The sequence below is a fragment of the Nocardia sp. NPDC052316 genome, assembly GCF_044547795.1.
Lineage (GTDB): Bacteria > Actinomycetota > Actinomycetes > Mycobacteriales > Mycobacteriaceae > Nocardia.
In genome coordinates, this window is sequence record NZ_JBIUBB010000003.1 from 1135868 (window position 1) to 1192069 (window position 56202).

54 protein-coding genes and 2 pseudogenes (1 of these 56 running past the window's edge) are annotated in these 56202 nt (G+C 68.3%); 41 read left to right on the top strand and 15 right to left on the bottom strand.

Going from position 1 to position 56202, the window contains the following annotated elements:
* The 4 genes and pseudogenes from ACIHA7_RS17990 to ACIHA7_RS18005 form a co-directional block, all read left to right on the top strand.
* Window positions 1-953, top strand: partial view of a helix-turn-helix domain-containing protein gene (locus ACIHA7_RS17990; protein ID WP_397290636.1) — the 3' portion only. 178 nt of this gene lie to the left of the window's left edge; 953 of the gene's 1131 nt are visible here — the last part of the coding sequence; the start codon falls outside the window, past its left edge; the stop codon is at window positions 951-953.
* A gap of 434 nt (window positions 954-1387) precedes the next feature.
* Window positions 1388-1954 (top strand): hypothetical protein, encoded by a 567-nt coding sequence (locus ACIHA7_RS17995; RefSeq protein WP_397290638.1) that lies wholly within the window; start codon window positions 1388-1390, stop codon window positions 1952-1954.
* Between the two features lie 60 nt (window positions 1955-2014).
* Window positions 2015-2806 carry an alpha/beta hydrolase family protein gene (locus tag ACIHA7_RS18000; RefSeq protein ID WP_397290640.1) on the top strand — a complete coding sequence of 264 codons (792 nt, stop codon included), beginning with the start codon at window positions 2015-2017 and terminating at the stop codon, window positions 2804-2806.
* A 65-nt stretch (window positions 2807-2871) separates the two neighbouring features.
* Window positions 2872-2997: pseudogene (locus tag ACIHA7_RS18005) on the top strand (UTP--glucose-1-phosphate uridylyltransferase); the annotation flags it as partial.
* Between the two features lie 59 nt (window positions 2998-3056).
* Here the strand turns inward: ACIHA7_RS18005 and ACIHA7_RS18010 are convergent.
* Entirely contained in the window at window positions 3057-3776 is a 720-nt protein-coding gene (locus tag ACIHA7_RS18010) for an alpha/beta fold hydrolase (protein ID WP_397290642.1), read from the bottom strand.
* A 108-nt stretch (window positions 3777-3884) separates the two neighbouring features.
* Between ACIHA7_RS18010 and ACIHA7_RS18015 the strand changes: the two genes are divergently transcribed.
* Complete coding sequence (locus ACIHA7_RS18015; RefSeq protein WP_397290644.1) at window positions 3885-4316, top strand: helix-turn-helix domain-containing protein; 432 nt, start codon at window positions 3885-3887, stop codon at window positions 4314-4316.
* Entirely contained in the window at window positions 4313-5185 is an 873-nt protein-coding gene (locus ACIHA7_RS18020; RefSeq protein ID WP_397290646.1) for an alpha/beta fold hydrolase, read from the top strand. The genes ACIHA7_RS18015 and ACIHA7_RS18020 overlap by 4 nt, the downstream gene beginning before the upstream one ends.
* Before the next feature lie 23 nt (window positions 5186-5208).
* On the opposite strand, the gene ACIHA7_RS18025 is transcribed toward ACIHA7_RS18020, so the two are convergent.
* The 4 genes from ACIHA7_RS18025 to ACIHA7_RS18040 all read right to left on the bottom strand — a co-directional run bounded on the left by ACIHA7_RS18025 (window position 5209) and on the right by ACIHA7_RS18040 (window position 8447).
* Complete coding sequence (locus ACIHA7_RS18025; RefSeq protein WP_397290648.1) at window positions 5209-6801, bottom strand: FAD-dependent monooxygenase; 1593 nt, start codon at window positions 6799-6801, stop codon at window positions 5209-5211.
* A 43-nt stretch (window positions 6802-6844) separates the two neighbouring features.
* Window positions 6845-7459, bottom strand: coding sequence for a TetR/AcrR family transcriptional regulator (locus tag ACIHA7_RS18030; protein WP_397290650.1), 615 nt, complete (start codon window positions 7457-7459; stop codon window positions 6845-6847).
* Window positions 7460-7572: 113 nt separating this feature from the next.
* Complete coding sequence (locus ACIHA7_RS18035; protein WP_397290652.1) at window positions 7573-7914, bottom strand: DUF1844 domain-containing protein; 342 nt, start codon at window positions 7912-7914, stop codon at window positions 7573-7575.
* Between the two features lie 2 nt (window positions 7915-7916).
* Window positions 7917-8447, bottom strand: coding sequence for a DinB family protein (locus ACIHA7_RS18040; RefSeq protein WP_397290654.1), 531 nt, complete (start codon window positions 8445-8447; stop codon window positions 7917-7919).
* A gap of 350 nt (window positions 8448-8797) precedes the next feature.
* On the opposite strand from ACIHA7_RS18040, the gene infC reads away from it, so the two are divergent.
* The 4 genes from infC to ACIHA7_RS18060 all read left to right on the top strand — a co-directional run bounded on the left by infC (window position 8798) and on the right by ACIHA7_RS18060 (window position 11089).
* Entirely contained in the window at window positions 8798-9511 is a 714-nt protein-coding gene (infC, locus tag ACIHA7_RS18045) for a translation initiation factor IF-3 (RefSeq protein ID WP_107655316.1), read from the top strand.
* Window positions 9512-9570: 59 nt separating this feature from the next.
* The gene (rpmI, locus tag ACIHA7_RS18050; RefSeq protein ID WP_040689021.1) at window positions 9571-9765 is read left to right on the top strand and encodes a 50S ribosomal protein L35; all 195 of its coding nucleotides are present in this window, start codon (window positions 9571-9573) and stop codon (window positions 9763-9765) included.
* Between the two features lie 101 nt (window positions 9766-9866).
* On the top strand, window positions 9867-10247 hold the full coding sequence (gene rplT / locus ACIHA7_RS18055) for a 50S ribosomal protein L20 (protein WP_107655317.1): 381 nt from the start codon (window positions 9867-9869) through the stop codon (window positions 10245-10247).
* Between the two features lie 38 nt (window positions 10248-10285).
* Window positions 10286-11089, top strand: a complete 804-nt coding sequence (locus tag ACIHA7_RS18060; protein WP_397290657.1) for a TrmH family RNA methyltransferase — start codon at window positions 10286-10288, stop codon at window positions 11087-11089.
* A 29-nt stretch (window positions 11090-11118) separates the two neighbouring features.
* Here the strand turns inward: ACIHA7_RS18060 and ACIHA7_RS18065 are convergent, their stop codons facing one another.
* On the bottom strand, window positions 11119-11307 hold the full coding sequence (locus ACIHA7_RS18065; protein WP_397290659.1) for a hypothetical protein: 189 nt from the start codon (window positions 11305-11307) through the stop codon (window positions 11119-11121).
* A 234-nt stretch (window positions 11308-11541) separates the two neighbouring features.
* Between ACIHA7_RS18065 and pheS the strand changes: the two genes are divergently transcribed.
* The 14 genes from pheS (at window position 11542) to ppc (ending at window position 28143) form a co-directional block, all read left to right on the top strand.
* Complete coding sequence (pheS, locus tag ACIHA7_RS18070; protein WP_107655320.1) at window positions 11542-12603, top strand: phenylalanine--tRNA ligase subunit alpha; 1062 nt, start codon at window positions 11542-11544, stop codon at window positions 12601-12603.
* A gap of 49 nt (window positions 12604-12652) precedes the next feature.
* Window positions 12653-15157, top strand: coding sequence for a phenylalanine--tRNA ligase subunit beta (gene pheT, locus ACIHA7_RS18075; protein ID WP_397290661.1), 2505 nt, complete (start codon window positions 12653-12655; stop codon window positions 15155-15157).
* Between the two features lie 224 nt (window positions 15158-15381).
* A complete protein-coding gene (locus ACIHA7_RS18080; RefSeq protein ID WP_397290663.1) occupies window positions 15382-15879 on the top strand; it encodes a MarR family winged helix-turn-helix transcriptional regulator in 498 nt (165 codons plus the stop codon).
* 33 nt (window positions 15880-15912) lie between these two features.
* Window positions 15913-16680, top strand: coding sequence for an alpha/beta hydrolase (locus tag ACIHA7_RS18085; RefSeq protein WP_397290665.1), 768 nt, complete (start codon window positions 15913-15915; stop codon window positions 16678-16680).
* A gap of 33 nt (window positions 16681-16713) precedes the next feature.
* Entirely contained in the window at window positions 16714-17232 is a 519-nt protein-coding gene (locus tag ACIHA7_RS18090) for a hypothetical protein (RefSeq protein WP_397290667.1), read from the top strand.
* A gap of 42 nt (window positions 17233-17274) precedes the next feature.
* Window positions 17275-18297: a hypothetical protein gene (locus ACIHA7_RS18095; protein WP_397290669.1), complete on the top strand. Its 1023-nt coding sequence runs from the start codon at window positions 17275-17277 to the stop codon at window positions 18295-18297.
* A 475-nt stretch (window positions 18298-18772) separates the two neighbouring features.
* On the top strand, window positions 18773-21451 hold the full coding sequence (locus tag ACIHA7_RS18100) for a nitrate- and nitrite sensing domain-containing protein (protein WP_397290671.1): 2679 nt from the start codon (window positions 18773-18775) through the stop codon (window positions 21449-21451).
* Window positions 21452-21492: 41 nt separating this feature from the next.
* On the top strand, window positions 21493-21876 hold the full coding sequence (locus tag ACIHA7_RS18105; RefSeq protein WP_135237972.1) for a roadblock/LC7 domain-containing protein: 384 nt from the start codon (window positions 21493-21495) through the stop codon (window positions 21874-21876).
* The gene (locus ACIHA7_RS18110; RefSeq protein ID WP_397290673.1) at window positions 21873-22319 is read left to right on the top strand and encodes a DUF742 domain-containing protein; all 447 of its coding nucleotides are present in this window, start codon (window positions 21873-21875) and stop codon (window positions 22317-22319) included. Before ACIHA7_RS18105 ends, ACIHA7_RS18110 begins: the two co-directional genes overlap by 4 nt.
* A gap of 43 nt (window positions 22320-22362) precedes the next feature.
* Window positions 22363-22905, top strand: a complete 543-nt coding sequence (locus ACIHA7_RS18115) for a GTP-binding protein (protein WP_397290833.1) — start codon at window positions 22363-22365, stop codon at window positions 22903-22905.
* Window positions 22906-22979: 74 nt separating this feature from the next.
* Complete coding sequence (locus tag ACIHA7_RS18120) at window positions 22980-23531, top strand: sugar O-acetyltransferase (RefSeq protein ID WP_397290675.1); 552 nt, start codon at window positions 22980-22982, stop codon at window positions 23529-23531.
* A 37-nt stretch (window positions 23532-23568) separates the two neighbouring features.
* Window positions 23569-24693 carry an AAA family ATPase gene (locus ACIHA7_RS18125; RefSeq protein WP_397290677.1) on the top strand — a complete coding sequence of 375 codons (1125 nt, stop codon included), beginning with the start codon at window positions 23569-23571 and terminating at the stop codon, window positions 24691-24693.
* Window positions 24694-24803: 110 nt separating this feature from the next.
* Window positions 24804-25223, top strand: coding sequence for a VOC family protein (locus tag ACIHA7_RS18130; RefSeq protein ID WP_397290680.1), 420 nt, complete (start codon window positions 24804-24806; stop codon window positions 25221-25223).
* Between the two features lie 148 nt (window positions 25224-25371).
* On the top strand, window positions 25372-28143 hold the full coding sequence (ppc, locus tag ACIHA7_RS18135) for a phosphoenolpyruvate carboxylase (RefSeq protein WP_397290682.1): 2772 nt from the start codon (window positions 25372-25374) through the stop codon (window positions 28141-28143).
* A gap of 150 nt (window positions 28144-28293) precedes the next feature.
* Here ppc and ACIHA7_RS18140 read toward each other — a convergent pair whose 3' ends face one another.
* Window positions 28294-29193 carry a LysR family transcriptional regulator gene (locus ACIHA7_RS18140; RefSeq protein ID WP_147129961.1) on the bottom strand — a complete coding sequence of 300 codons (900 nt, stop codon included), beginning with the start codon at window positions 29191-29193 and terminating at the stop codon, window positions 28294-28296.
* Window positions 29194-29264: 71 nt separating this feature from the next.
* Here ACIHA7_RS18140 and ACIHA7_RS18145 point away from each other — a divergent pair, with 71 nt between their 5' ends.
* The 7 genes and pseudogenes from ACIHA7_RS18145 (at window position 29265) to ACIHA7_RS18175 (ending at window position 39463) form a co-directional block, all read left to right on the top strand.
* Window positions 29265-31046, top strand: coding sequence for a gamma-glutamyltransferase family protein (locus ACIHA7_RS18145; protein ID WP_397290684.1), 1782 nt, complete (start codon window positions 29265-29267; stop codon window positions 31044-31046).
* A gap of 159 nt (window positions 31047-31205) precedes the next feature.
* Window positions 31206-32837: an ABC transporter substrate-binding protein gene (locus ACIHA7_RS18150; protein WP_397290686.1), complete on the top strand. Its 1632-nt coding sequence runs from the start codon at window positions 31206-31208 to the stop codon at window positions 32835-32837.
* Window positions 32838-33021: 184 nt separating this feature from the next.
* Window positions 33022-34653, top strand: coding sequence for an ABC transporter substrate-binding protein (locus ACIHA7_RS18155; protein WP_397290688.1), 1632 nt, complete (start codon window positions 33022-33024; stop codon window positions 34651-34653).
* A gap of 6 nt (window positions 34654-34659) precedes the next feature.
* On the top strand, window positions 34660-35616 hold the full coding sequence (locus ACIHA7_RS18160; protein WP_397290690.1) for an ABC transporter permease: 957 nt from the start codon (window positions 34660-34662) through the stop codon (window positions 35614-35616).
* Window positions 35613-36530, top strand: coding sequence for an ABC transporter permease (locus ACIHA7_RS18165; protein WP_240771768.1), 918 nt, complete (start codon window positions 35613-35615; stop codon window positions 36528-36530). The genes ACIHA7_RS18160 and ACIHA7_RS18165 overlap by 4 nt, the downstream gene beginning before the upstream one ends.
* Window positions 36531-36541: 11 nt before the next feature.
* A pseudogene (locus tag ACIHA7_RS18170) lies at window positions 36542-37387 on the top strand (ABC transporter ATP-binding protein); the annotation flags it as partial.
* Between the two features lie 1143 nt (window positions 37388-38530).
* Window positions 38531-39463: an ABC transporter ATP-binding protein gene (locus ACIHA7_RS18175; RefSeq protein WP_397290835.1), complete on the top strand. Its 933-nt coding sequence runs from the start codon at window positions 38531-38533 to the stop codon at window positions 39461-39463.
* Between the two features lie 114 nt (window positions 39464-39577).
* Here the strand turns inward: ACIHA7_RS18175 and ACIHA7_RS18180 are convergent, their stop codons facing one another.
* The 3 genes from ACIHA7_RS18180 to ACIHA7_RS18190 are packed head-to-tail and all read right to left on the bottom strand — an operon-like array spanning window position 39578 to window position 41849.
* Window positions 39578-39985, bottom strand: a complete 408-nt coding sequence (locus ACIHA7_RS18180) for a RidA family protein (RefSeq protein WP_135236058.1) — start codon at window positions 39983-39985, stop codon at window positions 39578-39580.
* A 2-nt stretch (window positions 39986-39987) separates the two neighbouring features.
* Window positions 39988-40758 (bottom strand): IclR family transcriptional regulator, encoded by a 771-nt coding sequence (locus ACIHA7_RS18185; protein ID WP_397290693.1) that lies wholly within the window; start codon window positions 40756-40758, stop codon window positions 39988-39990.
* Window positions 40759-40805: 47 nt separating this feature from the next.
* The gene (locus ACIHA7_RS18190) at window positions 40806-41849 is read right to left on the bottom strand and encodes a sugar kinase (RefSeq protein WP_397290695.1); all 1044 of its coding nucleotides are present in this window, start codon (window positions 41847-41849) and stop codon (window positions 40806-40808) included.
* Window positions 41850-41990: 141 nt separating this feature from the next.
* Here ACIHA7_RS18190 and ACIHA7_RS18195 point away from each other — a divergent pair, with 141 nt between their 5' ends.
* The 5 genes from ACIHA7_RS18195 to ACIHA7_RS18215 all read left to right on the top strand — a co-directional run bounded on the left by ACIHA7_RS18195 (window position 41991) and on the right by ACIHA7_RS18215 (window position 48302).
* Window positions 41991-43289 carry an amino acid deaminase gene (locus tag ACIHA7_RS18195; protein ID WP_397290697.1) on the top strand — a complete coding sequence of 433 codons (1299 nt, stop codon included), beginning with the start codon at window positions 41991-41993 and terminating at the stop codon, window positions 43287-43289.
* A gap of 10 nt (window positions 43290-43299) precedes the next feature.
* Window positions 43300-44913, top strand: coding sequence for an amidohydrolase family protein (locus ACIHA7_RS18200; protein WP_397290699.1), 1614 nt, complete (start codon window positions 43300-43302; stop codon window positions 44911-44913).
* On the top strand, window positions 44910-45533 hold the full coding sequence (locus ACIHA7_RS18205; protein WP_397290702.1) for a bifunctional 4-hydroxy-2-oxoglutarate aldolase/2-dehydro-3-deoxy-phosphogluconate aldolase: 624 nt from the start codon (window positions 44910-44912) through the stop codon (window positions 45531-45533). Before ACIHA7_RS18200 ends, ACIHA7_RS18205 begins: the two co-directional genes overlap by 4 nt.
* A gap of 10 nt (window positions 45534-45543) precedes the next feature.
* The gene (locus ACIHA7_RS18210) at window positions 45544-47001 is read left to right on the top strand and encodes a GntP family permease (protein WP_397290704.1); all 1458 of its coding nucleotides are present in this window, start codon (window positions 45544-45546) and stop codon (window positions 46999-47001) included.
* A gap of 200 nt (window positions 47002-47201) precedes the next feature.
* Window positions 47202-48302 (top strand): FAD-dependent monooxygenase, encoded by a 1101-nt coding sequence (locus tag ACIHA7_RS18215; RefSeq protein ID WP_397290706.1) that lies wholly within the window; start codon window positions 47202-47204, stop codon window positions 48300-48302.
* A 57-nt stretch (window positions 48303-48359) separates the two neighbouring features.
* Here the strand turns inward: ACIHA7_RS18215 and ACIHA7_RS18220 are convergent, their stop codons facing one another.
* Window positions 48360-49334, bottom strand: coding sequence for a helix-turn-helix transcriptional regulator (locus tag ACIHA7_RS18220; protein WP_397290708.1), 975 nt, complete (start codon window positions 49332-49334; stop codon window positions 48360-48362).
* 60 nt (window positions 49335-49394) lie between these two features.
* A complete protein-coding gene (locus ACIHA7_RS18225; RefSeq protein WP_397290710.1) occupies window positions 49395-50363 on the bottom strand; it encodes a helix-turn-helix transcriptional regulator in 969 nt (322 codons plus the stop codon).
* 63 nt (window positions 50364-50426) lie between these two features.
* Here ACIHA7_RS18225 and ACIHA7_RS18230 point away from each other — a divergent pair, with 63 nt between their 5' ends.
* Window positions 50427-50918 (top strand): pyridoxamine 5'-phosphate oxidase family protein, encoded by a 492-nt coding sequence (locus tag ACIHA7_RS18230; RefSeq protein WP_397290712.1) that lies wholly within the window; start codon window positions 50427-50429, stop codon window positions 50916-50918.
* 10 nt (window positions 50919-50928) lie between these two features.
* Here ACIHA7_RS18230 and ACIHA7_RS18235 read toward each other — a convergent pair whose 3' ends face one another.
* From ACIHA7_RS18235 to ACIHA7_RS18245, 3 genes are all read right to left on the bottom strand, one after another.
* Window positions 50929-51615, bottom strand: a complete 687-nt coding sequence (locus ACIHA7_RS18235; protein ID WP_397290714.1) for a Clp protease N-terminal domain-containing protein — start codon at window positions 51613-51615, stop codon at window positions 50929-50931.
* Window positions 51616-51735: 120 nt separating this feature from the next.
* A complete protein-coding gene (locus ACIHA7_RS18240; protein ID WP_397290716.1) occupies window positions 51736-52515 on the bottom strand; it encodes an isocitrate lyase/phosphoenolpyruvate mutase family protein in 780 nt (259 codons plus the stop codon).
* Window positions 52512-53195: a hypothetical protein gene (locus ACIHA7_RS18245; RefSeq protein ID WP_397290718.1), complete on the bottom strand. Its 684-nt coding sequence runs from the start codon at window positions 53193-53195 to the stop codon at window positions 52512-52514. The genes ACIHA7_RS18240 and ACIHA7_RS18245 overlap by 4 nt, the downstream gene beginning before the upstream one ends.
* A gap of 64 nt (window positions 53196-53259) precedes the next feature.
* On the opposite strand from ACIHA7_RS18245, the gene ACIHA7_RS18250 reads away from it, so the two are divergent.
* The 4 genes from ACIHA7_RS18250 to ACIHA7_RS18265 all read left to right on the top strand — a co-directional run bounded on the left by ACIHA7_RS18250 (window position 53260) and on the right by ACIHA7_RS18265 (window position 55844).
* Window positions 53260-54018, top strand: coding sequence for an ArsR/SmtB family transcription factor (locus ACIHA7_RS18250; RefSeq protein ID WP_397290720.1), 759 nt, complete (start codon window positions 53260-53262; stop codon window positions 54016-54018).
* 349 nt (window positions 54019-54367) lie between these two features.
* A complete protein-coding gene (locus tag ACIHA7_RS18255; RefSeq protein WP_397290722.1) occupies window positions 54368-54679 on the top strand; it encodes a hypothetical protein in 312 nt (103 codons plus the stop codon).
* Window positions 54680-55136: 457 nt separating this feature from the next.
* On the top strand, window positions 55137-55574 hold the full coding sequence (locus ACIHA7_RS18260) for a hypothetical protein (protein WP_397290724.1): 438 nt from the start codon (window positions 55137-55139) through the stop codon (window positions 55572-55574).
* 27 nt (window positions 55575-55601) lie between these two features.
* Window positions 55602-55844: a hypothetical protein gene (locus tag ACIHA7_RS18265; RefSeq protein ID WP_397290726.1), complete on the top strand. Its 243-nt coding sequence runs from the start codon at window positions 55602-55604 to the stop codon at window positions 55842-55844.
* The last annotated feature ends 358 nt before the right edge of the window (window positions 55845-56202 follow it).

The following is a 56202-nucleotide window of genomic DNA, read 5'->3' on the forward strand; positions in this document are numbered from 1 at the left end:
CCGCCGTGCTGGATTGCCCGACCGACATGCTGGCGACCGATGTGCGTCGGCGCGAATTTCTCTCTCATCTCGGCGCGACGGCGATCGCGCCGGTGGTGGCGTCGGAGCTTTTGGCGCAAGGGTTTTCGGCGCGGTTGCACGCCACCGGGCCTGATGTCGAAGCATGGGAAGACCGGCTGGTCACCTATGGGACCGACTACATGAGCATGGGCGCGGCCGAGATCCAACGCCGACTGGCTGCCGATCTCGTTGTCCTGCAACAACAACTGGACACGCCGCGCCTGTGGGCGGTCGCCGCGCGGCTGATGACGCTCTACGCGAAGATCTACCCGGGCTCAGATGGTAACAAGGCCGTGAACTGGTATCGGATGGCTGCCGAAGCCGCCGACCGATCGGGGGATACGGCTATGCGCGTGTGGGTGCGTGGTCGCGCCGCCATCGCCCTCGGCTATGAAGGCGCCGCCTTACCCACGGCGCATATATTCGCCGATCAGGCCCTCGACATCACCGACCGGCCGAGCCTGGGCAGGCTCAATGCCACCTGGGGCAAATCGCACGCGGCGGCAGTGCAGGGCGACACTGGTACCGCCCGCCGCTTGATCGCGGACGGCCGCAGCGCATTCGATCGGTCCGGATCCGATGAGCAGACATCCGACTATGCGGTGCCCTGGTGGCGCGTGAATGTCTTTCTGTCCCTGCTGGCGGCGCGTCTAGGTGACGAACGCACCGCAGTGCGCGCCCAAGATGACGCACACGCCGAACTCCCCGCGAGCTTGCCTCGCTTCGCTACCCATCTCGCGATGCATCGCGGCTTGATGCTGGTTCGTGCGGGCGACAAATCCGAAGGTGTCCGCTTGGCCCGCGCGGCCCTGGATGCTCTACCGCCCGAGAAGCACTCACTTACGCTGCGCATGCTGATGGATGAGATCACCGGTAGCGGTCCGGCCGTGTGATAAAGCGCTTTGTGGCGCGATGGCAGTTACTTCAATAATTTAGAAGTACTGTTTGTCGGGGAATTCCTTTCTGGGTCAGGGGGATTGGGGAGGGGTGGGCTGGGGGTTTGGGGGTCCCCAGTTGGGTGCGTTCACGGGGGGTAATCGGTGTGTTTTCATGGGGAAGTATGAATCTTATTCGTCGGGCTGCGGCTCGGTATCTTGTTTCGGGTGTAATCGCTACGGTGGCAATGGGTTTCGTTGCATTGCCTAGTTCTTTCGCGGAGCCGGGGCCGCCGGGGGTGACGGCTCCGCCCGGTGCGCCGAGTACGCAACCGGTACCGCTGGAGCCGGATCAGCAGTCGCGGGTGTATTTCAAAATTCCGGTGGCCAATGAATTCGTGCGGATGCAGACGCGGTTTACGGTGCAGCCGAAACCGGCGCGGGTGGGGACGATGTTTTTGTGGCCTGGACTCGAGCCGCGGGAAGGGGGGAGAAACTACTATCCGATCGGGCTCGGGGTGCTGCAGCCGGTGCTGACGTGGGGGCCGGCTTGCGCGCCGGTGCAGCAGCCGCCGACCTACTCGACGTGGTGGATTTCCGGGCAGTACGTCAACGTGTACTCCAATGATCCGCGCTACCGCGGGTGTCACTCGGGGCGCGCGATGTCGGTAAAGGTGGGGGAGGTGCTCGAGATGGACATCGCCCTGGACCAGTCGACCGGCTTATGGACGCAAACCATTACGGGACAATCGGGTTCGGTGCGTTACTCGATCAATCTGCGTAAGCAGGCCCAGAACATGGCGTTGTTCGCGATCGAACCGTGGGACAACGCGCGACTCGCCGATCGGCTGGTGTTCTCCGGCACCACGCTCACTTTCCGCGACGAAGCCCCGCAGAGCTGTCTGAACCCGGAACTCACCTACACCGGAACGGGCGGCACCATCTCCCCGCCGACGGTCGACGGGCGGCGCTGCCACATCGACACCGTCACCGTCAACGTCCCGCGGAGCGCGGCGTAACCGCTTCCGCTGGTGGCGAAATCGGTTCCGGCCCGCGGCGTGCGGATCTACCGTGACGGCATGGACTCACCGATCACGGGCACCGCCGCGGGCGTGCCGTTCACCGCGCTGCCGCCGACCGGCGCCGCCGCCGCGCCGCTGATCGTCACCTGGCACATGCTGGACGCGCCGAGGTCGGATGCGGCGTTCGCTGCCGCGTTGCCGATGGAGGGTCTGCCCGCCTGGCGGGTGCACCTCGGTATGCCGATGTGCGGTGCGCGGATGGTCGACGGCAGCATGGACGCCGGTCTGGAGTTGATACGCGAGGACGTCCTGATGTCGTTTCTGCACGCCTTCGTGCAGCAGGCGACCGAGGAGTTCCCCGCCGCGCTGGCGTCGATCCGGGAGCAGCTGCCGGTCGGCGCCGGCCCGATCGGCGTGCTCGGCGGTTCCCTGGGCGGTGCCGTCGCGTTGCGGGTCCTGGCCGAGACCGAGGTGCCGATTTTCGCGGGCGCCGTCGTGAACGCCGCCATCCGGATGAGGTCCGTGGTCGACCTGTTCCCCGGCGACTATCCGTACGATGCCGAGTCCGAGAAAGCCGTCGACAGTTTGGATTTCATCGCCAAGGCAGGTGTCCTCGCCGGTCGCGCACCGCTGCTGGTGGTCAGTGGCGAGGAGGATCATCCCGCACTGCGCGCGGACGCGCTCGAGCTCGTGGACGCGATCGGCAACAGTGCCGAACTGCTGTCAATCCCCGGTCTGGCGCATCCACTCGCCGAAGAGCCCGGCATCGAACCCGCACCCCAGCTGCCGACAGCACGCGCGGTGGACGCGGGTTTGACGGCGTGGTTCCGACGCCACCTCCCGGCCTGAGCCCCCCACCGGCTGTCTGAAAGCCGCAGCACCCGCGGGTAGGCCAGCCGTCGGCTCGCGCCCGTCTGAGCCGTCCGCAGGTTGCGCGGGTTTCGGCCGTAGTGCCCGCCGCCAGGCTGGGAACGCGGTTCCTGCCCGCGACCAAAACGGTGCCAAAGGAACTCCTCCCGGTGGTCGACACCCGCGGCATCGGGATTCGCACCGACTCTGGGTGCCCCGGAGCGGGTGCGGATCCCGAGAAAGAGTGCGGCTATTCCGCTGTCCGGTTGGCGACCGTGTGGATCAGGTCGGCGAGTTCTTTCGGCTTGGACCACATGGGCCAGTGGCCGGTGGGGAGGTCGATGTAGTCGGCGTCGATGCGGGCCAACTCGGTGAAGTCCGGGACTTCGCCACTGTCACGGAACTTCTTGGCGAGTTCGGCGGTGATGCTGTTGCAGATGATGGTGGTCGGTATCGAGAGGCGTGCGGGCGAGTCGCTGAGTTCCAAGGGTCCTGCGGCGATGGTGGTCGGTTCGCCGATGGCTCGTTCGCGGAAGCGATTCAGCGCGGCCTCGTCCAAGCCTTCGAGGCTGTTGCCGGTCTCCTCCAGTTGCGGCCAGTCGGGGAGCGGCCATTCGGGGCCGAGTTCGGCGAGTGCGGGATTGATGGCGAACCCGGCGGGCAGCGGCGCGGAGTCGACGTAGATCGCGCGGTGGAATCGGCCCGGCGCGCGGTCGGTGGCGAGGTAGGCGGGTGCGGCACCGCCGGAGTGGGCGACGAGCACGGCGGTCTCCGCGGCAGGGACGGCGTCGATGATCGCCTGTGCTTGCGTGGCCAGCGTGGCCGAGAGCCGTTCGGGATCAGCGGGATCCAGGCCGGGCAGGGTGAGTGCTCGAACGTCGTTGCCGCGCTCGCGCAGGTCGGCGGCGACCTCGTCCCAGGCCCAAGCGCCGAGCCAGAATCCGGGGACCAGAACTATCCGTGTAGCCATGGGCCTACCTTGCCTTACCGCGTTGGCATTCGCGAGCCGACGCAATGCTCGCTATTTTCCCTAAAATTCCCTATTGTGCTAACTGGTAGGGAAGTTTAAGGTAATGCAGTGAATGATCGCCTCTACTCCGTAGAACAGGTCGCCGAACGACTCGGCCTGCATGTCCGCACCATCCGCAATTACGTGCGCGACGGGCGGCTCACCGCGGTCCGGATCGGTAAGCAGTACCGGATCGCGCACGAGGATCTGGAGGCCTTCACCGGCCGTCCGGTGCCCGCACCGCTGCGGGAGACGGTCGAGCGGCAGCGGCACGCCGAGGTGTCGAGCATCGTTCAGGTCGACGCGGTCGATCCCGGGATGGCCGATCGGCTGGCCACGTTGCTGATGGGCGCGGCCAACACCCGGTCGTCCGGTGACGAGCCGCTGCGCATCGAGACGATGTACGACGCGGAGCGGGCGCGGCTGAAAGTCATTGTCCTTGGCGGCCTTGCGGACACGGCCCGGCTGTTCGACTACATGGAAGGGGTGCTCGCATCATGAGCGAGCAGCGGATCTACAAGTCCGAGAAGGGCGCCGCGCAGATCCGGCAGCGTTACGCGGAACTATTGGCGGCCTGGCCGGTGCCGGCCGAGCACCTGCGCGTGCCGACCCGCGAGGGCGAGACCTTCGTCGTGGCGTCCGGCCCGCAGGACGCGCCACCGCTGCTGCTACTGCACGGCTCAGGCGCGAACGCGACGATGTGGCGCGGCGATATCGCCTCCTGGGCAACGCATTTCCGTACCTACGCGGTCGACCTCATCGGCGAGCCCGGCGGCAGTGCGCCGTCGCGTCCGCCGCTCGACTCCGACCGGCTCGCGCAGTGGCTCGACGAGGTGCTGGAAGGTCTTGGGCTCAGCACGATTTCGGTCGTGGCGACGTCGCTGGGCGGCTGGGTGGCCCTGGACTACGCCATCCGGCGACCGGAACGGATCACCCGGCTCGCCCTGCTGTGCCCCGGCGGCATCGGCGCGCAGAAGATGGGCTGGCTGCCGAAAGCCTTGTTCCTGAGCCTGTTCGGACACCGCGGTGTCCGGCGGACCGCCCGCACCATGACCGGCCTCGACGTGCCGCTGACCGAGCAGACCCTGGATGAGATCGTCCTGACCTTCACCCAGTTCAAGCCGCGCACCGAGCGACTCCCGCTCTTCTCCGACGACGCGTTGCGCGGACTGCGCATGCCGATGCTGGTGCTGGTCGGTGCCCGCGACGTGATGATCGACTCCGCGGCCACCGCCGAACGCGTGCGCCGGTGCGTGCCGAACGCGACGGTGCACGTGCTCCCCGACGTCGGCCACGCCATCCTCGGTCAGACCGAAGCGGTAGCCGATTTCCTCCTCGAACGGCGTGCGCCCGAGCCCGCCCACTCCTGACCCAGGTCGCGTTGTGCCTCGGGTCAGTTTCTGGGTACGCCGAACCAGCGGGTCAGCGCTTCGCGCAAGCGTTCCGCGTCGGACTGCGCAGCGCCGTCGGCCGCCCACGCCACGTACCCGTCCGGCCGGATCAGCAGCGCTGCGGCGGGTGCGTCGGCAGTGGTCGCGACCACGGTGTCTACCCGGTCGCGCCAACCCGCCGCCACATCGGCGTAAGCCCCGACCCCGGCACCGCCGCGACCGCTGTCAACGGCATCGTCGTTCGTGCCGGCACCGTTGAGCGTGAGCAACACCGGCCGCGCCGTCCGCAGCACCTCCGCGACCCGCTGTGTGCCACCGCCGATTTCGAGGGTGAGGTCGGGCACCATCCGCCCGGCCAACGGGTGGTCGTCGCCCACCTCGTAACGGGTGTCCGAGCCGGACATCAACCGGGCGATATAAGCGGTGTTCTCCGGCTGGCACAGCATCTCGTCGAGCAGTGTGCGCAACGCGGTGACCTCGGGACCCGGTGCGAAGAGCGCGGTTTGGGCCAGCGAGCTCATCATGACGCGGACCCCGACCGGATGCCGTTCGGCGTGGTAGGTGTCCAGCAGGCCGTCCGGTGCCCACCCGTTGATCTCGGCGGCGAGTTTCCAGCCGAGGTTGGCGGCGTCTTGCAGGCCGAGATTGAGGCCGGGCCCGCCGATCCCGGAGTGCACGTGCGCGGCGTCGCCGAGCAGGAACACGTTGCCCGACCGGTACCGCTCGGCCTGCCGGGTGTTCTGATTGTCGATGCGCCGCAACGCGTGTGGTCCCGGCCCGCGCGGCGCCTCGATCGGCAGGTCGACGCCGAGCACTCGCCGGACACCCGCGCGCAGTTCCTCGATGGTCATCGGCGTGCCCTCGGAGACCGGCTCGCCCCCGAACTCCATGCTCGCGACGAGTGGTCGTCCCGGTTCGAGTTCGGCGAAGACGAAGCCGCCGCGTTCGAGTCGGTTGTGTCCGAACGGAAGTCGCCCGAAACCGGGCACCTCGACGCCACCGTCGGCGGTCCGCAGCTCGTCGGGCAGCCAGACGTGTCCCATCCGCACAATGCTGTCCGTCGCGGTGTGCCCGGGAAATTCGATGCCGGCCTGCTTGCGGACCAGGCTCTTGCCGCCGTCGGCGCCGACCAAGAAGGTGGTGTCGAGTCGATAGTCGCCTTCGGGCCCGGCCACCGTGACGATGACGCCGCCGTCCTGCTGGGTCGACTCGGTGAGCCGATGCCCCCATCGGACCTCGACACCCAACCCGCGCACCCACTTCTCCAGCAGGCGAACGAGTTTCGGCTGCGGAATCGCCAAAATGGCCATCGGATTGTCGGTCAGCTCGGCGAACGACAACCGGAGCCCGGCGAAGAAGTACCGGGGGAGCGGCTGCGGCGCACCGGGCGCACCGCCGAACTCGTGGTAAAGCCCGCGCATGTCCAGTAGTCGAATCACTTGACCGACAAGACCGTTCGCCTTCGGCTCGGCGCTCGGCGCGGCCAGCTCCTCAAGCACGATCGCGTGCACACCGGCCAACGCGAGTTCACCGGCGAGTAGTAACCCGTTCGGTCCGGCACCGGAAATGACTACGGCGGCAAAGTTTTCAGGCATGACAAATACACCCCTTGTTCGATGATGAGTTTCTGGTGGTGGATCAGCGCGGCGGTTCGGGCAGCCCCGCGGTGACTTGGTCGAGGGCGCGGCGCAGCAGCGGGGCGATGGGGACCGGCGGGTCCGCGTGCGCGTAGGCCACCATGGCGGCGTCGATGACGGTGCCGATCACGCCGGTCACCAGCCGGGGATAGACATCGCGGAGCGGGTCGGTCCCGGTGCGCTCCGCGATCAGCTCGAGCCAGTCCTCGGCCGCTCCGGTGAACAGCGCGGCGCGTAATTCGGGCGCGCGGAACAGTTTTCGGACTTCGGCCAGTTGTGCGGCGGTGGGGACGCGGAACTCGGCCTGTTCGGCTTCGAGCGGCTCGAGCAGCGCCGCGGTGAGCGCGCTCCAGAGCGGTTCGTCCGCCGGGCGTTCGCGAAACGCGACCAGGCTGCGGCGGATCCGGACCGACTGCCGGTAGATGATCGCGTCGTACTTGCCGGTGAAGTAGTTGTTGAAAGTGCGTACCGAGACGCCGGCTCGCTTCGCGATGTCCTCGCGGGTGACGTTGTCCAGGCCGCGCTCGAAGGCGAGCTCCAGCGCGGCGTCGCTGAGCGCCATGCGGGTATCGAGTTTCTTGCGTTCGCGCAGACCGAGCACTTCGTCATCCGGCATGCCACCAGCCTACGGCAAAAACTTGCCCGGCGGGCAAAATTTCCCACCGGGCAAAATTATCGGCGCCGGTGCACCGGCGGAGCGCAGGTCACCGCCGCGAACGTGCTGCGGACTCAGTAGACGGGCCCCGTGTACTTCTCGCCCGGCCCCTTACCCGCCTCGTCCGGGTGCGCCGACGCTTCCCGGAACGCGCGCTGCAACGACTGCAACCCTTCGCGAATCGGCCCGGCGTGCGGCCCGAGGTACTCCACCGACGCCGTGACCAGCCCGGCCAGGGCCGTGATCACCCGGCGCGCCTCGTCCAGATCGCGCCGCGTGCTGGTCTCCGGATCCTCGTCCGCGAGCCCGAGCTTCTCCGCCGCCGAGCTCATCAGCATCACCGCGGCCCGGCTGATCACCTCCACCGCCGGGATGTCGGCCAGTTCGCGCACGGAGTTGTCGAGCTCTTCAGTCATGGCTATGAGGCTAGCGAGGCCGCCCGGAGGAGTCGGAGCTGGCCGATCTCCGCGATGTTCTTCATCAACTCCGAGTTCACCCAGTTCGCCAGGTGCGCCACCGTCAATCCCGCGTCGGCGGGCCACGGATACGCCGCGGGCCGGTCCAGGCCGGCCTCGGTCAGCTCGTCCAATGCGCCCACCCAGGTGTCGCGCAGCGAGCGCAGCTGCGCAACTGCCGCGAAAGCGTGGCCCGCCCAGTGCACGTCCTCGCGGTCGGGTGGGGTCCGGCCCGCGAGATGGTCGATGGCCGCGCTCCACCACCAGTCGATATGCCAGCTGAGCCAGCCGATGGTCGGCACCGGGACGGGGTCGGGCTCGGTGTCGGCCCAGTCCGGACGCCACACGCCGTCGGCGTCGGGGCGTACTGTCCAGTGGTGCTCGGCGGGTGCCCAATCGAAGTCCTCGACGCGCAGCGCGTCCAGGTGGAGTTCGGCGAGCGACCAGGTGAGGTCGAACTGCCATCGGAGCAGGTCACAGCGGGAAGTAGACACCGGGGGAGCGTGGCAGGCACCCGTGCGCGCGGGCAAGCGGTTTACCGCGATTCGGCGATAGCCGAACGCAATGTTAGACTTTCCGCTGACGACCGCCCCTGGTTGTGTCTTCTTCCAAGATTTCGAGCCCGGGGCTGATAAGTGGAGCCCGACTCCCACCGTTGCCGACGAGCGATCGTCAGGTCAAACGGTCCGGTCACCCGCCTTCTCGGAGGCGGGTTTCTTGTGCCGAGGTTCTCTCGCGAGAACCGCGTGCACAAGATCGCATGCGGGTCTTTGGCATGCGCCGACCGGTCGACCTCGGGCCCCGACGCGGAATACCGCTCCGGGGCTTTTGTGTTGAAAAGGGGTTGCAGTTATTGCGTGCGGTCGTCTTGACGACACCGCTTGACCTAGGAGGCCCCATCAGCACTGAGACCCGCATCAACGATCGCATCCGTGTTCCCGAGGTTCGCTTGATCGGACCCAGCGGCGAGCAGGTTGGGATCGTGCGTGTTGAAGATGCACTACGCGTCGCCATGGAGGCAGATCTCGATCTCGTCGAGGTCGCTCCGGATGCACGTCCGCCGGTCTGCAAGATCATGGACTACGGCAAGTTCAAGTACGAGACGGCGCAGAAGGCGCGCGAGTCTCGGAAGAACCAGGTGCAGACCGTGATCAAGGAGCAGAAGCTCCGCCCGAAGATCGACGACCACGACTACGCGACCAAGAGGGGCCATGTCATGCGCTTCCTCGAGGCGGGGTCGAAGGTCAAGGTCACCATCATGTTCCGCGGACGCGAGCAGTCCAGGCCCGAACTGGGCTACCGGTTGCTGCAGCGTCTCGCCGCGGACGTGGCGGACCTGGGGTTCGTCGAGACCTCGGCCAAGCAGGACGGTCGCAACATGACCATGGTCCTCGCGCCCCACAAGGGTGCGAAGACGCGAGTGAAGGCACAGCAGGAGTCCGCAGCTCCGCGGCAGCAGCAGCCCGCTGCGCAGCCGAGCCCCGCGCCCGCCGAAGCCGTCACCGCAGACAGCGCGCCCGCCGCGGCTCCGGCCGAGCAGGCCGACCCGCCGCAGTAATACCGATAAGAGCCGGCGGTCCGCAAGGGCCGCCGGGACGAGACAGATTAGAGGAATCCATGCCGAAGATGAAGAGCCACAGCGGCGCCTCGAAGCGCTTCAAGGTGTCGGGCCGAGGCAAGCTGCTTCGCCAGCAGGCGAACCGTCGCCACCTGCTCGAGCACAAGTCGACCCGCCGGACTCGTCGTCTGGATGGCACGGAGGCCGTCGCGTCCGTCGACGTCCCGCGCGTGAAGAGGCTGCTCGGTCTCTGAGAGACCTGACCAGCGACCGCGTTCGGCGACTCCGGACGCCCACCGAACTGACAATCTCCGGGTGCCCGCATGCGCCCCCTAGATCGACAAAGGACTGACCCATGGCACGCGTCAAAAGGGCCGTCAACGCTCAGAAGAAGCGTCGTTCCATCCTCGAGGCCTCCAAGGGCTACCGCGGCCAGCGTTCGCGGCTGTACCGCAAGGCCAAGGAACAGCAGCTGCACTCGCTCACCTACGCCTACCGGGACCGCCGGGCGCGCAAGGGTGACTTCCGCAAGCTGTGGATCGCCCGCATCAACGCCGCGGCGCGCCTGAACGACATCACCTACAACCGCTTCATCCAGGGCCTGAAGGCCGCCGGTGTCGAGGTGGACCGCAAGATCCTCGCCGAGCTCGCCGTCTCCGACGCCGAGGCGTTCGCCGGTCTCGTCGCGATCGCCAAGGCCGCCCTCCCGCAGGACGTCAACGCGCCCGCCGCGTAAGTCACCGGGTGACAAGCGAATACCTTTCGGAACGACCCGTGGACGCGCTCTCCGAGCGCAATCCGCGGGTCGTTTCCGCTGTCAAGCTGCACCGCGGCGCGCAGCGGCGCAAGACCGGGCTGTTCCTCGCCGAGGGCGCCAATTCCGTGGCGGCCGCGCTGGATACCGGGCGGGTGCAGGAGCTGTACTACTCCGCCGGTGCCGCGGCGCGCGAACACGAGCTGGTCGCCAGTGCCGCGGGCATGGGGGTGCGCACCAGGCTGGTCAGCGATCGCGCCGCCCAGCAGCTCGGCGAAACCGTCACCGCGCCGGGGCTCGTGGCCGTGTGCGCGCTGATCGACGTGCCGCTGGCCGACGTCCTCGCGGCCCGGCCCCGCATCCTCGCCGTGCCGGTCGCGATGGCCGAACCCGGCAACGCCGGAACGCTCATCCGGGTTGCCGACTCGGTCGGTGCCGATGGGGTGGTGCTGGCCGGTGACTCGGTGGACCCGCACAACGGCAAGTGCGTGCGGGCCAGCGCGGGCAGCCTGTTCCACGTCCCGATCGCCCGGCCGCGCGAGGTCGGCGAGACGCTGGATTCCCTTGCGGCGTCCGGCATCACGATCCTCGCGACCGCCGCGAACGGCGAGGTCGATCTCGACGATGCCGACGAACTGTTCACCGGGTCGGTGGCCTGGCTGTTCGGCAACGAGGCGCACGGCCTGGATCCCGCCGTGACCCGGCGCGCCGACCATCGCATACGCATTCCGATCCGCGGCCGCGCCGAGAGCCTGAACCTGGCCACCGCTGCTGCCATCTGCCTGTACGCGAATTCCCGGGTGCGCTACGCAACTACGGACTGAGCCGCACACTCGGTCCCAGGGTTCCGAGCTCAGCCGCAGAAGCCGTAGAAGACGCAGAAGATGATGTTCTGCAGCCACGCCGGTAGCCAGGCGTAGGGGTTCGGTCCCGGCGGGTTGGCGGCCGCCGTCCCACTGCCGAGCAGGGTGATGACCAGCAGGCTCACCGTCATGGCAAGGCTGGTGAATCCGACGGTTACCGCCGCCTTCGATCGCCTCATATCCCCGGACCTCCGTATTCTCGGGCGCAGCCCCGCGCGTTGGGGAACGTCCCGTACTGCTGTGACCATGGTCGCAATTTCGCGGCCGCGAGGTGGGGAATCGGGGTTGATGACGCGCTGCGGGGAATCCGTGTGAATCGGATATGACGCATCCAATAGGATTCCACCAGCAGCAATGTGGGTAGGGAACGAGCCGTGCCCGCGAACCGATCCCCAGGGGAGAGTCGAACCACCGTGGCCGACGACAACGACGCAGTCGAGCAGAACGCGACGCTGACCGAGGAGGCACTGGCCGCAGCCGCGGCGGCGGCCGAGAAGGCGTTCGCCGCTGCCGCCGACCTGGACGCGCTCGCGGTCGCGAAAACCGAGCATCTCGGCGGCAAGGCACCGCTGGCGCTGGCCCAGCGCGCGCTGGGCAGCCTGCCCAAGACCGAGAAGGCCGACGCGGGCAAGCGGGTCAACGTGGCGCGCGCCCGGATCTCCGAGGCGTTCGAGGCGCGCCGCGCGGCGCTGCTCGAAGAGCGCGACGCCGCGGTGCTGGTGGCCGAGGCGATCGACGTGACGCTGCCCGCCCGCAGGCACCCGTTCGGCGCCAGGCATCCGATCACCGTCATCTCCGAGCAGGTCGCCGACGTGTTCGTCGCGATGGGCTGGGAGGTGGCCGAGGGGCCCGAGGTGGAGACCGAGCACTTCAACTTCGACGCGCTCAACTTCCTGCCCGACCACCCGGCCCGCACCATGCAGGACACCTTCCACATCGCGCCGGAGGGCTCGCGCCAGGTGCTGCGCACGCACACCTCCCCGGTGCAGGTGCGCTCGTTGCTGGAGCGCGAGCTGCCGATCTACGTGGTGTGCCCCGGCCGCACCTTCCGCACCGACGAGCTCGACGCCACCCACACCCCGGTGTTCTCCCAGGTGGAGGGGCTGGCCGTGGACAAGGGCCTGACCATGGCGCACCTGCGCGGCACGCTCGACGCGTTCGCCCGCGCGCTGTTCGGGCCGGACACCCGAACTCGGATGCGCCCCAACTACTTTCCGTTCACCGAGCCCTCCGCCGAGGTCGACGTCTGGTTCCCGGACAAGAAGGGCGGCGCGGGCTGGGTCGAGTGGGGCGGGTGCGGCATGGTGAACCCGAAGGTGCTGATCGCCAGCGGGATCGATCCCGAGGTGTACAGCGGGTTCGCGTTCGGCATGGGCCTGGAGCGGACGCTGCAGTTCCGCAACGGCATCCCGGACATGCGCGACATCGTCGAGGGCGATGTGCGGTTCACGCTGCCCTTCGGCATCCGGTCCTGAGCCGGCCACCCACCCAGACCACCCTTCGATCGAGAGAGCGAAACGTCAAGTGCGAGTAGCGCAGTCCTGGCTGACCGACATCATCCAGCGCACCGTCCCCGACTGGTCGGTGACGGCGGAGGAACTCGACGCGGGCTTCGTCCGGGTGGGGTTGGAGGTCGAGGAAGTCGACAAGCTCGAGCGGATCGGCGGCGATATCGACAAGCCGCTGGTCGTCGGCCGCGTCGCCGAGATCACCGAACTGACCGAGTTCAAGAAGCCGATCCGCTTCTGCAAGGTCGACGTGGGTAACCCGGATCTGCAGGAGATCGTCTGCGGCGCAACCAATTTCGCCGTCGGTGACTTGGTCGTCGTTGTGCTGCCCGGTGGCGTGCTGCCCGGTGGGTTCGCCATCTCCGCGCGCAAGACCTACGGGCACGTCTCCAACGGCATGATCTGCTCGGTCGCCGAACTCGGTATCGGCAAGGATCATTCGGGCATCCTGGTGCTGGAGCCGGGCACCGCCGAGCCCGGCGCGGACGCGAACGAGCTGCTCGGCCTGGACGATACGGTCATCGAGCTCAACATCACCCCGGATCGTGGCTACTGCTTCTCGGTGCGCGGCCTGGCCCGCGAGCTCGCCTGCGGTTTCGACCTCGACTACGCCGATCCGGCTGTGCGCACGCTGCCGGACGACGAGCAGGACGCCTGGTCGGTCCGGCTCGAGCCCGACTCCCAGTGCACCCGTTTCGCGGTGCGCCGGGTCACCGGTATCGACCCGAACGCGGTGAGCCCCTGGTGGTTGCAGCGCAGGCTGCTGCTGTCCGGTGTGCGCCCGATCTCGCCCGCCGTCGACGTCACCAACTACGTCATGCTGGAACTGGGTCAGCCGCTGCACGCCTTCGACGCCGCCAAGCTGACCGGCGGCCTGGTGGTGCGTACCGCCAACAAGGGGGAGACGCTGCGCACCCTCGATGAGGTCGAGCGCACCCTGGACGCCGAAGACGTGGTGATCGCCGACGATTCCGGCGTCATCTCGCTGGCCGGTGTGATGGGCGGCGCGACCACCGAGGTCGGTGCGGAGTCGACCGACATCGTGCTGGAAGCCGCCACCTGGAACCCATTGCTCGTCTACCGCACCTCGCGCAGGCACAAGCTGGTGTCCGAGGCGGGCAAGCGGTACGAGCGGGTGGTCGACCCCGAGATCAATGTGGCCGCGCTCGATCGCGCCGCCACGCTGCTCGCCGAGATCGCCGGTGGCACGGTCGAATCCGCGCTCACCGACGTTCGCGTCCCGGTGCCGCCCGCGGCGCCGATCCGGATGGACATCGACCGGGCCGACCGCGTCGCCGGTGTCGTCTACCCGACCGGTACGTCCGCGCGCAGGCTCGCCCAGATCGGCTGCACCGTCGAGGTCGCCGTCGACGAGACCACCGGTCACGGGCAGCTCGAGGTCACCCCGCCGAGCTGGCGGCCCGACCTGGTCCAGCCCGCCGACCTGGTCGAGGAGGTGCTGCGGCTGGAGGGGCTCGAGCAGATCCCGTCCGTGCTGCCCACCGCGCCTGCCGGTCGCGGCCTCACCGCCACCCAGCGGCGCCGCCGCGCGGTCAGCCGCGCACTGGCCTTCGCCGGTGCCGTCGAGGTGCCCGCGCCGGTGTTCCTGCCCGCTGGTGTCTTCGACACCTGGGGTCTGGACGCCGACGACCCGCGCCGCGCGACCACCCGGGTGCTGAACCCGCTCGACGTGGAGCGGGCCGAGCTGGCCACCACACTGCTGCCCGGACTGCTGGAAGTGGCCGCCCGCAACATCTCTCGTGGCGCCCGCGACCTCACCATCTACGGCATCGCGCAGGTGGTGCTGCCCGGCGACAACGTCCGCGCGGTCGAGGCGCTGCCGGTCGACCGCCGCCCCACCGACGAGCAGATCGCCGGCCTGATCGACTCGCTGCCGGCCCAGCCGGTGCACGTCGCGGCCGTGCTCACCGGTCGCCGCGAGCCGCGCGGCCCCTGGGGTCAGGGCCGTCAGGCCGAGGCCGCCGACGCCTTCGCCCTCGCCGACGCGGTGGCCGACGCGGCGGGCGTCACGATCGAACGGCGCCCGGCAGCCCAGCTGCCCTGGCATCCGGGTCGCTGCGCCGAACTGGTGGTGGACGGCACGGTCGTCGGTCACGCGGGCGAACTGCACCCCGCTGTGCTGGAACGCTCCGGTCTGCCGCCGCGGACCTGCGCCGTCGAACTCGACCTCGACGCACTGCCGCTGCTCGAATCCCGCCCCGCCCCGACGATCTCCCCGTTCCCGGCGGTGCTGCAGGACGTCTCGGTCAGTGTCGAGAAGAGCACGCCCGCGGCCTCGGTGGAGTCGGCGCTGCGCACCGGCGGCGGCGAGCTGCTCGAGGACATCGCCCTGTTCGACGTCTACGAGGGCGCGCAGGCGGGCGAGGGTCGCAAGTCCCTCACCTACGCTCTGCGTTTCCGCGCCACCGATCGCACGCTCACCGAGGACGAGGCCAGCGCGGCTCGTGACGCCGCGGTAGCCGCCGCGGCGGACGCCGTCGGCGCGGTTATCCGCGGCTAGCGCCGGCGCACGAATCATGCTGCCGCGCATGGAGTTGCCAGCAATGCCATGCGCGGCAGGTCGCGTTACATCGGTGCTCGATCGCGCGTCGCTCGGTGGCGGCGAGCATCGCGGCACCAGCTCTCGGGACCGGGACGGCGTAGGCGAGCAACGCCGCGACATCCAGTGCGGTCCACATCGCCGGCCGGAACAAGCAGAGCGGCGCCGCCGTGCTCAGGAGAAATATGGCCGAGCGCCGTACTAACCCGTTGGTCGATCGCCCCGCGCCACTGGGCAGTCTGCTGTCCGCCGCGGCGCGCACCTTGGCGGCCGAGCTGGACGCGGGCATCGCCGCCGCCGGTTTCACCGATGTGCGCGCCGCGCACGCCCCGGTGTTCCAGCTGATCGAGCCCGATGGCACCAGACAGACCACGCTCGCCGAGCGGGCCGGGATGACCAAACAGGCGATGGGCGAGCTGATCCGCCATCTCGAACAGCACGGTTACGTCGAAGTCGAGGTGGACCCGGCCGATCGGCGCGCCCGGCTCGTCCGCCTGACCACCCGCGGCTGGGCCGTCGTGGACGCGGGCATCGCGGTGGTCGAGCGTTTCGATCGCCACCTGGACGAGATCGTCGGCTCGGCGGAGGTCACCCGGCTGCGTGGGACGCTGCTGCGCATCATCGGCGCGGGTTCGAGCCACGCGGCAGGGTTGCAGAGCGCGAAAGTCACGCGGGTCGAGTGACCAGCACGGCCGGGAAAGAGTAAGAACGACATCATGCGACATCCGGCCAGTCCGATCCTGAACGCGCTGACCTATCTGCCGGAGCGGCGGATCCTGCAGACGCCCGCCATCCTCGGCATGGCCTACACCGACCTGTCGATCAGCACGGCGGACGGGGAAACACTGCACGGCTGGTGGCTGCCCGCGCCGAAATCGGTGGGCCACATCCTGTTCGCGCACGGCAATGCGGGCAATATCGGCGATCGGATCGCGCTGTTCGCACTACTCGTCGAGGCCGGGTTCGATGTGCTCGCGTTCGACTATCGCGGATACGGGCGCAGCACCGGGCGTCCCACCGAGCACGGCACCTATCTGGACGCCCGCGCGGCCCGCCGCGTACTGCTCGAGCAGCCGGGTGTCGATCCGAATCACGTGCTCTACCTGGGGAAGTCGCTCGGCGGCGGCGTCGTGCTCGAACTCGCGCAGGCGCACCCGCCCGCGGGCGTGCTGCTGATGTCGACCTTCTCCGGCCTGCGCGACGCCGCCAGATCCGTCTACCCCTTCCTGCCTGGTCCGCTGGTCCCCGACGCGTACCCGAACGCGCGACGCATCCGCACCCTGCGCGCCCCGGTCCTGATCATGCACGGTGACCAGGACGAACTTTTGCCGCTGCGGCATGCCGAACGCCTCTACGCCGCGGCCCACGAACCGAAGCGCCTGGAGATCTTCCCCGGCGCGGGCCATAACGACCTGATCATGGTGGGCGGCTCGGCCTGGTTCGAGCTGGTGCGTGACTGGGCCGGTGCTCTCGTCCGGTCCTGAGGCGGCGCGCCGTGCGCTGCGTAGCCTGGTGCCATGACGGAAAACAGCGAGATGGCGGCCCGGCTGGCGGCGCTGTCCGACCGCGAACTGATCGGCCTACTGCTGGTCGCCACGGCGGAACGGCCCGGCTTCGCGACCGTGCACGCGGCCCTGATCGGCCTCCTCGAAACCGGTGATGTGACGGCCCCACCAGGTGTGACTCCTGCCACGCTGCCTACGTCGGTGCATGACGCCCCGCCGCTGCACGACGTATCGGGCCAGGTCGGAGGCGCCTCCGCGGTACCCGCGGTACCGGTACCGCCGACCGGTATCGCCGCACCGACTGAGACAGGTGGATATTCCTCCTCCGGTGTCCCTACTTGGGGGTCAGTTCGCGATAAGGTCGAGCAGCGCTACGGCACCGCGCAGGGGCGCAGCGAGCTCGACCAGCAGACCCCGGCGGGCCGCAGCGCCGACGAGCAATGGGACGCGCGCGAGCAGGCGGCGCGTGAACGCCTGGACCAGATACGGAAGTCGTTGCGCGGCAACGACACCGAAACACACGGGCCGTAGTCTGGCCGGGCGCCGTACAACGACTGTGATTGGTGGAACTCGATGCCCGAGCCGCGCGAGATTGCTGAACGGCTACTCGATGCCCAGGTCGACTTCGTGCTTGCCGAGGTCAGTGGCGATCGCTTCGCCGAAGTTGTTGCCCGCGATGTCGAGTCGGTGCTCGGGGTCGCGGACACCCTGATCTTCCGCGATATCGTCGAGGTCGACCAGGCCAAGCAGACTGTTGCGACCATCATCGACCTGATCGGTGGCAGCCCGGTCCTCGCCGACATGGTCGGGGTGTTCGCCGATTCGATCTACGACCACATCGCGAACAACAACGACTACACCCTCGGCCAGGTGGTCGACCGCGAACCGGTCGAGGCGTTGCTGGAGAAGATCTTCGGCATGCACCAGGCGCAGGAGCGCATCCTGGACCGGCTCACCGAGAGCCCGCTGGTCGCCACCGTCGCGTCGAAGTTCGTGGACAAGTTGATCTCCGATTTCATGGAGGCCAATAAGCAGTTCGCCGGCAAGATCCCCGGCGTCTCCTCGCTGATCTCGATGGGGCAGTCCGCCGCCAAGAGCGCGAAGAAGGCGACGGAGAGCACCTTCATCGGCGACATGGCAGGCAAGGGCGCGGTTTTCGCGCTCAAGCGCACCAACAACGCGATCCGCGAAATGTTGCGCGACGCACCGGTGCACGACGCCGCCATGGAATTCTGGGATCTGCACGCCGACGAACCGGTGAGCGGCCTGCGCGATTATCTGTCGCAGCGGGACCTGAACGAACTGGTGCTGCTCTGCTATGAAATCGCGGTCACCACCAGGGAGAAGGAATACTTCGGGCTGCTGGTCGAGGAATGCGTCGAGGTGTTCTTCACCAAGTACGGCGATTACACGCTCGCGGCCATGCTGCCCGAGCTCGGCCTCTCCGGAGCCGACATCACCACCGAAATCCTGCGCTACGGGCCGGCCGTCATCGACGGCGCCAAGCGAAACGGCGTGCTGTCCAAGCTGATTCGGGAGCGGCTGGAGCCGTTCTACACCTCCGAGCAGGTCCTCGCGATCCTCGGCGGCGAGTAGTTCCACCGCCACTTGCTGGTGCGTTGCTGGTCGGCGCCGAGTAGACGTAACTCTCGGTGCCGTCACAGCGCGCGTGCCGCGGCGGCACGAGGTGCGCTGAGGGCGGCGACTCCGCTACTATCCGAGGGCATTTCGGGTCGGCGCCCGGAGTGTCGACGGTTCTTCCTGTTGATCCCCCGACCCGGGTGGGTTATTAGTTCTGCTTCAACCTTGTACAAGATTAACTGACCGCAACTGGACAGTTAGTAGCAACAGGTTGCAGCTCGGGTTGAAAAGTATGAACAAAGTTCCCCGACCGGGGTTCTCGAGTTGACGCCGGACCGGGCATATGGGATTTTGCTCGGAGACTTTCCGTGCGCTCGTCGTGGAGCTGTCACGGCCGGCTTTTCGGAGGAGTAGCAGGTTGGTGCGTTCACGTCTACGGCAACCAAAGCCCGGGGACACACCGGATCTCATATCTGCGGTTTCCCCCGGGATGCCCAGCGGCAGAATGGCGGCCATCGTCCGGCCGCGCACCATCGGTGGTCAGCTCACCCGAATTCTCGCGCTCGCGCTGATTTTGGTGCTCGCCCTGCTGGGAGTCACTGTCTTCCGGGAGATCTCGGACTACCGCGAGTCCAACGACACGGTGAAGGCCGTCTCGCTGGCACTGAGCGTGCAGGACCTCACCAACCAGATCCAGCGCGAGCTCGGGCTCAGCAACGGTCTGCTCGGCGGTGACAACCGCCTGCAGCAGCCCCTGCTCGACCAGCGCGGCAAGGTCGACGCCGCGCTCGCCTCGCTGACCGCCGACGCGGCCGGGGACGCCCCCGGCGCCGATCAGGTGCGCTCGGCGCTCGGCCAGCTGAATCTGCTGTCGAACACCCGCACCCAGATCGACTCGCGCCGCGTCAGCAGGCAGGTCGTCTTCCAGTTCTACACCGACGGCGTCAGCGCGCTGAACCGCCTCGCGCTCGGCCTCGACCAGGCGCGCGACCCGCAGATCCAGCGCGGACTGCAGGCGCTCTACGCGCTCGGCGCGGCCAAGGAAGAGGTCGACAAGGAGCGAGGCTTCCTCAACGGCGTCTTCACCGCGGGCCGGTTCAACGGCGGTGAGTACGTGCAGTTCATGGAGATCCGCTCCACCAAGCTCGCGGGCTTCACCGCGTTCTCCCGCTACGCGACCAAGAGCCAGCAGGCCAAGCTGGACGCCGCGATGTTGAGCGAGAACGCCACCAAGGCCGAGCAATCGGAGAACATCGCGATCGCCTCCAGCGACGGCCCGCTGGTCCGCGAGGTCGATCCGATGACCTGGTGGACGCAGATGTCGAGCGTCCTCGACGAACAGCGCACCGTGCAGCAGGCAGTCGGCAACGATGTGCAGGAGCGCGCGGACAGCCTGCGTAATGCCGCGGCCACCAAGCTGATCGCGTTCCTCGTCATCTCGGCGATCGCCATCGCCGCCATGATCGTGCTGGTGATCACCTCGGTGCGCGCCATCGTGCGCCCGCTTGCCGCGCTGGCCGGCGAGGCCGACGACGTGGCCTCGCGCCGCCTGCCCCAGGTCATCGAGGCGTGGTCGCGGGCCGACGACAGCAGGCCGGAGGCGCCGTTGCCGGTGCAGGCCCCGCCCGGGGCGAGTACCGAAATCGCCGCCGTGGCAGGCGCGCTCGACCGGGTGCAGACCACCGCCTTCGAACTCGCCTCGCAGCAGGCGCTGGTGCGCCGCAACACCACCGAGTCGATGGCCAACCTGGCCAGGCGCAACCAGAACCTGGTCCGCCGCCAGCTCGGCCTGATCAGCGAGTTCGAGCGTGAGGAGCTCGATCCCAAGGGTCTGTCGAACCTGTTCGAGCTCGACCACCTGGCCACCCGCATGCGCCGCAACGCCGAGAGCCTGCTCGTGCTCGTCGGTGAGGCGAGCCCGCGGCGCTGGGCCCAGCCCATCGCGTTGAGCGACGTGATCCGGGCAGGCCTGTCCGAGGTCGACGACTACCGCCGGGTGGTGCTGCGCCGGGTGGACGACGTCATGATCACCGGCGCGGTGGTCAGTGAGCTCGCGCACATGCTCGCCGAGCTGATCGAGAACGGACTCGCCTTCTCCCCACCGGATCTCGAGGTCGAGATCTACGGCCGCCGGGTGCCGCACGGGTATCTGCTCGCCGTCGTCGACCACGGTGTCGGCATGCCGATGGATCAGCTGGCCCAGTCGAACGCCAGGCTGCGCGGTGAGCAGGACTTCATCGTCGCGCCGACCCGCTACCTGGGCCACTACGTGGTCGGTCGGCTGGCCGAGCGGCTCGGCATCGACGTCGAGCTCAACGTCTCGCCGGTCAGCGGCATCGTCGCGCGGATGTCGCTGCCGCTGGACATCCTTGTCCAGGAACAGGATCGCCGGCCCGCCGCGGTGCAGGCCAAGATCTCCGGCACCGGGCTGGAGCGCTCCTGGGGGGCCGATTCGGAGTCGACGGGCCTGCCCGAACTCGAACTCGCGCCGGAGCACAACGCTGCGATGAACTCGCCCGCCGTGATCCGCGGTACCACCGACACGGAGCCGACCACGCCGACCCATCGTGGCCCCGCGCACGCGGCACCGGTGCACGAGCACAACGGCTCGCCCCGCCAGGCCGAGGGCCCGTGGACCGCGGCACAGCGGGCGATACCGCGCGAAGAGCGCTACGACACCGGACCGCAGCACGCGGCGCCGCCCGCCTCAGGGCCTGCCACCTCCGCGTACTCCCAGTTCGTGTCCCCGCCAACGGTTTCCACCCCGCCCGACACGTCGGACCGGTTGCTCACCGATACCGGCACCTGGCGGCTGCCGGACGCGCCGCCGGAGAACCACCACGGCGTCAACGGGGCGGCGCAGGCGGGCGCGGCACCGCGCACCACGCGTAACGGACTTGTCAAGCGCAACAAGAAGTCTCGTTCCGCGGGCACGGCGCCGGGCACCGAGCAGCGCCGGGAGACCAACGGCGCCAACGAACGTCGCGATCGGGCGCCGATTCCGGAACGCTCGCCGGAGGAAACCCGTAGCATGCTTTCGTCGTTCCGGGCCGGACACGAGCGCGGCGCACCGCCGCCGCCGTCGACGACCCGTCCGTATGTCGGTGCCCGCGACCACGACGCCCGCGCCGACGATCAGGCTCAGACCATCGCAGAGGAGAACCGGTGACCACTCACTTGCCGAGCGCCGACCCGCACACGTTCAACTGGATGCTCGCGAACTTCGTCCGGGAAACCGACGGCGTCCGCGACACCGTGGCGGTCTCCTCGGACGGATTGCTCATCGCGATGTCCGAAGGTCTGGACCGCACCTCAGCCGACCGGCTCTCCGCCATGGTGTCCGGTCTGGCCAGCCTCGCCAAGAGCGCATCGCGCAGTTACTCGTTCGATGGGCTCAAACTGATCATGATCGAGATGAAGCGGGGCTTCCTGCTCGTCTCGGCCATGGGTGACGGCAGTTGCCTCGGCGTCATCGCCGACGGCAACTGCGATGTCGGTCTGGTCGGCTACGAAATGGCCGTGCTGGCCGAACGCGCCGGGTCGCTCCTTGACCCGACGTTGATTTCCGAATTGCGAGAGACGTTGCGAAGATGAGAGATCCTGACCGGCCGAGGCTGCCGGACCCGCGGATGATTCCGATGAACCAGATGTTCGGATGGTTCGATCCGGATCGCCCAGGCCAAAAAGAAGCCCCGGCCGACGAGCTTGTCGACAGTGATGAACAGTTTGTGCGTCCCTTTGTCGTCACCGCGGGGCGCACCACGCCGTTGATGGACGGTCTGCGCATCGAAACCCTGGTGCAGGCACCGCCTTCGGCGTTGTCCGCGCCGCTGCAGTTCGAGCAGCGCACCGTGGTGCAGCTGTGCCAGCAGCCACACTCCATCGCGGAAATCGGTACCGCGCTGCGCGTTCCGGTCGGTGTCGCGAAGGTCGTCGTCAGCGACCTCGTCGCCGGGGGCTACGCGACGGTGCGTGAGGCCGATCAACTGTCCACCGCTGCCATCGAGAGGATCAGGGACCTTGTACGGGCACTCTGACAACCCGCCGCCCGCCCCGACGATGCCGTCCTCGGTGAAGATCGTGATCAGCGGTGGATTCGGCGTCGGCAAAACCACCTTCATCGGTGCCATCTCCGAGATCGAGCCGCTGGTCACCGAGGCGGCGATGACCGAGGTCGCGATCGGCGTCGACGATCCGGGCCGGCGCGCGGAGAAGACGCAGACCACGGTCGCGCTCGACTTCGGCCGAATCACCTTGGACCGCTCGCTGATCCTGTACCTGTTCGGCACGCCGGGCCAGGACCGCTTCGTCTTCCTGTGGGACGACCTGGTGGACGGCGCGCTCGGCGCGGTGATCATGGTGGACACCAGCCGGATCGGTGACTGCTACCCGGTGCTGGACTACTTCGAGGAGAAGCAGACGCCGTTCGTGGTGGTGGTCAACCGCTTCGACAACGGCATGCATTTCGACCTCGGCGAGGTGCGCGAGGCGCTGGAACTCGACGACTGGATCCCGGTGCTGGAATGCGATGCGCGCGACCGGGAATCGGTGAAGGAGGTGCTCGTGGCACTGCTCGAGCAGGTCCTGTTCCACCGACTATCGGTGCAGGGAATGCCTGCCTGACCGCTTTTCGCCGAACGGGACATGACCGCGACAGCCGTCGCAGCCATGTCCCGTTCTGTGTCTAGGGTGGCGAGGTGGGTGAGATGAAGGAGCGCATGCTCCGCGGGGAGTTGTACCGGGACAACGACGCCGAGTTGGTGGCGGAGCGGCACCGGGCGCAGGCGCTCTGCGCGGAGTTCAACCGGTCCGCGGCGGGCGAGCGGCGCGACGCCGTGCTGCGCGAACTGCTCGGCAAGCTGGGGGAGGGGTCGTGGATCATGCCGCGATTCCAGTGCGACTACGGGTATCTCATCGAGATCGGGTCGAACAGCTTCCTGAATTACGATGCGATCCTGCTCGATTGCGCGCCGATCAGCATCGGCGACGACGTGTCGATCGGTCCCCGGTGTCAGCTGCTGACGGCGCTGCACCCGATGGAAGATCACGAGCTGCGCAGGCAGCGGTGGGAGACCGCGGCGCCGATCCGGATCGGTAACAACGTGTGGTTCGGGGGCGGGGTCATCGTGTGCCCGGGTGTCACGGTCGGGGACGACACGGTGGTGGGGGCGGGCAGTGTGGTCACCCGCGATCTGCCGTCGCGGGTGTTCGCCGCCGGTAATCCGGCGCGGGTGATCCGGCAGCTGTAGCGGATCGCGTGTCGTAGCGGCTCGTTAGCCTGGGGGCATGTTGCGGACCTTGGCAGTCGAGAACTATCGGTCGCTGCGACAGGTCACCATGTCGCTGGGCCGGTTGAACGTGGTGAGCGGGGCCAACGGCAGCGGGAAGTCCAGTCTCTACCGCACATTGCGGCTGCTGGCGGACTTCTCGCGCAACGGGGCCGTAGCCGCGCTGGCCCGCGAAGGCGGGGTGGCGTCGGCGCGCTGGGCGGGGCAGGGCAGCACGCCCACCGGCGATGCCGCGCTGCGGGTCGGCTTCGCGGGCGAAGACTTCGGGTACGCGGCCGAGCTCGGCACGCCGACACCCGACAGCACCTCGAGATTCAATCTGGACCCGGTGATCAAGGCCGAAGCGGTCTGGGCCGGGCCGGTGCTGCGCCCCTCGACCCTGCTCGCGGACCGCGGCGGCCCGGTGGTGCGCCTGCGCGACGACGACGGCGGCTGGGCGATGGTGCCGCACGCGCTGCAACCGTTCGACAGCATGCTCAGCGAGCTGGCCGATCCGCAGAGCGCGCCGGATCTGCTGGTGCTGCGCGAGCGCATCCGGTCCTGGCGGTTCTACGACCACCTGCGCACCGACGCCGACGCGCCGGCCAGGTCGCCGCAGATCGGCACGCGCACCACCGTGCTCGGTCACGACGGCGCCGACCTGGCCGCGGCCCTGCAGACCATCCGCGAGATCGGCGACGCGCACATTCTCGACAAGGCGATAGATCGCGCGTTCCCCGGCAGCGAGGTCGAGATCATCGACCGCGACGGCAGATTCGAGCTCGCGCTCTATCAACGCGGACTGCTGCGCCCGCTGGGCGGCGCCGAACTGTCCGACGGCACCCTGCGCTACCTCCTGCTGGTCGCCGCGCTGCTGTCCCCGCGCCCGCCCGAACTCCTGGTCCTCAATGAGCCCGAGACGAGCCTGCATCCCGAACTGCTCGCTCCGCTCGCCGAGCTCATCGCCACCGTCGCCGCGGACACCCAGGTCGTGGTCGTCACCCATGCCCGGCCGCTGGTCACCGCGCTGGCGCAGAGCACACCGGAGTTGCACACCATCGAACTGGTCAAGCAAGTCGGCGCGACCATCATCGCCGGCCAGGGCATGCTGGATCAGCCGCCCTGGTACTGGCCGAAACGCTAGCCCCGCCGCTTTTTCGGTGCTGTGGTCGGCGACACCACGACCGCCGATGAATTCCGCGCGGCGGCACCGTCGATAATGTTGTCCCGCTTTACCGAAGGAGAACCCACACCATGAGCAACGGCAAAGACCTCGCCCTCACCCACGTCGGCGTGCTCGTCGGCGACCAGGACAAGGCCCTCGAGTTCTACCGAGACCTGCTCGGCCTCGAGCTGCGCCAGGACCTGCCGTTCCCCGGCGGTCGCTGGCTGACGGTCGGCCCGGCCGGTCAGCCGACCATCGAGTTCCTGCTGGAGACCCCCGCGATGGTGCCCGACGACACGGCCCGCGCGGCGGCCGAGTCCCGCCTGAACAACGGCGCGGCGGGCATGCTGATCTTCACCACCGAATCGGCCGACGACACCTTCGCCCGGCTGCGTGACGCGGGCGTCGAGGTCACCCAGGAGCCGGTCAGCCAGCCGTACGGCATGCGCGACTGCGGCTTCCGCGACCCGTGGGGCAACCACCTGCGGTTCTCCCAAGTTCTCGGCTGAGCCGGACGAAAATCGTTGACTCCCGGGGCATCCCGGGGGTCACCCGGCGCGGTCGATACCGAGACCGGCCCGGCTCGGCGACCGCCCGGCGACACGGTGTGGGATCCGTCGCATACCACCGCGGCCTCGACGGCAATACTGTCTGATCATGGGCGAATCGACGAGCGAGACGCAACAGGACGCCATCCGGCCGCTGCGCGACGACATCCGGTTTCTCGGTGGCGTCCTCGGTGACACCATCCGGGACCACGAGGGCCCCGAGGTGTTCGATCTGATCGAGCGGGTGCGCATCGAGGCCTTCCGGGTGCGTCGCGCTGAGGTCGAGCGCAGCGCGGTCGCCGAGATGCTCGACGGTGTCGACATCGCGGTGGCGCTCCCGCTGATCCGCGCCTTCAGCTACTTCGTGCTGCTGGCCAACCTGGCCGAGGACATCCAGCGCGACCGCCGCCGCAAGGCGCACGAGGCGGCCGGTGAGCCGCCGCAGGATTCGTCGCTGGCCGCCACCTACCGCAAACTCGACGCGGCGGCGCTGGACGGGGCCGAGGTCGCCGACCTGCTGGCCGACGCGCTGGTGTCCCCGGTGATCACGGCGCATCCCACCGAGACCCGCCGCCGCACCGTCTTCGACGGGCAGACCAGGATCACCGAGCTGATGCGGCTGCGCCAGCGCTACACCGACACCGAGCGCGAGCGCGTCGAATACGAGCAACAGATTCGCAGGCAGGTGCTCGGCCTCTGGCGCACCGCGCTGATCAGGTTGGCGCGCCTGCGGATCCAGGACGAGATCTCGGTGGGCCTGCGCTACTACGACATCACCCTGTTCGACGTGATCCCGGCGATCAACGCCGAGGTGCGGGCCGCGCTGCGCTCGCGCTTTCCCGGCGTCGAGCTGCTGCCGCGGCCGATCTTGCGGCCCGGCTCGTGGATCGGCGGTGATCGCGACGGAAACCCCTATGTGACGGCGGATGTCGTCCGACAGGCCGGACACCAGGCCGCGACCGTCGCCTTCTCGCGGTACCTGCGCGACCTGGTCGAGCTGGAGAAGGCGCTGGCGTTGTCGGCCCGCCTGGTCCCGGTGACGCCCGCGGTGGCCGCGCTCGCCGAAGCCGGTTACCCCGACCCGTCGACCCATGCCGACGAACCGTATCGCCGTGCGGTGCACAGCATCCGGGCCCGGCTGACGGCGACAGCGCGCCGTGCCCTCGGTGACGTGCCGCCGAATGGCCTGGATATCGGCGCCGAACCGTACCCGACGCCGCAGGCGGTGCTCGACGATCTCGACGCCGTGGACGCCTCGCTGCGCGCCAGCGGCGACGGGCTGCTCGCCGACGACAAGCTCGCCGCGCTGCGGCACGCCATCGAGACCTTCGGCTTCCACCTGCAAGGCCTGGACATGCGCCAGAACTCGGAGGTGCACGAGCAGGTCGTGGCCGAGCTGCTGGCCTGGGCCGGTGTGCATCCGGACTACGCGAGCCTGTCCGAACACGAGCGCGTCGAGCTGCTCGCGGACGAGCTGCGCACCCGCCGCCCGCTGCTCGGCCCGTACGCCAGGCTGAGCGAGCTGGCCCGCAAGGAAGTCGACATCGTCTGCGCCGCACGCGATGTGGTGGACACCTTCGGCGCCGAGGCGGTGCCCAACTACATCATCAGCATGTGTACCTCGGTCAGCGACATGCTGGAGGCGGCGCTGCTGCTCAAGGAGGGCGGCCTGCTCGATCCCGGTGAACCGGACGGCCCGCCGCACTGCTCGGTGGGCATCGTCCCGCTCTTCGAGACGATCGAGGACCTCGGCGCGGGCGCGGCGACGTTGGCTGCCGCACTGGATGTTCCGGTCTACCGCGACCTGGTCGCGGCGCGCGGGATGCGGCAAGAGGTGATGCTCGGATACTCCGACTCGAACAAGGACGGCGGGTACCTGGCCGCGAACTGGGCGCTGTACCGCGCCGAACTCGACCTCGTCGACGTCGCGCGCAAGGCCGGAATCCGGCTGCGGCTCTTCCACGGTCGCGGCGGCACCGTCGGCCGCGGCGGTGGCCGCAGCTACGACGCCATCCTGGCCCAGCCCGCCGGCGCCGTGCACGGTTCGCTGCGGCTGACCGAGCAGGGCGAGGTGATCGCCGCGAAGTACGCCGAACCCGGTGCGGCGCATCGCAATCTGGAGTCGCTCATCGCGGGCACGCTGGAGTCGACGCTGCTGGACGTGGAGGGGCTCGGGCCGGACGCGGAGCCGTCCTACGAGCTGATGGACGAGCTGGCCGATCGGGCCCGCGCGGCCTACTCGCGGCTGGTGCACGAAACACCGGGCTTCGTCGAGTATTTCCGGCAGTCCACCCCGGTGGCCGAGGTCGGTGACCTGAATATCGGCAGCAGGCCCGCCTCCCGTAAACCGACGAACTCGGTATCGGATCTGCGCGCCATCCCCTGGGTGATGTCGTGGAGCCAGGCCAGGGTGATGCTGCCCGGCTGGTACGGCACCGGAACCGCGTTGGAGGAGTGGATCGGTGGCGATCCGCAACGGCTCGCGACGCTGACCGACCTGTATCGCCGCTGGCCGTTCCTGCGCACCGTGCTGTCGAACCTGGCGCAGGTGATGGCCAAGAGCGACCTCGACATTGCCGCCCGTTACGCCGAGCTGGTCGAGGACGCTGCGCTGCGGGAGAAGATCTTCGGCATGATCCGCGACGAGCACGCCAGAACCATCCGCATGCACGCCGCGATCACCGGCAACGATCACCTGCTCGCCGACAACCCGTCGCTGGCCGAGTCGATCCACAACCGCTTCCCCTACCTGGAGCCGCTGAACCAGATGCAGGTGGAGCTACTGCGCAGGCTCCGCGCGGGTGACGACAGCGAGTTGGTGAAACGCGGCATCCTGCTCACCATGAACGGCCTCGCCACCGCGCTGCGCAACTCCGGCTAGCCCGCCCCGACAGCCGCACTGGCTTTGACATCCGCACGCGTGTCAGGGCGGCGGGTCTTAGTGCGGGAAATCAGAAGGCGTGCGGCTGTTACTCGGAGCGACCCCGGCGATGCGTGGCTCCGCGCATCCGTGCGCGGTCGGGCGGCTGTGCTAGACCGCATCCCGTGCCCGGGCGGCATGGCTCAGCGTGGTGTCGATGAACGCTTGCGCTGCGGCGGTGAGTGGTCCGCCGCGGTGCACCAACCACTGCGGCAGCTTCTCCGGCGGGTCGAACCGGTACACCTCGGCGCCTGCTCGGCAGGCCAGGTCGTGCCAGCCGTCGGGCATCAGCCCCGCGCCGATGCCGCGCAGCACCATCGGCAGTACCACGCTGCGGTCACCGACCTCGGCGGCGATGCGCAGATCGCCGACGGTGGCGGCGAGTCGATCGAACCGGGCCCGGACGGCGGTGGCGGGCTGGGTGATCACGAAGCTCATGCCGCGCAGGTCTTCTGGCGTCACTGTGCCATCGGTGCCGATCTTCGTGCCCGGCGGCGCCACCAGCAGGAACTGTTCGTCGCGCAGGTGATGGGCCACCAGCCCGCGTCCGGCGGGGCGTTCCGCGCTGCCGCACACCCCCGCCTCGCAGCGGCCGCGCAACACCATGGCGACCACCTCCGCCGCCGACAGCGCCGACCAGGTGCCGACCGTCAGCCCCGGGTGATGCTCGCGCAGTTCGGCGATGGTGCTGATCACCGGTTCCAGCGTGGAGGACGAGGTGGCCGCGACATCGACGCGCCCGACCACGCCCGCCCCGACGGCCTGTGCGGCGGCCCGCAGCGCATCCAGATCCCGCAGCACCTGGCGCGCCCGGTCGGCCATGAATTCTCCCGCGTTGCTCAGCACCGCGTTGCGGCCGACCCGATGGAACAGCGCCACCCCGAGTTCCCGCTCCAGCTTGCCGATCGCCCGCGACAGCGACGGCTGGGCTACCCGTAAAGCCCGCGCGGCGTGGGTGAACCCGCCGTGCTCGACGATCGCGACGAAGTACTCGAGCTGCCTACGTTCCATAACCATAGGCTATCGGTTTGGTGCCATAGATGTCTTGGACGTACGTACCGCTCCGGGGAGATACTCGGCGGGTGTTCACCACGCGTCCTACCTTGCAGGGCACCTTCGGGATGGTGTCGTCCACCCACTGGCTCGCCTCGGCCGCCGCGATGGCGGTACTCGAGAACGACGGCAATGCGTTCGACGCGGCGGTCGCCGCGGGGTTCGTCTTGCACGTGGTCGAGCCGCATCTGAACGGCCCGGCCGGTGAGGTGCCGATCATTCTCGCACCCGCCGGCCTGCCGCCGCGCGTGCTGTGCGGTCAGGGCCCGGCCCCGGCCGGCGCGACGATCGCCCGCTACAACGCGCTCGGCCTGGATCTGGTGCCCGGCACCGGTCCGCTGGCCGCCGCGGTGCCCGGCGCGTTCGACGCCTGGATGGTGCTGCTGCGCGATCACGGCACGATGCGGCTGGCCGACGTGCTGTCCTACGCCATCGGCAATGCCGAGCGCGGCCATCCCGCGGTCGACCGGATCGGCGAGACCGTCGAGACGGTGGCCGACCTGTTCGAGACCGAGTGGACCACCTCCGCGGAGATCTACCTGCGCGACGGAAAGCCGCCCGCGGCGGGCGCGTTGCTGCGCAACCCGGCGCTCGGCGCGACCTGGCGCAGACTGATCGCCGAGGCCGAGGCCGCGGGCACCGATCGGGAGACCCAGATCGAAGCGGCGCGCCGCATCTGGCGGGAGGGCTTCATCGCCGAGGCGCTGGTCGCCGCCGCCGCGCGGCCGACCATGGACACCTCCGGTGAGCGCAACGTCGGCACGCTGACCGGCGACGATCTCGCGAACTTCAGTGCCACATACGAGAATCCGGTCACCTACACCTGGAACGGCTGGACCGTCGCCAAGCCGGGCCTGTGGAGCCAGGGCCCGGTCATGCTGCAACAACTGGCGCTGCTGCCGGAGCGCCTGGAGTACGGCACGCCGGAGTACTACCACACCCTGATCGAGGGCTCGAAGCTCGCGATGGCCGACCGCGAGGCCTGGTACGGCGACAGCACCCAGGTATCGCTCGCGACGCTGCTGTCCCCCTGGTACAACGCGCAGCGCAGCGCGTTGATCGGCCCGCAGGCGTCCTACGAACTGCGGCCGGGCAGCCCGGACGGCCAGCGCCCCAGACTCAGTGGCTACGTGCAGACCAATTCCGTTGGGGCCGTCGATGTTCCGCGCGGCGCGGGCGAGCCGACGGTGGCCGCCTCCGGTGCTACTCGCGGCGACACCTGTCAGCTCGACATCGTGGACCGCTGGGGCAACATGATCGCGGCGACGCCGAGTGGTGGCTGGCTGCAGTCGAATCCGGTGGTGCCCGAACTCGGCTTCCCGCTCGGTACTCGACTACAGATGGCCTGGCTGGAGCCGGGCCTGCCCAATTCGCTTGCGCCGGGCCGCCGCCCGCGCACCACGCTCAGCCCGTCGCTGGCGCTGCGCGACGGCGAGGCCGTCATGGCGTTCGGCACCCCGGGCGGCGATCAGCAGGATCAGTGGAGCCTGCATTTCTTCCTGGCGGTCGCCATGCGCGAAAAAGTGCGCGGCGGACTGGATCTGCAAGGCGCCATCGACGCACCGAACTGGCATCAGGAGAGCTTCCCCGGCTCGTTCTATCCGCGGGCGATGAGCCCCGGCTCGGTGGTCGTCGAGTCGCGGATCGGCAGCGAGGTGATCGACGACCTCGAACGGCGTGGACACCGGGTGACGGTGGGCGGCCCGTGGTCGGAGGGCCGGTTGTGCGCGGTGGCCCGCGACCGGGAGAACGGTGTACTTTCAGCTGGAGCCAATCCCCGCGGCATGCAGGGCTACGCCGCGGGACGATAACTGAACTTTCGAACAAATAGCGGTCCGGGAACGCCGGACCGCTATTTGTCGTGTCATTTGAAGAGGTGTCTCGATTCGTCCGATGACAAAAACGAGAACAATCTACGAAAAGGAATACCCGGCGAGAAAAGTCCGAAACCTTGAAGTATCTTGTAGCGCATGCTCGCTCGCTTCACACGGATGCTGGTGCTCGGCGTTACCGCCGCCGCCATCGCCTCCTGCGCACCGGTTCAGCACCCCGCTGGAACGGCAACGCACACAGATGATTACGGCACACCCGTGGGATCGCAGCCGGTACGTGAGGGCGGCGACCTGGTGATGGGCCTCTCCTCCGAACCCGACAAGCTCGACCCGACCACCTCCAGCTCGCTCTACACGCGCTATGTCATGAGCTCGATCTGTCAGAAGCTCTACGACAACGACGCGTCCGGAAATCTGGTGCCGCAGTTGGCGACCGCGTTGCCCACCGTGTCCGAGGACGGACTGACGGTGACCATCCCGGTCCGCACCGGAATCAAATTCGCCGACGGCGCCGCGTTCGACGCGGCCGCGGTGCAGACCAGTCTGCAGCGGCACTTCAGTATGAAAACCTCGCAGCGAACCAGCGAAATGGGTCCGATCGCCGCTATCGAGACGGCCGACCCGACCCACGTTGTGATTCGCTACAAAAAGCCCTTCGCGCCGATCACCGCCGCCCTCGCGGACCGGGCCGGGATGATCATGTCGCCCGTCGCGCTCGCGAAGGACGAAGGCAAGAACTTCAGCGACAACCCGGTGTGTGTCGGGCCGTTCAAATTCGTCAAGCGAATCCCGCAGACCTCCATCGTGGTGGAACGCGATCCGCTGTACTACGACGCGAAGAACGTGCATCTCGATACGGTCACCTACCGAATCATGGCCGACGCGAACATTCGCGCGTCGAACCTGCGCTCCGGTGACATTCAGGTCGCCGACACGATCTCCCCGCAGGACGTCGACGCGCTGGCCAAGGACCCGGACCTGAACCTGCTGGAGACGGGTTCGCTCGGCTTCCAGGGCATCTACCTCAATATCGGTAACGTCGACGGCGTCGGCAAGCCGGCCAAGCCGATCGACACCCCGCTGGCGAAGAACGCGAAAGTCCGCGAGGCGTTCTCGCTGAGTATCGACCGGCAGACCTTGGTCAATACGGTATTCAACAACTGGTTCGAGCCTGCGTGCTCGGCGATCGTGCCGAAGAGCACCTACGCGACCCCCGCCGGAATCGCCTGCCCGCCTTATGATCCGCAGCGGTCGAAGCAATTGCTCACCGAGGCCGGTGTGCAGCTGCCGTACCCGATCACGCTGCAGGTCACCAATTCGCAGGATCAACTTCGGTATGCGCAGGCATTGCAGGCCAACGTCGCCGAAGGCGGCTTCGACCTGAAGATCGTGCCCGCCGAATATTCCACGCTGCTGGACGTGCAGAAGCGCGGCACCTACGAGGCGTTGTTGCTCGGCTGGTCGGGCAGGCTCGACCCGGATGCCAATATGACCCGCTTCCTGTCCACCGGCTCGGGCGGCAACTACGGCGGTTTCAGCTCGCCTAAGCTGGACGATCTGCTGGCCCAGGCGGCGCGCACCACCGACACCGCCAAGCGTGCCGAGCTGTACGGGCAGGCGACGCAGATCATTCAGCAGGAGAATCCGTACCTCTACACCTACCGAATCCGCGTCCTCACCGTGCACACCAAGCGGGTGACCGGCATCGAGGCCTACGCGGACGGTGTCGTGCGGCTCGGCAAGGCCGCCTTCCTCGACGAGAAGGACTGAAAAACCGCGCGGCAGCGCAATAGTCGAACACCGCACAGGAATTAGCGGTCCGGAATCGCCGGACCGCTATTTTCCGTATCGATTTCCCCCCGCCACGATTTCCCATCATGGCTGCTAAGAGAACAATGTACAAAAAGAAACGGTGGTGGCGAAAAATGCAGCGTGTTGAAGTATGTTGTAGCGCATGCTCGTTCGCTCCACTCGGATGGCGGTGCTCGGTGTCGTCGCCGCCGTCCTCGCTGCCTGCGCACCGACGCAACAGACCACCGAGACCGCAACGCACGTCGACGATTACGGCACACCCGTAGGCACGCAGCCGGTGCGTGAGGGCGGTGATCTGGTGATGGGCCTGTCGAACGAACCCGACAAGCTCGATCCGACCACATCCAGCTCGCTCTACATGCGCTACGTCATGAGCACGGTCTGCGAGAAGCTCTACGACAACGACGCGTCCGGCAACCTGGTGCCCCAGCTGGCCACGGCCCTGCCTGATATCTCCCCCGACGGTCTGACGGTGACCATCCCGGTGCGCAGCGGGATCCAGTTCGCCGACGGCACCTCGTTCAACGCCGACGCGGTCGAGACCAGCCTGACCAGGCACTGGAAGATGGAAGGCTCCCAGCGCACCGGTGAGATGGGTTCGATCAGCGAGATCGAGGCGGTCGACTCGACGCACGTGGTGATCCGGTACAACCAGCCGTTCGCGCCGCTCACCGCCGCGCTGGCCGACCGTGCCGGGATGATCATGTCGCCCGCCGCGCTGAAGGAGAAGGACAAGAACTTCGGCGATCACCCGGTGTGCGTCGGCCCGTTCAAGTTCGTCAAGCGGGTCCCGCAGACCTCGATCGAGGTGGACCGCGACCCGCTGTACTACGACGCGAAGAACGTGCACTTCGACTCGATCACCTACCGGATCATGACCGATCCGAAGATGCGCGAGTCGAACCTGCGCTCCGGCGACATCCAGGTGGCCGACACCATGTCCCCGCAGGACGTGGACACGCTGGCCAAGTTGCCGCAGCTGCGCGTGCTGACCTCGGGCTCGTTCGGTTTCCAGGGGATGTACATCAATATCGGCAATGTCGACGGTGCGGGTAAACCGGTCAAGCCGATCGACACCGCGATCGCCAAGGACGCCCGCGTCCGGCTGGCGTTGTCGCTGAGCGTCGATCGGCAGAAGCTGGTCGAGAAGGCGTTCAACAACTGGTACGAGCCCGCGTGCACGCCGATCGCGCCACGAACCTCGTACGCCACCCGCGCCAGCACGGCGTGCCCGGCCTTCGACCCGGCACGGGCCAAGGAGCTGCTGACCGAGGCGGGCGTGCAGCTGCCGTATCCGGTGACGTTGCAGGTGATGAACGTGCCCGACCACCTCCGGTACGCACAGGCCCTGCGAGACAGCGTCGCAGAGGGCGGATTCGATCTGCGGATCGTGCCCGCCGAGTACTCGACGATGCTGGACGCGCAGAAGCGCGGCACCTACGAGGCCTTGCTGCTCGGCTGGTCCGGCCGGATCGACCCGGACGGCAACACCGCCCGGTTCCTCACGACCGGCTCGAACGGCAACTACAGCGGATACAACTCGCCCATCCTGGATGACCTTCTCGGCTGGGCCGCACACAGTACGAACGCCGCGCAACGCGGCGCGCTATATGAGCAGGCGGTGCGATTCATTCAGCGGGAGAACCCGTATATCTACACCTACCGTCTGCGTAACTTGACCGTGCACTCGACATGGGTGACGGGCATCGAGGTGTACGCCGACGGCGCTGTCCGGCTCGGCAAGGCCGCGTTCGTCGCGGATCGGAAGGGCTGAAAATCCATGTTGCAGTATGTGTTCCACCGTCTGTGGCAGTCCGCTGTCACGTTGGTGCTCGCCTCGATCGTGGTCTTCATCGGGGTGCGCGCGCTCCCCGGTGATCCGGCGACCACGCTGGCGGGTGAGCAGGCCGACGAAGCCGCCCTCGCCGCGGTGCGTGCCGAATTGGGGATGGACCGGTCGCTGCCGGTGCAGTACTTCGAGTTCGTCACCCACGCGCTGACCGGCGACTTCGGCAAGTCGATCCGCACCGGCACGCCGGTGATCGACATGATCGGCACCACGCTGCCGGTGACCATGCAGCTCGCGCTGTACGCCATGATCATCGCGGTGCTGGCAGGCGTGATCGGCGGCGTGCTCGCGGCGGTGTTCCGCGGCCGCTGGCCGGAGTGGGCCGCCAACGGGTTCTCGCTGCTCGCGTTGTCGGTGCCCACCTTCTGGGTCGGCATCCTCGCGGTGCTCTACCTGTCGGTGCAGCTGAACTGGTTCCCGGCCTCGGGGTACGTCTCGCCGTTCGAGCATCCGCTGCGCGGTCTCTACTTCCTCACGCTGCCCGCGATCATCCTCGGCCTCGCGCACGCGGCGGTGGTGCAGCGCCAGACCCGGTCGTCGATGGTGGAGACGCTGACCGCGGACTTCGTGCGCACGGCGCGGGCCAAGGGCCTCAGCCGTGGCGCGGTCATCTTCCGATTCGGCTTGCGCAACAGCCTGATCGTGGTCACCACGATCGTCGGCCTGCAACTCGGCGGACTCATCGCGGGCGCGGTGGTCACCGAGCGGATCTTCAGCCTGCCCGGCATGGGCAAGCTCACCCTCGACTCGGTGTTCACCCGCGACTACCCGGTGATCCAGGCGGTCATCCTGGTGATCGCCGCGTCCTACATCGTGATCAACCTGCTGGTCGATGTGCTGTACACGGTGATCGACCCCCGCGTGCGAGTGTCCGGGAGGGCGCAATGACAGTCACCGACACCCCGGTCGTCGAAACGACCACCACCGCGGAGCCGAACCCGGTCCTGCAGACCCCGCCGCTGGCCGCGGTGCGCGGCCGCGTGCTGCGCCAGCTGTGGCACAACCCGCTCGGCATGGTCGGCGCGGTGCTGCTGCTGATCGTGATCTTCGTTGGCGTCTTCGCACCCTTGCTCGCGCCGTACTCGCCGAGTGAAGTGCACTTCTCTACGCCGTTCCAGCAGCCGGGCACCGTCGGATTCCTTTTGGGCACCGACGATCTGGGCCGCGACATCTTCTCCAGGGTGCTCTACGGCACCAGGGCCTCGCTCGAGGTCGGCGTGCTCTCGGTGCTGTGCGCCGTGCTGCTCGGTGTGCCGCTCGGCCTGCTGTCGGGCTACTGGCGCGCGGCGGACATGGTGCTGTCGCGGCTGTCCGACGTGCTGCTCGCCTTCCCCTTCATCATCCTGGCGGTCGGGCTGACCGCGATCAACGGTGGCGGCCTCGCCGACGCCGCCATCGCGCTCGGCATCGCCCAGGTGCCGATCATGATGCGGGTGGTGCGGGCGGAAACGTTGCGGCTCAAGGAGACCGACTTCGTGCTCGCCGCCAACACCATGGATGTGCCGTCCTGGCGCATCCTCGGCGAGCACATCCTGCCCAACTCGCTGGCGCCGATCATCGTGCAGGCCACGGTGATCATGCCGACGGCGGTGCTCGGCGAGGCGATCCTGTCCTTCCTCGGCCTCGGCATCAAACCGCCCGCGCCCAGCCTGGGCATCATGCTGTCCGACGCACAGCAATACCTGCTCCGCACGCCGTGGCCGGGCATCTTCCCCGGCGTGGCGCTCGCGATCATCTGCTTGGGATTCAACCTCTTCGGCGACGCCCTGCGGGACGCTCTCGACCCGAAGACACGGCGCTGAAGGAGCCCGCAATGACAGAACCACTCTTGGAGATCAGTGATCTGCGGGTGTCGTTCGGCGACGTGACCGCCGTGCAGAGCGCCGACCTGGTGGTCCAGCCGGGGGAGCGGGTCGCCATCGTCGGCGCCTCCGGATCCGGCAAATCGACACTGGCACACGCCATCATGGGTCTGCTGCCCGGCTCCGGCCGGGTCACCGGCGGCACCATTCGGTGGCGCGGTGCGGACATCACCCACGCCGACGAGAAGGTGCTGCGCGGACTGCGCGGCAAAGAGATCGGACTGGTCCCACAGGACCCCATGTCCAACCTGAACCCGGTCTCCCGGGTAGGCAACCAGGTCTCGGAAACCCTTCTCGCGCACAAGATCTGCTCGCGCCGCGAGGCGAAAGAACGGGCCATCGAACTGCTCGGGCAGGCCGGGTTGCCCGAACCCGCCCGGCGGGCGCGGCAGTACCCCCACGAGTTTTCCGGCGGTATGCGCCAGCGCGCGCTGATCGCCATCGGCCTGGCCTGCCGCCCGGACCTGCTCATCGCCGACGAGCCGACCTCGGCCCTCGACGTCACCGTGCAACGGCAGATCCTGGACCACCTGGAGAAGCTGACCCAGGAACTCGGCACCGCGCTGCTGCTGGTGACCCACGACCTGGGCCTCGCCGCCGAGCGGGCCGACCGGGTGGTCGTGATGTCCGACGGCAAGATCGTCGAATCCGGGCCCGCACGACAGGTTTTGACCGACCCGCAGGAGGAGTACACGCGGCGGTTGGTCGCGGCGGCGCCCGCGTTGATCGCGCCGCGGCGGGCTGATCCGGTGGTGGCGGATCAGGCGGTCGAGGCTGCGGAAGGTCTGGTCGCGGACGGTGACGAGCCGGTAGCTGGAGCGGCTGTCAACGGTACGGTGGCCGATGGTGCCGCTGGGGGCGAGCAGAGCACGGACGAAAAGGCCGCCGACGCTGACGAATCGGTGGCCACGGCGACGGCTGCCAACGGTGTGGTCGCCGAAGCCGACGAGACGGATGCCGACAAGCTCGGCGACGCAAAGCCGTTCGAGGACAAGGCAGTCGACGCGGACGAAGCCACCGACACAAAGGTGGTCGAAGGCACGGTCGCCGATGCGGAGGCGGCCGAGGACAAGCCTGCTGAGACGGAGGTTGCTCGCGGCAAGGGTGCGGGCAAGAAGGGTGCCGCCAAGAAGGCAGCCAATGGCAAGGTCGCGGCTGCGACGGTGGACGACGAGCCTGCTGCGCAGCAGGCAACTGTCGGCGCAGCCGCGGACCATACGGCTGATGACGAGAACGTCGCTGACGGCAAGGCTGCTGACGAGGAGCCTGTTGATGAAGGGGCTTCCGCCGATAAGGCCGGCGCAGACGAGGTCGCCAGCGAAAAGGCAGCCGATGAAGACGCTGCCAACGGCAAGGTCATCGAGCAGCGGTCGTCGGACGCTCAGGCTGCCGATGAAAAGGCTGCTGGTGGCGGTGCCGCTGATGCGGAGGTTGCCGACGAGACGGTAGCTGAAGCGAAGACCGCCGACAGGGAAGCCACGGCCGCGAAGGCGGCGGCCGCGAAGGCGGCTGACGATAAGCCGTCGGACGAGAACGCGGCTGACAGCGAAGTAGTTCACGAGAAGGCCGGCGCCACAGCGGCTGCCGACGAAGCCCTCGATGACAAATTGGCTGGCGACGAGGTCGCCGGTGGCAAGACGGCTGGCGACAAGGTGGCCGGTGACAAGGCTGTCGGCGGCGAGGTGGCTGACGACAAGGCTGTAGGTGACAAAGCCGTCGATGAGAAGGCCGTCGATGAGAAGGCCGCTGACGGGAAACCGTCCGACGGCAAGGTTTCTGTCGGCAAAGCCGCTGCCGAGACGACGGGCGCCGAGACGGTCTCCGGCGACGAGGCTGTCGGCGATGAAGCCGCCGACGAGAAGGCTGCCGACACGAAAGCCGCCGATGGGAAGGTATCCGCCGACAAGGCCGCCGCCGCGAAGGTATCCACCGACAAGACCGTGGCCGAGAAGGTCGCCGTCGAGCAGCCCGCTGCCGAGACCGCGGTTGCCAAGTCGCTCAAGGATTCTCCGATCCTCGAGGTCTCCGGCATCAGCAAGGAGTACCGGATCCGCGGCCGCGGTGGGGTGCTGCGCGCGGTGGACAATGTGTCGTTCACCATCGCTCGTGGTCGCACGACGGCGATTGTCGGCGAGTCGGGTTCGGGTAAGACCACGACGGCGCGGATGGTGCTCGGCTTGGTGCCGGTGACCTCCGGCTCCATCAAGCTGAACGGCGTCGACATGGTCGGGCTGCGCGGTCCGCAGCTGCGCGCGGCGCGGTTGTCGATGCAGCCGGTGTTCCAGGATCCGTACGCGTCGCTGGATCCGATGTGGACGGTGGAGCGGTTGATCGCCGAACCGTTGCGCGCCTTCGGTATCGGTGATCGCGCGTCCCGCCGGGCGCGGGTGGCCGAACTGCTGGAGCAGGTCGCGCTGCCCGCGGCGATGGCGCACCGGTACCCGAACGAGCTCTCCGGCGGCCAGCGCCAGCGTGTCGCGATCGCTCGTGCGCTGGCGATCGAGCCGCGGCTCGTGGTGTGCGACGAGGCGGTGTCGGCGCTGGATGTGCTTGTGCAGGACCAGATTCTGACCCTGCTCGCGTCGCTGCAGGAGCGGTTGGGCGTCAGTTACCTGTTCATCTCGCACGACCTGGCGGTGGTTCGCGCGCTGGCCCACGAGGTCGTGGTGATGCGCGACGGCCGGGTGGTGGAGCAGGGCCCGGTCGAGGAGGTGCTGACCGCGCCGGCCGACCCGTACACTCGCCAACTGCTGGACGCGATCCCCGGCGCGGGCATGGTCGGCCGCGAGGTGCTGGATCAGGTGGTGCCCGCCGACGCAGCCGACGATGCCGACGCTGTGTCCATCGATGAAGAACTGGCTGCCAAAGTCTGACGGCGGCAGCCGAATCGAGGCCCGCGTCGCGGCTGACTACGCGACGCGGCAAAAGCCGCCCCGACCCATCCGTGGGTCGGGGCGGTGAGTTTCGTTCCGGCGCGCGGTGTCGCGCTACTCGGTGACGATCGCGATCGCGTCGATCTCGACGAGCATCTCCGCGCGCGGCAGTCCCGTGAAAACGGTGGTGCGGCTGGGCAATACGTCGCCGGTGGTGTTCGCGCTGACGAACTCGCCGTAGGCCTCGTTCATCGCGGCGAAGTCGTCGCGGGTGGTCAGGTAGACGCGCAACATCACTACATCGTCGAACGTCGCCCCGCTCGCGTCGATGATGGCCTTCACGTTCTGCAGCGTGCGGATGGTCTGCGCCGCAACGTCGCCCGGGTACAGGTACTCGTTGGTGATCGGGTCCACCGGACCCTGTCCAGAGACCTGCACGAACGGTCCCTTGCGCACGCCCTGGGAGAACGTGTGCGCGGGTGCGGGCGCGTCGGTGGTGCGGACGGCGATCTTCTCACTCATGGTCAGCCTTTCGTGGCGGTGGTGGCTCGGCCGGGAATCCAGCCGAGCTCGGCGGAGATGGCGTCGGCCGCCGCGCGAACCCGCGGCAGTTGGGCCAGTACCTGATCGTGGTCGAGCAGCATGTCCGGCACCGACATGGAGACCGCGGCGACCACCGCGCCGGTGCCGTTGCGCACCGGGACGCCGATGCAGTTGACGAAGCTCTCGTGTTCCTCGTGGTCCTCCGCATACCCGAGGGCGGCAACCTTTTCCAGCTCGATCAGGTAGCGCTCGGGGGTGCGGATGGTCCGTTCGGTGAAGGGGTGGAAGTCGATCTTCTCGGCGATGACCCGCCATTCCGAGCGGGGCAGCGCCGAGATGAGCACCTTGCCGACGGCGGTGCAGTGCAGCGGGGCCGGGCGGCCGACCCGGGAGTACATCCGCACGCTCTGGGTGGCGTCGAGCTTGTCGATGTAGATGACATCGCCGGACTCGTAGGTGGCGAGATGGATGGTCTGCTTGGTGTCGGCGTTCAGCGCGCTCAGGTGTGGTCGCGCGAGCGTGCGCACGTCGCGCTGCTCCAGTGTGCGGTTGGCCAGCTCGAACAGCCGCGACCCGAGCACATACCGGTGCTGGCTGTCGTGGGTGACGAAGCGCTGGGCCTCCATCGTCTGCAGCAGCCGCAGCACCGTCGATTTGTGCACGCCGAGCTGGGTGGCCAGCTGGTCCAGCGAGCGCGAATCCTCGCCGAGGGCAACAAGAATGGTCAACGCACGCGACAAACTCTGACTCATGACTGTGACTCGCTGACTTCAGGGTGACTCATGGCGTGCCTGCCCGCTCATGACGCCACATTCTCGATGACGGTGTCGTTGTAATGCAGTTCGGCCCAGGTGGTTTCGTCCACCGCGGCCAACCGTTCCAGTATCGCCGGTGCGGGTAGTTGCGCGCCGTCGCCCGTTCCGGTGAGCGCGGCGGCGGCGCAGAGGTGCCCGAAGCGCAGCCGCTGCGCCAGCGGCCGGTCGTGCAGCAGCGCGGCGAGGTAACCACCGGCGAAGGCGTCGCCCGCGCCGATGCGTTCGGTGACCTCGAGTCCGAGCGCGGGCACCTCGACGCGGTGCGTGCCGTCGAATCCGGTGACCGTGTGCGCATCGTTCTTGACGATCAGCTGTGCGGGTTCGGGGAACATCGCCCGCAACGCGTCGGCGTCGTCGGTGCCGAACACCGCGCCTGCCTCGTCCGCGCCGAGGAAGACCACGTCGCAGCCGCGCACATGCCTGGCGAGCACCTCGGCGGCCTGCTCGGCGCGCCCGGCCCACAAGGCGGGGCGGAAGTTCAGGTCGAAACTCACCAGCCTGCCGTCGCGGGGGAGCGCGAGCAGCGCTTCGGTGAGTGCGGTCGCCGACGCCGACAGCGCGGTGGTGATCCCGGTGAAGTGCACCAGGTCGCAGTCCGCGAGCAGCCGGGCGGCCGTGCTCGCCTCGAGGTCGGCCGGGGACAGCGCGCTGGCCGCGGAGCCGGTCCGGTAGTACAGCATCCGGCTGGCCCGCTCGGCCAGGTCGGTGGCCTTGCCCGAGCCGCTCCCGCGCTCCTTGACGTACACGGCGGTCGGCCTACCGGGGTCGGTGCGCACCGCCGACACGTCGACGCCGCGCTCGGTGAGGTGGGTGAGCAGGTATCGGCCGAATCCGTCGTCGCCCACCCGCGACAACCAGGCCGTGTCGACCCCCAGTTGCGGCAGTACGGTCGCCACGTTCGCCTCCGCACCGCCCGCCGTCCGCTCGAAGATCTCCGACTCCTCCAGGGGTCCCGGCTGTGCGACCAGCACGGCAAGTCCCTCGCCGACGGTTACCGCCCGTGGGCGGGTCGACGTAGGCCACGTCACACCGATCTCCTTCCTGTGCTTGCGGCCACCGGCCATCCCGTGCAGAATAACCACACCAAACACGATGCGCAACAAGCATTGCAAAATATGCAATAGCGAGAAGCTATGTAAGAAAACGCGAATTCGCTGGGAAGGAATGCCGTGGCGATCGACGAAGACGTCGTAGCAGGACTCGGAGACCGGACGCTCGGTCCCGAGCACAAAGGGCTGCCGCCCGCTGCCTGGGGTCGCACCGTGCGCGAATTCCTCGCCACCGCACCGGAACTCGCGCAGTTCGAGACGCCGCTGCTGACCATCGACCGCTCGGCCGTCGAGGCGAACATCGCCGTCATGGCCGACTGGGCGAGTGCCGCGGGCGTGCAGCTCGCCCCCCACGGCAAAACCACTATGTCGCCGCAACTCTGGGCGCAGCAGCTGGCCGCGGGTTGCTGGGGCATCACGCTGGCCACCATCTGGCAGGTGCAGGTGGCGCGCTCGTTCGGCGTCGGCCGGATCCAGCTGGCCAACGCGCTCGTCGACCCGGTCGGCTTGCACTGGGTCGCCGCGGCATCGGCGCAGGATCCGGCCTTCGAGTTCGTCTGCTGGGCGGACAGCGTCGAAACCGTCGTGCTGATGGACGAACACCTGCGCACCGCGCCGGGTACGGCGCAGGTCCGGGTACTCGTGGAACTCGGTGGGCCGCACGGCCGTACCGGCGCACGCACGGTAGAACAGGCGCGGGAGGTCGCCTCGGCGATCGCCGCCGCCGAGCGGCTGACCCTGGCCGGTGTCGGCGGCTACGAAGGCGCGCTCGCGCACGACCGCACGCCGGGAGCCACCGACACCGTGCGGCACTATCTCGATGAACTCGCCCGCCTGCACCGTGAACTCGTCGCCGCCGGACAGTATCCGGATGGCGCGATCGTGACCGCGGGTGGCAGTGCCTACCCGGACCTGGTCGTCGAACGGCTTGCCGGTCTCGCCGATGAGCAAGGCGCACAGGGCGTTCCGACCTCGGTGGTGCTGCGCTCCGGCGCGTACATCATCCACGACGACGGTTTCTACGCGGGCATCTCCCCGTTCGCCGCGACGCGCAGCGAGAAGCCGTTGCGTTCGGCCATGCACGGTTGGGCGCGCACGCTGTCGCGCCCGGAGCCGGAACTGGCGCTGCTGGACGCGGGCAGGCGCGACCTGCCTTTCGATGAGGGGCTTCCGGTCCCGCAATGCGTTGCGGGACCGGAAGGTTCGGCGTTCGATCCGGCGGCGACGGTATCCGCGCTGAACGACCAGCACACGTTCCTGCGGTTGTCCGCTGGCACCGAGCTGCCGGTCGGCGCCGTGGTGCGGCTCGGTCTGTCGCATCCATGTACCGCCTTCGACAAGTGGCGGCTCATCCCGGTCATCGATGATGCCGACGCGCCGTCGCCGCGGGTCGTCGACTTCCTGCACACCTTCTTCTGAGCTGCGGACCATGACGGACTTACTCTTTCGCGACATCGACATCATCGATGGCACCGGTGCGCCGCGCTTTCGCGGCGACGTGCTCGTCGAGCACGGTCGGATCACCCGCATCGCCGAGCCGGGCAGCATCCCCGGTGCCGACCGGGTCATCGATGCCGGTCCCGGCGCCGTGCTGTGCCCAGGCTTCATCGACATGCACGCCCACTCGGACCTGCATCTACTGACCGAACCCGGGCACTTCCCGAAGGTCAGCCAGGGCATCACCACCGAGGTGATCGGGCAGGACGGGCTGTCCTACGCCCCGATCGACGACGCCACCCTCGCGGTGGTGCGCCGCCAAATCGCCGGCTGGAACGGCAATCCCGCCGATCTCGACTTCTCCTGGCGCACCGTCGGCGAGTATCTGGACCGGCTCGACCGCGGGATCACGCCCAACGCAGCCTATTTGGTGCCACAGGGCACGCTGCGGTTGCTCGTGGTCGGTGCCGAACAGCGTCCCGCGACGGCGGCGGAGATCCGCCGCATGCAGGAGCTGCTCGCGCAGGGCTTGCGCGAGGGCGCCGTCGGCATGTCCAGCGGGCTGACCTATACGCCCGGAATGTACGCCGACACCGGCGAATTGGCGGCGCTGTGCACGGTGGTCGCCGAGTTCGGCGGGTTCTACGCGCCGCATACCCGGTCCTACGGCGCGGGTGCGCTGGAGGCGTACGCGGAGATGATCGACCTGGCCGAGAAGACCGGCTGCGCACTGCACCTGACCCATGCCACCATGAATTTCCACGTGAATCGTGGTCGCGCACCGGAATTCCTGGCGCTGATCGATGCCGCACGGGCGCGGGGTTGCGACATCACCCTGGACACCTACCCGTATCTTCCCGGCGCGACCACACTTTCGGCGCTGCTGCCGAGCTGGGCGATGTCCGGCGGCCCGGACGCGGCACTCGCCCGCCTCGACGATCCCGAGACGCGAGCGCGCATCGCCGTGGACGTGAACGTGAACGGCTCCGACGGCTGCCACGGCGTGACCGTGGAGTGGGAGACCATTCAGATCAGCGGTGTGGCCAACGCGGAACTCGAGGGCTACGTCGGCAAACGGGTGGACGAGATCGCCGCCGAGCGCGCCATGGCGCCGGTCGAGGTGTTCTTCGACCTGTTACGCCGCGACCAGCTGGCCACCAGCATCCTGCAGCACGTCGGGCACGAGGAGAACGTGCGCGCGATCATGGTGCACCCCGGGCACATGGGCGGCAGCGACGCGCTGCTCGCCCCGGCTCGGCCGCACCCGCGCGCCTGGGGCACCTTCCCGCGCTACCTGGGCCACTACGTTCGCGACCTCGGCGTGCTCGAGCTCGAAGACTGTGTGCACCATCTGACCGGCCGGCCCGCGGCCCGGCTGCGGCTGCGTGACCGCGGGCTCGTCCGCACCGGCTACGCCGCGGATCTGGTGGTGTTCGACCCCGCCACCGTGGTGGACACCGCCACCTTCGACAATCCGAAACAGCAGGCGCGCGGTATCCGGCACGTGCTCGTCAACGGCGAGTTCGCCATCGAGAACGGCGCGCCGACCGGCACCCTCGCCGGACGCGCGCTGCGCATGGACGCCTCGCGAAAGGAGACATCTTGAGTACCTCGGCCATCGAGGTCATCCGCGCCGACCGCGTGCTGAGCGTGGTGCGCGCACCGGAGATTCCCGATCCGGTCGCGCTCGCCGAAGCGCTTGCCTCGTCCGGGATCCGGGCGCTGGAGCTCACCTTCACCACCCCCGGCGTGCTCGGCTATCTCGCCGCGGCCACCGCGGCCGAGGGCGCGGTGCTCGGTGTCGGCACGGTGCTCACCGGCGAACACGCCAAGGCCGCCATCGACAGTGGCGCGCGGTTCCTGGTCACCCCGGGACTGCGCACCGATGTCGCCGAGGTCGCCGCCCAGCACGACATCCCGGTCGTGATGGGCGCTTTCACGCCGAGCGAGGTGCTCACCGCCCTCGATCTCGGTGCGGCGGCGGTGAAGATCTTCCCCGCCAGGGCGCTCGGCCCTGGCTACCTGAAGGACCTCCGTGGTCCCTTCCCAGACGTGGCGCTCATCCCTTCCGGGGGCGTCAATGCGGGAAACGCCGCCGAATTCCTTGCCGCGGGCGCGATTGCCGTCACGGCCGGTACCGACGTTGTCTCCCCTTCCGATGTCGCCGCGGGCCGCTGGTCCGAAATCGCTACTCGTGCGGCATCGTTCGTTCGATCCATGAATTGAGAGGTCCACCATGGGCGCCGTTGATTGGCTGCGCACCACAACCCCGGGGCTGCTTGTGCTCTGCGGGTTGGCGATCGCCGTGTTGCTGTTCGCCATCATCAAGGTCAAGCTGGAGCCGTTCATCGCGCTGCTGCTCACCGGGCTCGGGCTGGCGCTCGCCGCCGGACTCCCGGTGTCGAAGATCGTCGGCACCGCGATCAAGGCCGGTGATTCACTGCTGGAGACCGGCTTCGGCGGCATCCTCGGGCATATCGCCGTGATCATCGGTCTCGGCACGGTACTCGGCGCGATACTCGAACGCTCCGGTGGCGCCGACGTATTGACCGGCAAGCTGCTGAACCTGTTCGGTGAGAAGGGCGCTCCGTTCGCCATGGGCCTGCTCGGGCTCATCTTCGGTATCCCGGTGTTCTTCGACATCGGCATCTTCGTGCTCGCGCCGCTGATCTACGTGGCCGCCAAGCGCGGTGGCCGCTCGCTGGTGCTGTACGCGATGCCGATGCTCGCGGGTCTGTCGATGACGCACGCCTTCCTGCCGCCGCACCCGGGTCCGGTGGCCCTCGGTGGGCTGCTCGGCGTCAGCCTCGGCTGGCTGATCCTGATGGGATTCGTCTGCGGGCTGCCGGGATTCGTCGCGGCGGGCATCGTGTGGGGCAGCTACATCGGCAAGCGGATCCATGTCGAGGTGCCCGACGAGTTCCTGGTGCGCAAGGAAGATGAGCAGACCGCTCCCGATGAGGGGGAGCGCGTCTCCGGCGGTTCCGGTGGTGTCGCGACCAAGACCGTCACGGCCACCCCGCCGTCGGTCGGTCTGATCGGTGCGATCATCGCCATCCCGCTGGTGCTGATCCTTGGCGCCACCTTCGGAACCCAGCTGCTGGACAAGGATTCGCAGCTGCTGCAGGTGCTGACGTTCTTCGGCACGCCCGCGGTGGCGCTGCTCATCGCGGTGCTGATCGCGTTCTACGTGCTCGGCGTGCGTCGCGGGTCCACGGTGCAGGAGCTCAGCGAGCTGACCGCGGAATCGTTGCGGCCGGTGGGCATGCTGCTGCTGGTGGTCGGCGCGGGCGCCTTCTTCGGAAAGGTCATCTCCGCCACCGGCATCGGCACCGCACTGGCCGACACCATGTCCGCGGCCGGGTTGCCGGTGATCGTGCTCGCCTACATCATCAGCTGTGGACTGCGCATCGCCCAGGGCTCGGCGACCGTCGCGATCGTCACCACGGGCGGCATCGTCGCCCCGCTGGTGGCCAGCCACGGCTACTCGCAGATGTCGATCGCGTTGATCGCCATGGCCATCGCCGCGGGCTCGATCATCCTCAGCCACGTCAACGACGGCGGCTTCTGGATCATCGCGAAGTTCTTCAACCTGACCGTGAAGCAGACCCTGCAGACCTGGACCGTGCTCGAAACGATCCTGTCCGTGGTGAGTTTCGCGGTCGCGGCGATCTTGTTCGCGATCGTCAGCTGAATCGCGCGGACCATCCGGTCCGCGGTGTCGAGCTCCGTTGCGGGGCCGGACAACCGGTGGCACGGCCGCCCGTCGGAAGCGACGAGCGGCGGCACCGAGGCCGGTCCCGCATCGGCGTTCTACCGGCGCGCGGGTCCTCGGTGGATCGGGTCGTTCGGCGGCGGCCTACGCTCGTGACCATCCGAGCGGGAGGAGTCACGATGGCCGAGGCGATCATCGTCGGCGGCGGAATCGGTGGTCTGACCACCGCCGTCGCACTGACCCGGCGTGGCTGGACAGTGGAGGTGCTGGAGCGGGCCCCCGAGATCAGCGAGGTGGGCGCGGGAATATCGCTGTGGCCGAACGCGCTTCGCGCACTGGACGCGATCGGTCTCGGCGATCAGGTGCGTGCGCGGGCCATCGAGGAAGGCTCGTCGGGCATCCGGGACAGCGCGGGGCGGTGGCTGTCGCGCATCGATGTCGAAGGGATCCGCGCGCGATACGGCAGCCCGATCATGATGCACCGCGCCGACCTGCTCGACATCCTGCTCGCGGCGCTGCCGGAAGCCGTGCTGCGGGCCGGCGTCGCGGTGACCGAGGCGCGGACCGACGGCACCGTCGTGCATTCCGCGGGTACGTCCACCGGTGACCTGGTCGTCGGCGCCGACGGTATTCGCAGCGTCGCGCGGCGCGCCGTCTGCGGCGACATCACCCCGCGCTACAGCGGCTACACCGCTTGGCGGCTGGTCACCACGCCCGCCGAGCCGATCAACGGTCTCGGCGAAACCTGGGGCCGTGGTGAACGTTTCGGCCTGGGTGGGCTCTGCGACGGTCGGGTCTACTGCTTCGCGGTCGCCAACATGCCCGAGGGTATGCCCGGCGGCGGCCTGGCCGAGTTGCGTCGCCGCTTCGGTACCTGGCACGAGCCGATCCCGTCGCTGCTCGCGTCGGCCGACGAGTCCGCCGTCCTCAAACACGACCTCTACGATCTTCCCGGCCTGAAAACCTATGTCGCCGACCGCATCGCCCTCGTCGGCGACGCCGCGCACGCGATGACGCCCAACCTGGGGCAGGGTGCCTGCCAGGCCATCGAAGACGCCGTCATCCTCGCTCGAGTTGCCACCGAGGACGCCGACCTGACCAGGTACGACCGGGAGCGCAGGCCCCGCACCCAGATGATCGTCGCCCGCTCCCGCCGCATAGGCACGATCGCGCAGCTGTCGTGGCCGCCGCTCGTCGCCGTCCGCAACGCGGCGCTGCGGCTGGTCCCCACCTCGGCACAGGCCAAATCCCTTGCGCCGGTGCTGGACTGGACCTGCTGACGGCCAGGCCGGCGACGGCTCAGGTGGGCGTCGCCTGTTCCGCACTGGCGCGCTCGATCATGGTCCTGTGTCAGGAAAGTCGCGCAGCGCGCGGTGGCAGCGGGTGGCTTGGACGCGCAAGGCGGTGACCAGTTCCGGCGGGCCGGACAGCAGTGTGAAGTCGATGTCCACCGAGGTGATCATCCAGACGAGCGAATCGGGGGTTTCGGCACCTACCAGGAGGCGGCAGGTCTCGGCGTCGACGGGTTCGAGGACGCCCATGCCCGGCCAGATGTTCGGGGTGGCGACCTCGGCGGAGGTGTGCAGCAGGACAGTGGCCTGGTACGGCCAGGCGCGGGTGGACAGTTGGTGCGAAAGGTAGGTGGCGACATCGCCTTCCGGCGGTTCGCGCGGGGTGAAGCGGGGTCCGGTGGGGATGCGCGGGGTGAGCCGGTCGGCGCGGAAGGTGCGCCAGTCGGCACGGTCGACGTCCCAGGCCACCAGGTACCAGTGGCGGCTGAAGTGGACCAGGGTGTGCGGTTCCGTCGTGCGGACGGTGGTGGCGCCGTTGTGGGCGCGGTAGTCGAAGCGGAGGCGTTCGTGGCGTTGGCAGGCCTCGGCGACCGCCATCAGGGTTTCCGGCTCGACCGCCGTGCCGGGGGTGCCGACTCGGATGGTGGCGCCGCGCAGGGTGCGGACGCGGTGGCGCAGGCGCGGCGGGAGTACCTGCTCCAGTTTGGTCAGGGCGCGCAGCGACGACTCCTCGATGCCCGCCACGGTCCCGTCCGAGGCGCTGCGCAGGCCGACCGCTACCGCGACCGCCTCGTCGTCGTCGAGCAGCAGCGGCGGGAGGGCCGCGCCCGCGCCGAGCCGGTAGCCGCCGGTGCCCTGGGTGGCGTGCACCGGGTAGCCGAGCTCGCGGAGCCGGTCGATGTCGCGGCGCACGGTGCGGCCGGTCACGTGCAGTCGTTCGGCCAGCTCGGCACCGGTCCAGTCGCGGTGCGTCTGCAGCAGAGCGAGCAGTTTGAGCAGGCGCGCCGACGTCTCCAACATGCGATCCAGCATGGCAGACCGTTAGGAACGAGAGTGTCCTAAGCGTCCGGCCGGCGGTCATCAGGTGTTGTACAGGGCGTGCATTCGAGCCGCCGTCGCGGCCACTCGTGCGCGTAATTCGGGCGGATCGAGTACCTCGGCGTATTCGCCGAGCGGCAGCAGGCCGTGGGCGAGTACCTCGTACGATTCCGAGGGCAGGGTCAGTTCGACCCAGCCCGCCGCGTCGGGTTCGGTCGCAGTGGCCAGCGCCTCGGCGACCGCGACCGGTTCGTTCATCAATCGCAGCATCCGCAGATGGGTGGCGGCGACCCGGCAGCGGGCGCGGACCTGCAGCATCGATTGCGCGAAATCGTCGGCGGCCGTGGACCAATGGGCAGCCAGATCGAAATCGACTGGGCGATCGAAGGATTCGCCAGTCGGCTTGGCGGCGATGATTCTGCCGACCCGGTAGGAGCGGATCGCCGTGCCGTCCCGTGCCACCAGATACCAGGTGCCCGCCTTCATGACCAGGCCGAGGGGGTCGAGGATGCGATCGACGACCTTGTCCTTGCGGCCGTAGCGCACCCGCAGCTTGCGATCGTGCCAGAGTCCATCGGCGACGGTGTTCAGGGTGGGCGTCTCGTCGGGCCGGTGGAACCAGCCGGGCGCGTCGATGTGCACCCGCTCGGCGATTCTGGTTGCGCGGCCGCGTAATTCGGGCGGCAGGGCGGCCAGCACTTTGAGCTGGGCGGTGGCCAGCACCGTGCCGAGCCCGAGATCGGCTGCCGCGCCGGGTAATCCGGCGAGCAGCACGGCGTCGGCTTCGTCGGTGGTCAAGCCGGTCAGCCGAGTCCGGTAGCCGTCGACCAGGCGCACGCCGCCCGCTCGGCCCGGCTCGCTGTAGACCGGCACGCCCGCGGCGGACAGGGCCTCGACGTCTCGGTACACGGTGCGTACCGACACATCGAGTTCCTCGGCCAGCGCGCCTGCCGTGGTCCGGCCGCGGGTTTGCAGGATCAGCAGCAGCTGCACCAGTCGACTTGCTCGCATCAGTCGAGATTAGTCAGAAAACGTTGACAGGAGATGTCAGGGATTGCTCGTATCGTTCTCGATATGGCCACTTGGAGTGAGTTCACCGCAGAAGCACCGCGCATCGCCGAGATCTTCCTGCGCCGACATGCCGCCACCGGCAATCTGTGCATGCTCGGCACCCTGCGTTCGGACGGGTTTCCGAGGATCAGTCCGATCGAGCCGCGGCTGTTCGAGGACATGCTGGTGATCGCGGGGATGCCGGGCACCACCAAGTTCCGCGATCTCGCCCGCGATCCTCGCTTCTGTCTGCACACCGCCACCACCGACACGAAAGTCAGCGACGGTGACGCGAAGCTGTTCGGCACCGTGGTGGATGTCCGGGACAAGGAGGTGCACGTTCGGTTCGCGCAGGACCTGTTCGACGAGAGCGGATTCGATATCCGCGGTCAGGAATTCGACCACTTCTACGTCGCCGACCTCAGCAGTGCCTCAACCGTCGAAGTGGTGGATGATCACCTGGAAATCACCATTTGGAAGCCGGGCCAAGGAGAGCGGGTAGTGCAGAAGCGCTGACGTTCTCGAGTCAGTCCTTGCGGGGCAGCCGGTTGAGCACTTCGATGGCGAGCTGTTGCGGATCGACGCCGAGTGCGCGCAGCGCGGGGTGCACGACCTCGTCCTCGTGGGCGAGCAGTCCGAGCAGCAGATGCCCCGTGTCGGCCCTGCTGTTGCTGGTCCTGTGGGCTTCGGTGTCGGCGCGGGCCAACGCCCGCAGCACCAGAGGAGTGAAGCGCGGGTTGACCGGCGCGGACGCAGGGTGGGACGCGACGGCCGCCAGCGCCCGTCGGAGCTTTTCGTGCCCGAGTCCCAGCGCGTCGACCGCGGCGGCGATCGGCGTACCTGGGTCGTCGTCGGCCGTGCTGGTCAGCGCGAGCAGCAGATCGCTCGCCTCGATGTGCGCGTGATTGAGCGCCCGCGCTTCCCGCAGGCTGTTCTCCAGCGCTTTCCTGGCTTGCTTGGTGAAGGGAATGTTCCCGGACACGCTGTAGTCCGCCGTCCCCGGCGTCAACGCGATCTGCACCCTGGCCGCCGCGGGTTCGATACCCAGTTCGGCCAGGGCGCGGGCGGTGGTCGCCGCGGAACCGATCTCGCAGGCGCGAAGGATGGCGAGCAGCATGTGCTCCGGTCCGATGTAGTCGTGGCCGTGTTCTCGTGCCTCTTCCTGGGTCAGCACGATCACCCGACGGGCCTGATCGGAGAATCTCTCGAACATAGCGACCCCCTTTCGGCCATCGGCCGCTGCTATCGATGGTAGTCAACATCCGGTGCGGCTGGTCGACTTCGGCGACCGTGCGGTTGAGCCGCAACGATCGGACTCGGCGTCGGCGAACGTTCAGGCGGGGTCGGTGAGGGCTTGGATTCGCCGGTAGCTCGGAGCTGCGGTGGGAGTGGGGGTGTCGTCGCGGACCGCGCGGGCGGCGGCGACGGCGGCGGCCAATGCCGTGCGGTAGAGCAGCGAACCGGTGCTCACCCGGCGGACTCCGAGGTCGGCGAGTGCGGTGAGGGAGGGGCCGGTCGGTGCGTAGAGGATGTTGAGGGGCAGTGGGGTAGCGGCGACGATCCGGCCGATTTCGTCGGGGTCGGTGAGGCCGGGGACGAAGATGCCGTCGGCGCCCGCGGCCGTGTACTGTTCGGCGCGGCTCTGGGTGGTGTCGGTGTCGAGTTTCAGCCAGTAGGTGTCGACGCGGGCGTTGACGAACAACTCGGGGGAGCGGGCCTTGATCGCCGCGATCACCTCGGATTGGTGATCCGGTTCGGCCAGTGCGGATTCCGCGCGGCCGTCCTCCAGATTGACTCCTGCGATACCCAATTCGGCCAGTTGGGCGACGTATTCGGCGACGGCACTCGGGCTTTCGCTGAAGCCGCCTTCGATGTCGACGGTGACCGGCACCGGCAGCCGGGCGAGCAGCCGGGCCAGTGCCAGCGTCGCCTCGGCGGTGACTCCGGTGCCGTCCGGCAAGCCCGCCGCGACGGCGACGCCGAGACTGGTGGTCCCGATCGCCGGGAACCCTTCGGCCGCAAGGATTGCCGCGGAACCGAAGTCCCAGGCGTTCGGCAGCACCAGCGGTCGAGCGCCGTGGTGCAGGTCGTGGAAGATCTTCGTCTTGTTCATGCGGATCCCTCGATGATTCCGGCGGCGATGGCGATGGCGTGTGCTCGGCCGGGGCAGGCGTGCGGGCCCGCCCCGAATCCCAGTCCAGGGTGCCGTATGTCGAGCTCTACCACGGCTTCGTTGATGAAACGTCTGGTGGAGCGGAGCGGTGGGTTCTCGATCATGGTTCGCTCGATGATCTGCTCGGCGGTGTCTTCCACGGGCAGTTGTCGGGCGTTGGCGATCAGTGCGCTGGTCGCGGCACATGCCTGCACCAGTAGGCAGATGCGGGCGGCGGTGGCGTCGTCGGCTACGCCGCTGATCGCGGTTACCAATTCGGCCACGGCGTCGTCGGCCGCGGTGTTGTCCGGCTCGTATGGTTGATAGTGCGCTGCTACCAGCGCTACTGCTTCTGTCGAAATATTGTGCAGGCCAAGGGATTCTGCCAAGACGCGGACGTGGGGCAGTGGTCCGGTGGTGGTGCGCGCTCGCTGGCGCAGATCGGCGGGGGAGAGGCGATCCAGTTCCGCGGTGACCAATCTCCGCAACCGCTGATGCTCGACTCCCTCGGCGAAACGCGGCACGTGCGAGCGCAGCCAGGCGAGGCCGACCGGCGCGTCCACCCGGGGCACCGCGGGCACCGGTGCGTTGATCAATGCGGCGCGCACTTGCTCGGGGGCGGTGATCGAAGCAGCTGTCATGCCGTGACCGTATCCCCGGATCATTTCGGTGGCCGCCGAACCGTTCGCGCACCATCATGGGATCGTGTCATCCAGAGGAGCAGAACTAGCAGGTCTCGCCGCATTGCTCGCCGACCGCACCCGCGCCGACATGTGTCTCGCCTTGGTCGACGGCCGCGCTTGGACCGCAGGCGAACTCGCCCGCCACACCGGGGTCGCCGCGTCCACCGCGACCGAACACCTCAATCGCCTCCTCGAGGGCGGACTGCTCATCGAGCGCCGCCAGGGCAGGCACCGCTACGTCCAATTGGCGGGCCCGCAGGTGGCCGAGCTACTGGAGTCCATGGTCACCCACCTGGACCCATCCCGCCCAACGGTGACCAGTCTCCGAACCGCCACTGCCGCAGCAGCATTGGCGCACGGCCGCACCTGCTACGACCACCTGGCCGGACACCTGGGCGTCGCCATCACCGACGCCATGACCACCCAGGCTCTCCTCGATCAGGACAACGGTTTCGCACTCACCGATGCCGGCCTGACCTGGCTGACCGGCCCATTGGGTGTCGACCCCGCCCTCCTGCGCACCACCCGTCGCCCGCTTGCCCGCCCCTGCCTCGACTGGACCGAACGCCGCACCCACCTCGGCGGCGCCGCGGGCGCCCATCTCTGCCGCCGCCTCCACGAACTCCACTGGATCACCCGGATCGGAACCGGCCGCGCCATCCGCGTCACCCCCGAAGGCGAATCCCGCCTACCCACCCTGCTGGCCATCGACCCATCCGCGCTACGACCCGCTACACCGCATCCCGCAACTGCCGCAGCCGATAAGCCACCCGCGAAATAACCCCCGCCAACATCCGAGCCCCCGACTCCAACCGCTCCAGCAACTCCGCCAACTCATCCTCGGTAGCCCGCGAAACATCCAACCCCCGCACCCCAGCCACCGCACCCTCCAGCGCCCTGACCTGCTCCTCAAAGGATTCGTTCGAACGCATGTTCTAATGATAGCAGCCCGAGGCTCACCTGCCACAACGTGGCCCCGTCGGTGTCGCCACCGACGCGACACCTTCTCACCTCCTCGGCTGCTGGTCGAGCAGGGCTACAGGGTCAGCGCCGGCCCGATCCGCGTTGGCTCTCGCTCCGAATCATGTGTGGGTAAAGGCCTAGTTCACTCCAAAAGATTGGGGATCGTCATGCGCAGCACCAGCACCACTCTCGTGGTCTCGGCTCTGTTCGCGAGTGTCGCGTTCACCGTTGTGGCTCCTACCGCCGCGGCGCAGGGGCCCCTGACCTACGCTTGCGAAGATGTTGTGGTGACCGAATACGGTCAGGCCATAGGGATTCAGTGCGATACCGACGACGAGGTCTTGCCCAGGGAGGGCAAGATCGACGAAGGTTTTGCTCTCTACTGGGCGACCGATGAATACTCAAATCAGGTCCGCTGTAGCGAAGGTGAAGTGGTGAAGTCGCTGCCGGGCACGGTCAAAGGTGAGAACTGCGAATAGTAGCTAGCCCCGCCTGATTTCACCCTCGATCGGTAGCAGCCCCGCCCACGCCGAGGTCATTTCCCTGTCGAAGGTCGAGGTTCGGATAGCGAAACGCCGCCAGGCAGCAGGGGTGCGCTGGCGGTGTTATCGCTGAAGTCCGACGTCCTACAAGCGCCGCTCGGCGGGTGGTCGCTCGTAGCGACGGATGGGGTGAGGCCCGGGGCTGTCCGGACGCCGACACCGATGTTCGACTACGCCGCCCCGCCAGCTATTCCGCCGGGGGCCACCTCGTTTTCCGAACGCTGCCCGGTGTCGGCGGCCGCGTTCCGGGGCCGATGGGGGTGATGTGCCGGGTCCCGGTGTGGTTTCTTTCCATCCGTGCTGGCCGCTGAGACGAATAGTGGGTCATAGGTCGCGCCGGATCGGCCGGTTCGCCACGACGGACGGGGATACGGTGAGTGTTGTTCGCGCAGCTATGACGATCACGATCGCGGCCGGGGGTGTGCTGATGGTGTCGGGGGCCGGTCTCACCGCCCCGGCGGTGGCGGCGGAGAAGGCGAGGATCACCTTGAAGTCCGCCGAATTCGTACCCGCCGCCCAGCATACGACCGAAGGCATCGAGGTTACGGTCAGCTACAACTGCGCGAAGGGTGTCGCCGAGTGGTTGCAGGTCGAGGTCACCCAGACCTCCCCGGAACCCGAAAACGACGACGAGCCGGCCAGCGGTACGTCGAGCCAGGAATCGGTGACGTGCGACGGAGAAGACCACACCGCAAAGGTCGGCATCATCGATGCTCCCGCCGACGTGCCATTGGACGAGTGGCATCATCCGGGCTCCGGTGATGCGCGGGCGATTCTTTCCGGCGACAAGAACGGAATCGTCGCCCAAGTCAAAGGCGAACTCAGGTGGTAGCCCGCGCATCCGCGCGGTAACGCGCACGTGATCGACCTGGCGATGACCGTGGTGATGGGCAGGTCGATCACCACGGATGCCGGCGGCTCGGAACTGGTCTCGGTTAGGCAGTTTCGCGTGCCGGACAAACTCCGACGCCCGGTGTTGCCAGCAGGCCGGTCTCTTCGTTTGCCCACGAGGAGACCGGCCATCGTGTCGGTGCCCCGGCGCACCATGGATCCCATGGGGAAGTACAACGCCAGCGACGCGGCCAACGCCGCGCGGCTATAGCGCCGTCAGCCTCTGAAACGCACTCAATTCGGCAGTTGCGGACGTTCCGAGGATGCCGGTAGGGGACTGGTCCGAGATCGGCCACCGTCCGCTCGGATCGCGCGCTCGGTGGCATGTGGGTGTGTTCCGGAAAGGTCCGAGGCAGTCATTGCTGAGGGGCTCCGTGCCGGTTGCGCTGCTTCTAGTACCGAACCCAGCTTGCGAGTGCGGTTTCCGCCCCATCTGGTCGGTGCCGTAGATCCGAATAGCTGACGGAGCCTCCGGTTCTCATCGGCCTGGTATGGCTCCTCCGTCAAGTCTGTGATCGATTACTTCGAGGAGGGCTCAATTGCGTATCGCTCGACCACGGTTGGCCTCG

Bases quoted from the DNA above. Each gene is read 5' to 3' on its own strand.
- ACIHA7_RS18255 (WP_397290722.1), top strand. From the start codon at position 54,368: ATGCGCAGCACCAGCACCACTCTCGTGGTCTCGGCTCTGTTCGCGAGT.
- ACIHA7_RS18140 (WP_147129961.1), bottom strand. From the start codon at position 29,193: ATGGAACGTAGGCAGCTCGAGTACTTCGTCGCGATCGTCGAGCACGGC.
- ACIHA7_RS18260 (WP_397290724.1), top strand. From the start codon at position 55,137: ATGACGATCACGATCGCGGCCGGGGGTGTGCTGATGGTGTCGGGGGCC.
- ACIHA7_RS18185 (WP_397290693.1), bottom strand. From the start codon at position 40,758: ATGAGTCAGAGTTTGTCGCGTGCGTTGACCATTCTTGTTGCCCTCGGC.
- ACIHA7_RS18010 (WP_397290642.1), bottom strand. From the start codon at position 3,776: ATGGCTACACGGATAGTTCTGGTCCCCGGATTCTGGCTCGGCGCTTGG.
- ACIHA7_RS18215 (WP_397290706.1), top strand. From the start codon at position 47,202: ATGGCCGAGGCGATCATCGTCGGCGGCGGAATCGGTGGTCTGACCACC.
- ACIHA7_RS18105 (WP_135237972.1), top strand. From the start codon at position 21,493: ATGCTCGCGAACTTCGTCCGGGAAACCGACGGCGTCCGCGACACCGTG.
- ACIHA7_RS18095 (WP_397290669.1), top strand. From the start codon at position 17,275: ATGCCCGAGCCGCGCGAGATTGCTGAACGGCTACTCGATGCCCAGGTC.
- ppc (WP_397290682.1), top strand. From the start codon at position 25,372: ATGGGCGAATCGACGAGCGAGACGCAACAGGACGCCATCCGGCCGCTG.
- ACIHA7_RS18025 (WP_397290648.1), bottom strand. From the start codon at position 6,801: ATGCCTGAAAACTTTGCCGCCGTAGTCATTTCCGGTGCCGGACCGAAC.
- ACIHA7_RS18090 (WP_397290667.1), top strand. From the start codon at position 16,714: ATGACGGAAAACAGCGAGATGGCGGCCCGGCTGGCGGCGCTGTCCGAC.
- ACIHA7_RS17995 (WP_397290638.1), top strand. From the start codon at position 1,388: ATGTTTTTGTGGCCTGGACTCGAGCCGCGGGAAGGGGGGAGAAACTAC.
- ACIHA7_RS18220 (WP_397290708.1), bottom strand. From the start codon at position 49,334: ATGTTGGAGACGTCGGCGCGCCTGCTCAAACTGCTCGCTCTGCTGCAG.
- ACIHA7_RS18225 (WP_397290710.1), bottom strand. From the start codon at position 50,363: ATGCGAGCAAGTCGACTGGTGCAGCTGCTGCTGATCCTGCAAACCCGC.
- rplT (WP_107655317.1), top strand. From the start codon at position 9,867: ATGGCACGCGTCAAAAGGGCCGTCAACGCTCAGAAGAAGCGTCGTTCC.
- ACIHA7_RS18230 (WP_397290712.1), top strand. From the start codon at position 50,427: ATGGCCACTTGGAGTGAGTTCACCGCAGAAGCACCGCGCATCGCCGAG.
- ACIHA7_RS18000 (WP_397290640.1), top strand. From the start codon at position 2,015: ATGGACTCACCGATCACGGGCACCGCCGCGGGCGTGCCGTTCACCGCG.
- ACIHA7_RS18085 (WP_397290665.1), top strand. From the start codon at position 15,913: ATGCGACATCCGGCCAGTCCGATCCTGAACGCGCTGACCTATCTGCCG.
- ACIHA7_RS18200 (WP_397290699.1), top strand. From the start codon at position 43,300: ATGACGGACTTACTCTTTCGCGACATCGACATCATCGATGGCACCGGT.
- ACIHA7_RS18125 (WP_397290677.1), top strand. From the start codon at position 23,569: ATGTTGCGGACCTTGGCAGTCGAGAACTATCGGTCGCTGCGACAGGTC.
- ACIHA7_RS18035 (WP_397290652.1), bottom strand. From the start codon at position 7,914: ATGACTGAAGAGCTCGACAACTCCGTGCGCGAACTGGCCGACATCCCG.
- ACIHA7_RS18245 (WP_397290718.1), bottom strand. From the start codon at position 53,195: ATGACAGCTGCTTCGATCACCGCCCCCGAGCAAGTGCGCGCCGCATTG.
- ACIHA7_RS18210 (WP_397290704.1), top strand. From the start codon at position 45,544: ATGGGCGCCGTTGATTGGCTGCGCACCACAACCCCGGGGCTGCTTGTG.
- ACIHA7_RS18065 (WP_397290659.1), bottom strand. From the start codon at position 11,307: ATGAGGCGATCGAAGGCGGCGGTAACCGTCGGATTCACCAGCCTTGCC.
- ACIHA7_RS18100 (WP_397290671.1), top strand. From the start codon at position 18,773: ATGCCCAGCGGCAGAATGGCGGCCATCGTCCGGCCGCGCACCATCGGT.
- ACIHA7_RS18180 (WP_135236058.1), bottom strand. From the start codon at position 39,985: ATGAGTGAGAAGATCGCCGTCCGCACCACCGACGCGCCCGCACCCGCG.
- ACIHA7_RS18110 (WP_397290673.1), top strand. From the start codon at position 21,873: ATGAGAGATCCTGACCGGCCGAGGCTGCCGGACCCGCGGATGATTCCG.
- ACIHA7_RS18235 (WP_397290714.1), bottom strand. From the start codon at position 51,615: ATGTTCGAGAGATTCTCCGATCAGGCCCGTCGGGTGATCGTGCTGACC.
- ACIHA7_RS18240 (WP_397290716.1), bottom strand. From the start codon at position 52,515: ATGAACAAGACGAAGATCTTCCACGACCTGCACCACGGCGCTCGACCG.
- ACIHA7_RS18020 (WP_397290646.1), top strand. From the start codon at position 4,313: ATGAGCGAGCAGCGGATCTACAAGTCCGAGAAGGGCGCCGCGCAGATC.
- ACIHA7_RS18030 (WP_397290650.1), bottom strand. From the start codon at position 7,459: ATGCCGGATGACGAAGTGCTCGGTCTGCGCGAACGCAAGAAACTCGAT.
- ACIHA7_RS18130 (WP_397290680.1), top strand. From the start codon at position 24,804: ATGAGCAACGGCAAAGACCTCGCCCTCACCCACGTCGGCGTGCTCGTC.
- ACIHA7_RS18165 (WP_240771768.1), top strand. From the start codon at position 35,613: ATGACAGTCACCGACACCCCGGTCGTCGAAACGACCACCACCGCGGAG.
- rpmI (WP_040689021.1), top strand. From the start codon at position 9,571: ATGCCGAAGATGAAGAGCCACAGCGGCGCCTCGAAGCGCTTCAAGGTG.
- ACIHA7_RS18160 (WP_397290690.1), top strand. From the start codon at position 34,660: ATGTTGCAGTATGTGTTCCACCGTCTGTGGCAGTCCGCTGTCACGTTG.
- ACIHA7_RS18080 (WP_397290663.1), top strand. From the start codon at position 15,382: ATGGCCGAGCGCCGTACTAACCCGTTGGTCGATCGCCCCGCGCCACTG.
- ACIHA7_RS18150 (WP_397290686.1), top strand. From the start codon at position 31,206: ATGCTCGCTCGCTTCACACGGATGCTGGTGCTCGGCGTTACCGCCGCC.
- ACIHA7_RS18155 (WP_397290688.1), top strand. From the start codon at position 33,022: ATGCTCGTTCGCTCCACTCGGATGGCGGTGCTCGGTGTCGTCGCCGCC.